Source organism: Flavobacterium sp. KY-23415, assembly GCF_055384985.1.
Genome location: NZ_AP044001.1, coordinates 4,037,004 through 4,094,674 on the forward strand (window position 1 = coordinate 4,037,004; position 57,671 = coordinate 4,094,674).

The 57,671-nt window shown below is 29.7% G+C and carries 46 protein-coding genes (2 of these 46 cut by a window edge); 21 read left to right on the forward strand and 25 right to left on the reverse strand.

The features are described from left to right. From ACZ49Z_RS17695 to ACZ49Z_RS17710, 4 genes are all read right to left on the reverse strand, one after another. Nucleotides 1–610, reverse strand: the 5' portion of a protein-coding gene (locus ACZ49Z_RS17695) for an N-acetylglucosamine kinase (RefSeq protein ID WP_464305626.1). The gene continues 242 nt to the left of window position 1, outside the view; the window shows 610 of its 852 coding nt (coding positions 1–610); it begins with the start codon at nucleotides 608–610; the stop codon falls past the left edge of the window. A gap of 111 nt (nucleotides 611–721) precedes the next feature. Next, nucleotides 722–1,726: a type I glyceraldehyde-3-phosphate dehydrogenase gene (gene gap, locus ACZ49Z_RS17700; RefSeq protein WP_464305627.1), complete on the reverse strand. Its 1,005-nt coding sequence runs from the start codon at nucleotides 1,724–1,726 to the stop codon at nucleotides 722–724. Between the two features lie 28 nt (nucleotides 1,727–1,754). Beyond that, complete coding sequence (pfkA, locus tag ACZ49Z_RS17705; protein WP_464305628.1) at nucleotides 1,755–2,741, reverse strand: 6-phosphofructokinase; 987 nt, start codon at nucleotides 2,739–2,741, stop codon at nucleotides 1,755–1,757. A gap of 134 nt (nucleotides 2,742–2,875) precedes the next feature. Continuing rightward, nucleotides 2,876–7,303, reverse strand: a complete 4,428-nt coding sequence (locus ACZ49Z_RS17710; protein ID WP_464305629.1) for a translocation/assembly module TamB domain-containing protein — start codon at nucleotides 7,301–7,303, stop codon at nucleotides 2,876–2,878. A gap of 183 nt (nucleotides 7,304–7,486) precedes the next feature. On the opposite strand from ACZ49Z_RS17710, the gene tsaD reads away from it, so the two are divergent. The 10 genes from tsaD (at nucleotide 7,487) to ACZ49Z_RS17760 (ending at nucleotide 17,888) form a co-directional block, all read left to right on the forward strand. Continuing rightward, nucleotides 7,487–8,506, forward strand: a complete 1,020-nt coding sequence (gene tsaD / locus ACZ49Z_RS17715; protein ID WP_464305630.1) for a tRNA (adenosine(37)-N6)-threonylcarbamoyltransferase complex transferase subunit TsaD — start codon at nucleotides 7,487–7,489, stop codon at nucleotides 8,504–8,506. 1 nt (nucleotide 8,507) lies between these two features. Beyond that, nucleotides 8,508–9,215: a 16S rRNA (uracil(1498)-N(3))-methyltransferase gene (locus tag ACZ49Z_RS17720; RefSeq protein ID WP_464305631.1), complete on the forward strand. Its 708-nt coding sequence runs from the start codon at nucleotides 8,508–8,510 to the stop codon at nucleotides 9,213–9,215. 1 nt (nucleotide 9,216) lies between these two features. Continuing rightward, nucleotides 9,217–9,858 (forward strand): DUF4159 domain-containing protein, encoded by a 642-nt coding sequence (locus tag ACZ49Z_RS17725; protein ID WP_464305632.1) that lies wholly within the window; start codon nucleotides 9,217–9,219, stop codon nucleotides 9,856–9,858. Nucleotides 9,859–10,047: 189 nt separating this feature from the next. Then, nucleotides 10,048–10,998: a zinc metalloprotease gene (locus ACZ49Z_RS17730; RefSeq protein WP_464305633.1), complete on the forward strand. Its 951-nt coding sequence runs from the start codon at nucleotides 10,048–10,050 to the stop codon at nucleotides 10,996–10,998. Between the two features lie 358 nt (nucleotides 10,999–11,356). Next, nucleotides 11,357–12,331 carry a zinc metalloprotease gene (locus ACZ49Z_RS17735; protein ID WP_464305634.1) on the forward strand — a complete coding sequence of 325 codons (975 nt, stop codon included), beginning with the start codon at nucleotides 11,357–11,359 and terminating at the stop codon, nucleotides 12,329–12,331. Between the two features lie 352 nt (nucleotides 12,332–12,683). Then, nucleotides 12,684–13,634, forward strand: coding sequence for a zinc metalloprotease (locus tag ACZ49Z_RS17740; protein ID WP_464305635.1), 951 nt, complete (start codon nucleotides 12,684–12,686; stop codon nucleotides 13,632–13,634). A 348-nt stretch (nucleotides 13,635–13,982) separates the two neighbouring features. Further along, nucleotides 13,983–14,933: a zinc metalloprotease gene (locus ACZ49Z_RS17745; protein WP_464305636.1), complete on the forward strand. Its 951-nt coding sequence runs from the start codon at nucleotides 13,983–13,985 to the stop codon at nucleotides 14,931–14,933. A gap of 70 nt (nucleotides 14,934–15,003) precedes the next feature. Beyond that, on the forward strand, nucleotides 15,004–16,092 hold the full coding sequence (locus tag ACZ49Z_RS17750; protein WP_464305637.1) for an AI-2E family transporter: 1,089 nt from the start codon (nucleotides 15,004–15,006) through the stop codon (nucleotides 16,090–16,092). Next, complete coding sequence (locus ACZ49Z_RS17755; RefSeq protein WP_464305638.1) at nucleotides 16,092–17,273, forward strand: THUMP-like domain-containing protein; 1,182 nt, start codon at nucleotides 16,092–16,094, stop codon at nucleotides 17,271–17,273. The genes ACZ49Z_RS17750 and ACZ49Z_RS17755 overlap by 1 nt, the downstream gene beginning before the upstream one ends. Before the next feature lie 45 nt (nucleotides 17,274–17,318). Next, nucleotides 17,319–17,888, forward strand: coding sequence for a hypothetical protein (locus ACZ49Z_RS17760; protein ID WP_464305639.1), 570 nt, complete (start codon nucleotides 17,319–17,321; stop codon nucleotides 17,886–17,888). Nucleotides 17,889–18,016: 128 nt separating this feature from the next. On the opposite strand, the gene ACZ49Z_RS17765 is transcribed toward ACZ49Z_RS17760, so the two are convergent. Next, nucleotides 18,017–19,783: an MFS transporter gene (locus tag ACZ49Z_RS17765; RefSeq protein ID WP_464305640.1), complete on the reverse strand. Its 1,767-nt coding sequence runs from the start codon at nucleotides 19,781–19,783 to the stop codon at nucleotides 18,017–18,019. A gap of 354 nt (nucleotides 19,784–20,137) precedes the next feature. On the opposite strand from ACZ49Z_RS17765, the gene ACZ49Z_RS17770 reads away from it, so the two are divergent. After that, entirely contained in the window at nucleotides 20,138–20,656 is a 519-nt protein-coding gene (locus ACZ49Z_RS17770; RefSeq protein ID WP_464305641.1) for a hypothetical protein, read from the forward strand. A 64-nt stretch (nucleotides 20,657–20,720) separates the two neighbouring features. Here the strand turns inward: ACZ49Z_RS17770 and ACZ49Z_RS17775 are convergent, their stop codons facing one another. Both ACZ49Z_RS17775 and ACZ49Z_RS17780 read right to left on the reverse strand, forming a co-directional pair. Then, nucleotides 20,721–21,278, reverse strand: coding sequence for a Smr/MutS family protein (locus ACZ49Z_RS17775; RefSeq protein ID WP_464305642.1), 558 nt, complete (start codon nucleotides 21,276–21,278; stop codon nucleotides 20,721–20,723). Continuing rightward, complete coding sequence (locus tag ACZ49Z_RS17780) at nucleotides 21,268–21,447, reverse strand: hypothetical protein (protein WP_464305643.1); 180 nt, start codon at nucleotides 21,445–21,447, stop codon at nucleotides 21,268–21,270. Before ACZ49Z_RS17780 ends, ACZ49Z_RS17775 begins: the two co-directional genes overlap by 11 nt. Nucleotides 21,448–21,539: 92 nt before the next feature. On the opposite strand from ACZ49Z_RS17780, the gene ACZ49Z_RS17785 reads away from it, so the two are divergent. The 4 genes from ACZ49Z_RS17785 (at nucleotide 21,540) to ACZ49Z_RS17800 (ending at nucleotide 24,828) form a co-directional block, all read left to right on the forward strand. After that, the gene (locus ACZ49Z_RS17785; protein WP_464305644.1) at nucleotides 21,540–21,815 is read left to right on the forward strand and encodes a DUF2752 domain-containing protein; all 276 of its coding nucleotides are present in this window, start codon (nucleotides 21,540–21,542) and stop codon (nucleotides 21,813–21,815) included. 19 nt (nucleotides 21,816–21,834) lie between these two features. Further along, nucleotides 21,835–22,161: a CCC motif membrane protein gene (locus ACZ49Z_RS17790; RefSeq protein WP_464305645.1), complete on the forward strand. Its 327-nt coding sequence runs from the start codon at nucleotides 21,835–21,837 to the stop codon at nucleotides 22,159–22,161. A 113-nt stretch (nucleotides 22,162–22,274) separates the two neighbouring features. Beyond that, on the forward strand, nucleotides 22,275–23,945 hold the full coding sequence (locus ACZ49Z_RS17795; RefSeq protein WP_464305646.1) for an IS1182 family transposase: 1,671 nt from the start codon (nucleotides 22,275–22,277) through the stop codon (nucleotides 23,943–23,945). 184 nt (nucleotides 23,946–24,129) lie between these two features. Continuing rightward, nucleotides 24,130–24,828, forward strand: a complete 699-nt coding sequence (locus tag ACZ49Z_RS17800) for a hypothetical protein (RefSeq protein ID WP_464305647.1) — start codon at nucleotides 24,130–24,132, stop codon at nucleotides 24,826–24,828. An 84-nt stretch (nucleotides 24,829–24,912) separates the two neighbouring features. Here ACZ49Z_RS17800 and ACZ49Z_RS17805 read toward each other — a convergent pair whose 3' ends face one another. The 4 genes from ACZ49Z_RS17805 to ACZ49Z_RS17820 all read right to left on the reverse strand — a co-directional run bounded on the left by ACZ49Z_RS17805 (nucleotide 24,913) and on the right by ACZ49Z_RS17820 (nucleotide 30,585). Next, on the reverse strand, nucleotides 24,913–26,373 hold the full coding sequence (locus ACZ49Z_RS17805) for a lipopolysaccharide biosynthesis protein (protein ID WP_464305648.1): 1,461 nt from the start codon (nucleotides 26,371–26,373) through the stop codon (nucleotides 24,913–24,915). A 16-nt stretch (nucleotides 26,374–26,389) separates the two neighbouring features. Next, nucleotides 26,390–27,697, reverse strand: a complete 1,308-nt coding sequence (locus ACZ49Z_RS17810) for a glycosyltransferase family 4 protein (RefSeq protein WP_464305649.1) — start codon at nucleotides 27,695–27,697, stop codon at nucleotides 26,390–26,392. Nucleotides 27,698–27,778: 81 nt separating this feature from the next. Then, nucleotides 27,779–30,217, reverse strand: coding sequence for a YfhO family protein (locus tag ACZ49Z_RS17815; RefSeq protein ID WP_464305650.1), 2,439 nt, complete (start codon nucleotides 30,215–30,217; stop codon nucleotides 27,779–27,781). An 89-nt stretch (nucleotides 30,218–30,306) separates the two neighbouring features. Then, a complete protein-coding gene (locus ACZ49Z_RS17820) occupies nucleotides 30,307–30,585 on the reverse strand; it encodes a DUF4834 family protein (protein ID WP_464305651.1) in 279 nt (92 codons plus the stop codon). A 106-nt stretch (nucleotides 30,586–30,691) separates the two neighbouring features. Between ACZ49Z_RS17820 and ACZ49Z_RS17825 the strand changes: the two genes are divergently transcribed. Then, nucleotides 30,692–31,654 carry a transporter gene (locus tag ACZ49Z_RS17825; protein WP_464305652.1) on the forward strand — a complete coding sequence of 321 codons (963 nt, stop codon included), beginning with the start codon at nucleotides 30,692–30,694 and terminating at the stop codon, nucleotides 31,652–31,654. A 1-nt stretch (nucleotide 31,655) separates the two neighbouring features. Then, complete coding sequence (locus ACZ49Z_RS17830) at nucleotides 31,656–32,774, forward strand: GTP cyclohydrolase (RefSeq protein ID WP_464305653.1); 1,119 nt, start codon at nucleotides 31,656–31,658, stop codon at nucleotides 32,772–32,774. A gap of 63 nt (nucleotides 32,775–32,837) precedes the next feature. Here the strand turns inward: ACZ49Z_RS17830 and ACZ49Z_RS17835 are convergent, their stop codons facing one another. Continuing rightward, entirely contained in the window at nucleotides 32,838–34,457 is a 1,620-nt protein-coding gene (locus ACZ49Z_RS17835) for a LamG domain-containing protein (RefSeq protein WP_464305654.1), read from the reverse strand. A gap of 137 nt (nucleotides 34,458–34,594) precedes the next feature. Continuing rightward, nucleotides 34,595–35,806, reverse strand: coding sequence for a hypothetical protein (locus ACZ49Z_RS17840; protein WP_464305655.1), 1,212 nt, complete (start codon nucleotides 35,804–35,806; stop codon nucleotides 34,595–34,597). A 152-nt stretch (nucleotides 35,807–35,958) separates the two neighbouring features. On the opposite strand from ACZ49Z_RS17840, the gene ACZ49Z_RS17845 reads away from it, so the two are divergent. Then, on the forward strand, nucleotides 35,959–38,769 hold the full coding sequence (locus ACZ49Z_RS17845; protein WP_464305656.1) for a sensor histidine kinase: 2,811 nt from the start codon (nucleotides 35,959–35,961) through the stop codon (nucleotides 38,767–38,769). A gap of 5 nt (nucleotides 38,770–38,774) precedes the next feature. After that, on the forward strand, nucleotides 38,775–39,518 hold the full coding sequence (locus tag ACZ49Z_RS17850) for a LytR/AlgR family response regulator transcription factor (RefSeq protein WP_464305657.1): 744 nt from the start codon (nucleotides 38,775–38,777) through the stop codon (nucleotides 39,516–39,518). Between the two features lie 306 nt (nucleotides 39,519–39,824). Here ACZ49Z_RS17850 and ACZ49Z_RS17855 read toward each other — a convergent pair whose 3' ends face one another. The 4 genes from ACZ49Z_RS17855 to ACZ49Z_RS17870 all read right to left on the reverse strand — a co-directional run bounded on the left by ACZ49Z_RS17855 (nucleotide 39,825) and on the right by ACZ49Z_RS17870 (nucleotide 47,610). Further along, nucleotides 39,825–41,186 carry a transposase family protein gene (locus ACZ49Z_RS17855; protein ID WP_464304430.1) on the reverse strand — a complete coding sequence of 454 codons (1,362 nt, stop codon included), beginning with the start codon at nucleotides 41,184–41,186 and terminating at the stop codon, nucleotides 39,825–39,827. 177 nt (nucleotides 41,187–41,363) lie between these two features. After that, a complete protein-coding gene (locus ACZ49Z_RS17860; protein ID WP_464308079.1) occupies nucleotides 41,364–42,626 on the reverse strand; it encodes an aminotransferase class I/II-fold pyridoxal phosphate-dependent enzyme in 1,263 nt (420 codons plus the stop codon). Between the two features lie 300 nt (nucleotides 42,627–42,926). Then, nucleotides 42,927–44,411: an aminotransferase class V-fold PLP-dependent enzyme gene (locus ACZ49Z_RS17865; RefSeq protein ID WP_464305658.1), complete on the reverse strand. Its 1,485-nt coding sequence runs from the start codon at nucleotides 44,409–44,411 to the stop codon at nucleotides 42,927–42,929. Nucleotides 44,412–44,547: 136 nt separating this feature from the next. Beyond that, a complete protein-coding gene (locus ACZ49Z_RS17870) occupies nucleotides 44,548–47,610 on the reverse strand; it encodes a GEVED domain-containing protein (RefSeq protein ID WP_464305659.1) in 3,063 nt (1,020 codons plus the stop codon). 367 nt (nucleotides 47,611–47,977) lie between these two features. Between ACZ49Z_RS17870 and ACZ49Z_RS17875 the strand changes: the two genes are divergently transcribed. Next, on the forward strand, nucleotides 47,978–48,481 hold the full coding sequence (locus ACZ49Z_RS17875) for a hypothetical protein (protein ID WP_464305660.1): 504 nt from the start codon (nucleotides 47,978–47,980) through the stop codon (nucleotides 48,479–48,481). A gap of 89 nt (nucleotides 48,482–48,570) precedes the next feature. On the opposite strand, the gene ACZ49Z_RS17880 is transcribed toward ACZ49Z_RS17875, so the two are convergent. Further along, complete coding sequence (locus tag ACZ49Z_RS17880) at nucleotides 48,571–51,198, reverse strand: valine--tRNA ligase (RefSeq protein WP_464305661.1); 2,628 nt, start codon at nucleotides 51,196–51,198, stop codon at nucleotides 48,571–48,573. A 344-nt stretch (nucleotides 51,199–51,542) separates the two neighbouring features. On the opposite strand from ACZ49Z_RS17880, the gene ACZ49Z_RS17885 reads away from it, so the two are divergent. Beyond that, entirely contained in the window at nucleotides 51,543–51,926 is a 384-nt protein-coding gene (locus ACZ49Z_RS17885; protein ID WP_464308080.1) for a DUF1573 domain-containing protein, read from the forward strand. 6 nt (nucleotides 51,927–51,932) lie between these two features. Here the strand turns inward: ACZ49Z_RS17885 and ACZ49Z_RS17890 are convergent, their stop codons facing one another. The 7 genes from ACZ49Z_RS17890 to ACZ49Z_RS17920 form a co-directional block, all read right to left on the reverse strand. Beyond that, the gene (locus tag ACZ49Z_RS17890; protein WP_464305662.1) at nucleotides 51,933–52,685 is read right to left on the reverse strand and encodes a LytR/AlgR family response regulator transcription factor; all 753 of its coding nucleotides are present in this window, start codon (nucleotides 52,683–52,685) and stop codon (nucleotides 51,933–51,935) included. Nucleotides 52,686–52,713: 28 nt separating this feature from the next. Beyond that, on the reverse strand, nucleotides 52,714–53,034 hold the full coding sequence (locus ACZ49Z_RS17895) for a 2TM domain-containing protein (RefSeq protein WP_464305663.1): 321 nt from the start codon (nucleotides 53,032–53,034) through the stop codon (nucleotides 52,714–52,716). A gap of 2 nt (nucleotides 53,035–53,036) precedes the next feature. Continuing rightward, entirely contained in the window at nucleotides 53,037–53,339 is a 303-nt protein-coding gene (locus ACZ49Z_RS17900; RefSeq protein WP_464305664.1) for a 2TM domain-containing protein, read from the reverse strand. A gap of 2 nt (nucleotides 53,340–53,341) precedes the next feature. Then, complete coding sequence (locus tag ACZ49Z_RS17905) at nucleotides 53,342–53,677, reverse strand: 2TM domain-containing protein (RefSeq protein WP_464305665.1); 336 nt, start codon at nucleotides 53,675–53,677, stop codon at nucleotides 53,342–53,344. Next, nucleotides 53,668–55,002: a 2TM domain-containing protein gene (locus ACZ49Z_RS17910; RefSeq protein WP_464305666.1), complete on the reverse strand. Its 1,335-nt coding sequence runs from the start codon at nucleotides 55,000–55,002 to the stop codon at nucleotides 53,668–53,670. The genes ACZ49Z_RS17905 and ACZ49Z_RS17910 overlap by 10 nt, the downstream gene beginning before the upstream one ends. Before the next feature lie 6 nt (nucleotides 55,003–55,008). Continuing rightward, the gene (locus ACZ49Z_RS17915; protein WP_464305667.1) at nucleotides 55,009–55,635 is read right to left on the reverse strand and encodes a hypothetical protein; all 627 of its coding nucleotides are present in this window, start codon (nucleotides 55,633–55,635) and stop codon (nucleotides 55,009–55,011) included. Nucleotides 55,636–56,014: 379 nt separating this feature from the next. Then, nucleotides 56,015–57,671, reverse strand: the 3' portion of a protein-coding gene (locus ACZ49Z_RS17920) for a TonB-dependent receptor (protein WP_464305668.1). The gene runs 497 nt beyond the window's last position; 1,657 of the gene's 2,154 nt are visible here — the last part of the coding sequence; the start codon falls outside the window, past its right edge; the stop codon is at nucleotides 56,015–56,017.

The window sequence follows — 57,671 nt, forward strand, 5'->3', positions numbered from 1 at the left end:
TTAAGAACTTTGCAAATGTTGCTAAATAGGCATTTGGATTAGGTTCCTTATATAATTTATTTTTAATAAAATCAGGATCTACATTAAATTCTTTTTCAAACTCTTGAGCCATTTGTAATGGCATTTTATTAAAATAATAACCTCTTATTAAGTGTCTACCAAAGCGATTACCACTACAATCGTCCATAGCAATATATCCTAAAGATTGCACTTTTTGATGCAATATATTTCCATCAAAATAACTACAATTTGAACCTGTTCCTAAAATACATACAATTGCTTTTTCATTCTTTGGTGTAGTTGCATAAACTGCCGCATAAGTATCTTCAAAAACAGTAACTTCTGCCTTGGGAAAATATTCTTGAAAAACTAAAGTTAAAAAGTTTTTCATTCTATCTGTGCCACAACCCGCACCATAAAAATAGAGATGAGTTGTTATTAATTTATTTTGAGAAATATCAAATTTATCATTTAATCTTTTAATAATTTCTTCTTTGGTTAATACTTCTGGATTTAATCCAAGTGATTGAGTCGTAAAAAGGACTTTACCTTTATCATCAATCGCAATCCAATCGGCTTTTGTGGAGCCACTATCTACAAGTAATTTCATGTTTGTTGTTTTAATAAATAATAGTAGCTAGTTTTCTTAATTATAAAAATAAGAAAAAATAAAAATTCCTACTAAATAATCACATTACAAAGCAGGATTTTTTTTATTAAATTATTTAACAGACATTACATGAACTGCTAAATCTAATAATTTAGATGAATATCCATATTCATTATCATACCAAGAAACAATTTTAAAGAATGTTGCATTAAGCCCTATTCCTGCATTTGCATCTACAATAGAAGTTCTAGAATCTGAAACAAAATCTTGAGAAACAACCAAATCTTCTGTATATCCTAAAATTCCTTTTAATTCATTTTCTGATGCTTTTTTGAAAACAGCCATTATTTCATCATAAGAAGTTTCTTTTGCCACTTTAACAGTTAAATCTACACAAGAAACATCTGCTGTTGGAACACGCATTGACATTCCTGTTAATTTACCATTTAATTCTGGTATTACTTTCCCAACTGCTTTCGCTGCACCAGTTGAAGCAGGAATAATATTTAATAGAGCAGATCTACCACCACGGAAATCCTTTTTAGAAGGACCATCTACTGTGAGTTGTGTTGCTGTTGTTGCATGAACTGTTGTCATTAAAGCCTCTACAATTCCAAAATTATCATGAATTACTTTTGCTAAAGGAGCTAAACAATTTGTTGTACAAGAAGCATTAGATACAATTGTATCTGTTGCTTTAACCTTATCATCATTTACCCCCATTACAAACATTGGAGCATTTGCAGATGGTGCAGAAATAACTACCTTTTTTGCACCACCATCTATATGAAGTTGAGCTGTTTCTAATGTTGTAAAAATACCTGTACATTCTGCAACTACATCTACATTGACATCATTCCATTTTAATTGTGCAGGATCTTTTTCAGCTGTGACGCGAATAAATCTATCATTTACAAACAATTGTCCATCTTTAACTTCCACTTTACCATCAAAACGACCATGAACAGAGTCATATTGTAACAAATAAGCCAGATGATCTACATTTAACAAATCGTTTATAGCAACAACTTCAATATTATCTCTTTTAATTGATTCTCTAAATACTATTCTTCCAATTCTACCGAAACCGTTGATTCCTAATTTTAATTTTGACATATATTTTTATTTACAATTAAATTATTTTTTATGTTGTCATTATATCAGATACCCTTAATAGCTCTGTATCTATTGACAAACTCCCTTTTATAGCTTGTTCTAAAGGAGTAAGCGCTACTTTATCGCACAATAAACCTACCATAAAATTAGATTTTCCTTCTAACAGAGATTCTACAGCTTTCACACCTAATCTAGAAGCCAAAACTCTGTCAAAACAAGAAGGAGAACCTCCTCTTTGCATGTGTCCAAGAACAGAAACTCGAACATCATATTCTGGCAAATTTTCTTCAACATAATCTTTCAGTTCGAAAACATTTTTCCCAATTTTATCTCCTTCAGCAACAACTACTATACTTGAAGACTTACCAGATTCTTTACTTCTTTTTAATGAATCTAATAATCGTTCTAAACCTAAATCTTCTTCAGGAATAAGAATCTCTTCTGCACCAGCTCCAATTCCTGTATTTAAAGCAATATGACCAGCATCTCTCCCCATGACTTCCACAAAGAAAAGTCTATTATGCGAACTCGCTGTGTCTCTAATTTTATCTATCGCTTCAACCACAGTATTTAAAGCTGTATCATATCCTAGAGTATAACTAGTTCCAAAAATATCATTATCTATTGTTCCTGGTATTCCCATTACAGGAAATCCATATTCTTTATTAAATACTTCAGCCCCTGTAAAAGAACCATCTCCACCAATAACAACTAATGCATTTACATTTTCTTTTACTAAATTATCATAAGCTTTTTTTCTTCCTTCCTTAGTCATGAAATCTTTAGACCTAGCCGATTTTAAAATAGTCCCTCCTTTGTTAATTATATTATTTACAGATCTAGGCCCCAATTCTTTAAAATCACCTTCAATCATTCCTTGATAGCCTCTATATATTCCTAAACATTCTATATTGTGAAAAGCACAAGTTCTTACAACTGATCGTATTGCGGCATTCATACCTGGTGAATCTCCACCAGAAGTTAGAACACCTATTTTTCTAATTTTTGATGTCATTAATTTTATTATTTATTGTAAATTTAAAAAAGGAAAATGGAATATGTAAGCATTTTTAACGGATATTAAATTTAAACCTTAAATTCAATCGTTTTCGTTAATAACTTTTTATTTTTTAATAGAAAAACAGAGAATTATTCTATTTCTGGAACATTTTGTTCTTCTTTTTCTTTCTCAACCTCTATTTTGGTCTTTCTTCTCGGAATAGATTTTAAAAATTCTTCATTTAACTCTGAATCTGGAAAGTCTTCGGTTGAATTATTTTGCGATTCTTTTTCTTTATTTTTCTTAGAAAAAAGTTTTCTCCAAAGTTCTTTATAAGTATCAAAATCAACAGAATAATTTAAACCAATACCTTGAGTATAGCCTATTCCTTCACCAACATAGTTAATGTCGTTTTCTCTGTTAAAAACTCTAGTTCTTAATGAACCATCTTCATTCAATTTCATTTGAATTTCTACATCGCCTACTAATAGTGATTCAGAGACTCCTCCAACAGGAACTCCCACTTTTCCATTGATTGAAATATCTTCATTAATCTGAGTACTTAATGTTAACCCAACTCTATCTGAAATTTGATTTAATCGATCGCCTTGACTATAATCTACTCCTACTTGTAGTTTTGCATCATCATCTGAGAATATATCATTAAAAAGTGAACTTGCTTTCTCAAACAAAGAACCATAAGCAACATTACCAGCATTCTCTGGCGTTGTAAACGATCCGAAAGCTAATAATGCAAAAGCTTGGTTTTGACGAACATCTTTGTTTTGAAGTCTGTAATCTATTTCACTTTTTAAAACACTACTTACTGTTGGAAAATTAATATTAAAATCTGGTTCCGGATTGCTTAAACTTCCATTAATCAAAATAGAAACCTCTGTTGGTAGTTTTCTATTCGTATTAAATGATGAACTTTCTATTAATACTGAAGGATTAGACTGGGTTTCGTAGATTGCTTCAAGATTTAAGATTGCTCCTAAAGGATCTCCTTCCCATCGGATTGTACTTCCCTTTTTTACATAGAATTTTTTATCGAATAGACCCACTTTTTTGAAATTATATTCTCCTTCCTGCACTTGAAAATCTCCATACATTAGAAACTTACCTAGCGTATTGATTTCCATTTTCATTGAACCATATCCTCTACCACGCATTGCATGCCCAGATTCTCTATCTAGAATTACTTCAATTTGAGCATCTGTATCAATATCAAAATCTAAATCTACTTCTATTCCATTATATTTATTCTTCCTTGCTCTTTCTGTAATTGTTTTATTTAAGTCTTCTTCCTTAATAATAGTGATGTATGATTTTTTGCTAACATCTTCCCCTTCACTGACAGGAATTTTTATTGATGTATTTTTTTCTGATTCTCCAACAACTTTAACTAACAATGATTCAATTGGACCACTAATACTTGCTTTGCCCTTAAAAAAGGCTGTACCATAATAATAAGCATCTTCAGAATCTTTTGTGTTTAAAGCCAAAATATTATCCGATTTTAAATCTAAATCTAATTCCCAGTCTGAAAAAGCTTTATGTTTTACTGAGCCATTCAAAATTCCTTGGGTATTAAAAGCTGTATCGGTTACTAAAATACTTCTGAATAAAAATTCTTTCTCTGTTACATCTACAATTGCATTTTTTTCGAGATTATAATCCACATTCAAATAGGGAGCTTTTAATCCTGCATCATTTAAATACAGTCTTCCATCTATTTCAGGGTCATTAATCAATCCTTTTATTGTTGCATTACCTGTAGCATTTCCTCTAACATCGGACAAAACATCCCCTATTAGAGAACCAAAAGGAGCTAAGTCAAAAGCATTAAAACCTGCATCTAGATTTAATGTTGATTTATTATCTTTATATTCTACTAATCCGTTTAAAAAGAAGCGTTCTTCTCCTTTCTGGATTATATATGAATCTACATCAAATTCATTTAAACTCTCATTGCCTTCAACCAAAACATACAAATCTCCAACTGGATACTTATTTATTGATAAATTATTTATTTTTATATCTGATAAAGGCTTGTGAAAATCATTATTTTGTTCATATTTTGCAAAACCATTCAATCTCCCTTCAATGCTGATACTGTCTAAGGAAGGTGTTATTTTATCTAGGTCAACATCTTTAAACGATAAATTGAAATTTTTATAGGTTGAATCGCGCATTTTTCCATTAAAAATCATATTCTGATTTCTATGCGAAATTCTAAAATTTTGAAAATCAAAGTTCTTTAAAGACTTATCAAAAACGATTTTGTTGTCATTGGTTTCATTTTCGTTTATGAACCACAAATATTCCTTAAAATTAACTTCAGATTTTTTGAAACCTATTACCGATTCTTTATTTTCATTTATGGTATGATATAAGTTTAAAGAAAAATCATCTTCATTCTTATTCCCTCCTTTAAATTCTGTGCGAACGAATAAAGTATCATTTAATGTAACATTGATCAAGCTAAAATCGGATACTTTATATCTATTTGTTCTAATGCTATCCATTTCTATATAAGTATTATATAATGGATTTTTATTATCAATATCTATTTTTATGTTATTGAAATAATTTTCAAAAGCAATAACACTAGGAGAATTGAAATCAAATTCAAATTTTCCTAAATCGGCATTAATTCTTCCTTTAATGTTTGTGTTTTCTGAAATTGAAACTTCTGGAATGAAAATTTCTACAATCTTATTGTAAATCGTAAAGTTAAAATCTAAAAACTGACCTTTTTGTAATTTATTTGGAGAATAATTAGCATAGAGACTACCTACAGCGTTTTCAAGGATTTTTCTAACTTCTTTAAATTTATATTTACCAACTACTTTCCCAGTAATTATGTCTGGAGAGTTTATTGTGATTGTTCTCACTCTATTTTCATCAAAGCTTGATTTTAACTCAAAATCATCAAAAAAATAGTTGTTCTTATCATTTTGATATGAAACATCATTAATTCTTAAAGTTCCGTCTAAATCATCAAAAGAATTTCCTTTTGCTAAAAAATGAATATTACCTTTAAAAATTGAAATGGTATCGATTACTGATAGTTTTATTGCATGCAAATCTACATAATCAATATGAGCGTTAAAATTATAGTTTTTAACTTTTGAACCTAAATCGACTAATCCTTCAAAATCCATTTTCAAATTTGGGTCATTACTATTAAGATAACCTTCATAATAAGGCATTTTCATTGTTCCATCTACCGTAATATTTTTATAATTATACTTATTAAAATAGATTTCATCAATTTGACCTTTGATTGCTGTGTCCAAATATTCATTACTAAATCCTTGCCCGTCTACATCTAAATTAAGAGATGTTTTTCCAAAATCGGGTTCGTTTAAAAAAGCCCCTAAATCAAATTGTTCAAGAACAATATTACCTTGATATGTTGCATTATCAATATGTCCTAAATCTTGAATAGATAATTTACTAATAATGTTTCCTAACATAGAACTAACAAAAATATCTGAATTAATATAGTCTTCTGTCAATTCTACATTTCCATTAACATTAACCGTTCCTAATTTTACCAGAGATGAAGGCAAATTATTCCCCAAAATATTTGGTAGTATCTCTTTTAAATCATTATAGTTAGATTTAATTTTTTTAAACTTACCATTTATATAAAAAGATTCGTTTTTCTTAAATAGGTTTTTAAAATTTACATCTCCAGTAATTTCGGAGTTATATTTATCCTTTAAAATTAAATTATGAGTAATGAAATTATTAAGTGTACCTATTAAATGTGTATCAATATCAAAAACATTATCTTTTCCGAATTCATTATAAAAATAATTTAAATCATTTGACGCAATTTTTGCTTCATGCATGCTTATATCAAAAACCACCTTATTATTAAAATCAGAAAAGTCCTTTCTATTATATTTCAATTCAACTTTACCATTCATTACAGATTGGGCAGTTTTAATGAGTAATTTATCTAATAAAATATTCTTTTTAGTATAAGCAAATTTAGAGGTAAGATTTTCCACAAATAATCCTCTATGATCAAGAAATGATAGTTCTTTTATATATGTAGTAACATCTGGACCTTTTATAAAAAAATCTTCAATTTTAGCATTCAACTTTTTAAAATCTAAAACTTTAGAAGTTTCAAGATTTTCATCAGTATATCTAAAACTACTATTAAGAATCGTCATAGAACTCGATTTCATTCTAAATTTACCTGAAGAAGGTGAACCATCATCAAAAGCTTCAATAAATTTATCTAAATTAGTAAAGGCTTCATTCTTATATTGCGTCAATTTACAATCTAATCCATCAAGAATAACATCACCTAAATAGGGATGACCTTCACTATAAAGCTTTTTTACATTCAAAAGTGATGTATTTAACCTTTTTATAAAAAATAAAGTATCTTTATGATGATCACGTACCAAAACACCTTTCAATTTTACAGAACCAAAAGGAGTTATAGCAACTCTATCTATGCTGATATTGGTTTTAAAATCTTCATTTATTTTGTTAGTAGCATATCTTCCTAATAACGTTTGCACAAAAGGCAACGACAAAAGTATGCTCAATGTTAAAACAAAGAGTAATAAAAACAAAAGGGTGCGAAAGATTTTTTTTTTAAATTTTTTGATAGTCTAAAAAGGTTTAAATTTGCATAGTTAATAGCTACTCATTAGATTTACAACAAAAATAAGCAATTTTGTAGCACTTTAACAATAGCTACTAAGCAAATTTCATGCCTTTTTTAAATAATGAAAAAAAAAATTTATACACTTGCTATTGAAAGTTCATGTGATGACACTTCTGCTGCTATACTTTGCAATGACAAAGTCCTATCTAACATTGTTGCCAGACAAGCTATTCATGAAGAATATGGAGGAGTCGTTCCAGAACTAGCATCCAGAGCACATCAACAAAATATTGTCCCTGTTATCGATGTAGCCATTAAAAAAGCAGGAATAGCAAAAGAAGATTTAGATTGCATTTCATTTACACAAGGACCAGGACTCATGGGATCTTTACTTGTAGGAGGATCTTTTGCAAAATCAATGAGTATGGCATTAAACATTCCATTAATTGCTGTTAATCATATGAAAGCACATATCTTGGCTCATTTTATTGACGAAGAAGGCTATGAAAAGCCTGTTTTTCCGTTTTTAGCATTAACTATCAGTGGTGGACATACTCAAATTGTGCAAGTAAATAGCTTTTTTGACTTAAAAATAATTGGAGAAACAACAGATGATGCTGTTGGAGAAGCATTTGATAAATCGGCTAAAATTTTAGGTCTACCCTATCCTGGTGGTCCTTTAATTGATAAATATGCCAGTGAAGGAAACCCCAAAGCTTTTAAGTTTACAAAACCAAAAGTTGAAGGATTAAATTTTAGCTTTAGTGGTTTAAAAACTCAAATACTCTATTTTATTCAGAAGAACACAGTTGAAAATTCAAATTTTATTGAAGAAAACAAAAATGATATCTGCGCTTCAATTCAGTACACAATAATCAATATTTTAATGGATAAATTAAAAAGTGCTGTGGAGCAAACAGGTATTAACCGAATTGCGATTGGTGGAGGTGTATCAGCAAATTCCGGAATAAGAAAAACACTAAAAGAAGCAGAAAAAAAATACGGTTGGAAAACATATATTCCTAAATTTGAATACACTACAGATAATGCTGCTATGATTGGCATTGTTGGTTATTATAACTTTTTAGAAAATAATTTTAGCCAAAACACAATTGTCTCTAAAGCAAGAATCGAATTTTAATATGCAATTATTCTACAACCAAAACATTAAAGAAGACGACACAATATTTCTTTTTGATAAAGAAGAGAGTAAACATATTGTAAAAGTTCTTAGAAAAAAAGAAAGCGATATTATTCACATATCCAATGGATCGGGATATTTATTTATTTCTGAAATCACTTTAGCTTCAGAAAAAAAATGTGAAGTAAAAATTATTGATACAATTTTTCATAGTCATTCAGATTATAAACTTCATATTGCTGTTGCCCCAACAAAAATGAACGACCGTTTTGAATGGTTTTTAGAAAAAGCTACAGAAATAGGAATTGATGAAATTACGCCTATACTATGTGACCACTCGGAAAGGAAAATATATAAAATTGATCGAGCTGAAAAAATAATACAATCTGCAATGAAACAATCATTGCAATACTATTTACCCAAGATAAATGAACCTATTCGTTTAACAGATTTTTTACAAAGAGAACACCAAGAAGACATTAAGTGTATAGCCCATTGTGAAGAACAGGATAGAAAAGCTTTCAAAAACATTGTTGTTTCAGGAAAAAATATATTAATTTTAATTGGTCCAGAAGGCGATTTTTCTACAAAAGAAATAGAATTCGCACTAAAAAGTAATTTTATCCCTGTTACATTAGGAAACACAAGACTAAGAACAGAAACTGCAGCAATTGTTGCATGTCATACTGTTGCATTAATAAATGAATAAAATGAAAAACAAACTAACAATAGGATTATTACTCGTCTTAAATTTTTGCCTATCGCAAGAAATAGCAGTACTTAAATATTCTGGTGGAGGTGATTGGTATTCAAACCCTACATCATTGCCAAATTTAGCAAGATTCTGCAATCAGAATATAAACACCGCTATAAATACAAAAATTGCAACAGTTGATGCTAATAGTGTTGAAATTTTTTCGTACCCTTTTATTCATATGACAGGACATGGCAATGTCGTATTTAGCACTAGCGATACTGAAAACCTTAGAAACTACCTTTCTTCAGGAGGTTTTTTACATATAGACGACAACTACGGAATGGATGAGTTTATACGTAAAGAAATTCAGAAAATATTTCCAGATAATAATCTTAAAGAAATTCCGAACCAACATGAGATTTTTAAAGGTCCGTATTCTTTCCCAAATGGTTTACCCAAAATTCATGAACACGAAAACAAAAAGCCACAAGCTTTTGGAATTTTTATTGATAATAGATTAGCTCTATTATATACTTATGAGTGTGATTTGGGTGATGGTTGGGAAGATGAAGAAGTACATAACGACCCTATCTCAGTTAGAGAAAAAGCATTAAAAATGGGAGCAAATATCCTTAATTATGTTTTTAAAAATTGAGAACTGTATAAATTTAAAATGTTAAAGAACAGCTTAATGCTGTTTTTTTTTGTTTTAAAAAGAAATTACATGTTAACGGATTATTTTTTATAAATATTTAAATATTTTTGACAAAAAAAAACACATAATTAATATTTTTTGTTATATAATTGCATTATTAATATCTTTTATAAACCAAAACAATTAATTATGAAAAAAATCTTTTTATCAGCAGCAGCTTTATTATTCATGATTTCATGTAACAACGAAGAAAACACAATCACAGAAACAAACGAGCCTACAGCTAGCGCTCACAGAGGTTGTGCGTCACACGATGTACTTGAAAGACAACTAAAAGAAGACCCTAGTTTAGCAAAAAGAATGCAAGAAATCGAACTAAACACAGAAAACGCAATTTCACAAGCTAGAATTGTAAATGGTGTTTTAGAAATCCCTGTAGTATTCAATGTATTATACAGAACAGCTGCAGAAAATATTTCTCAAGCACAATTACAATCTCAAATTGATGTATTAAACAAAGATTTTAATGCTCAAAATTCAGATTTCAACACTGCAAATAACCCATATAGCGCTGTTAGAGCAAATGTAGGCATCAGATTTGTACTTGATGCTGTCAATAGAAAATCTACAAAAAAATCTTCTTGGGGAACAAGAGACGCTATGAAAAAATCAAACAGAGGAGGAATCAACCCAACTTCTCCAACTACAAAATTAAACATCTGGGTTTGTACAATTGGAGGTGGAATTTTAGGTTATGCACAATTCCCTGGAGGATCACCATCTACTGACGGTGTAGTTTTAGATTCAAAATACACAGGAACAACAGGAACAGCAACTTACCCTTTCAACCTAGGAAGAACTGCAACTCACGAAGTTGGACACTGGATGAATTTACGCCATATTTGGGGAGATGCAACATGTGGAAATGACCAAGTAAGCGATACACCAACTCACAATACTGCAAATTATGGAGTCCCAGCTGTAGGTCATAGAAGCACATGTTCAGGAACACCTCTTGAAATGTATATGAATTATATGGATTATACAGACGACAGAGGAATGTATATGTTTTCAAATGGACAAAAAAACAGAATGCTAGCCACTTTTTCAACATCAGGACCAAGAGCTTCCTTCAGATAAAAACAAAAAACCAAACACAAAAAACAACTTAAAAAGACAACTTAATCGTTGTCTTTTTTTTTCAAATAAAATACATTTTTACGAACTATTAATCAATGTCATTTTTTAACAAAAAATAGAAAAAAACACATTTTTTTCAAAAACACATTAAATCTATATTCAAACCTTACTTTTTTTAAAAAACCGTAAGAACTAACTTAATAAAAAAACAACTAAAACAAGAAATGCAATTATATAGAAAACATAATTATCAAACAATATATTTTTTAAACTTTTAAACAAACAAACAAAAGTTTTTTTAACATAATATTGTCTTGTTAAAAAATTAACCGAAAAATAACACTTAACAGTATTTATTATGAAAAAAATTATTGTATTAGCATCTATGCTAATTTTAGGCATCTCTTGTCAAAATGAAGAAAAAAGCATCGAAGACCAATCCACAAACAAAGATTTAAGCAAAATTGCAAACAGAGGATGCGCTTCGCATTACATGCTAGAACAACAACTTAAATCTGATCCAAAACTTGCACAAAGAATGCAAGAAATTGAAAACGAAACCAACAAAATCATCAGCGAAGCACGAATCGTTAATGGTGTTTTAGAAATTCCTGTTGTATTCAACATACTATACACAAATACCACAAACAATATTTCTCAAACTCAAATTCAATCGCAAATAGATGTTTTAAACAAAGATTTCAACGGCACTAATTCAGATTACAACTCTAGTAACCCTTATAATTCAGTCAAAGGTGCCCTTAATGTAAAATTCATACTTGAAACTGTAAACAGAAAAGCAGTAAGCACAAATACATGGTATTCAGAAGACAACTTCATGAAGTCAGCAAGTAAAGGTGGAATTTCTCCAACCTCACCTACTACCAAATTAAACTTCTGGGTTGTTCCAGATTTACAAAGCAAAACTCAAGGACAATTATTAGGTTACGCACAGTTTCCCGGCGGAGCAGCTGCTACTGACGGAATTGTTTGCGGTCATTATTGCACAGGTGTTGGAGGCTCAACTACAGCACCATTCAATTTAGGAAGAACCGCTACACACGAAATTGGTCACTGGATGAATTTACGTCATATTTGGGGAGATGCAACATGTGGAAACGACCAAGTAAGTGACACACCAGCTCATAACGCACCAAATTCAGGTGTTCCAGCAGCAGGACACAGAAGTACCTGTACCGGAACACCTCTGGAAATGTATATGAATTACATGGACTACACAGACGATAGAGGAATGTATATGTTTTCAAAAGGGCAAGCAACAAGAATGGCAGCAGTATTTAGTAGCACTGGACCAAGAGCATCTTTCAGATAATACAAAAAAATTAACAAAACCAGAAAAAGACAGCTTTTTATGCTGTCTTTTTTTTTTGCAGAAAATTTACTTTATTATCAACAAAATTCTCAAATTCTGTTTTAATAATAATTTCATAAAAAAATATTTTATTTAAAAAAAAAGACAAACTCCATTACAATCCATAATTTCTCATAGGTTGAAGAAGAAATTTCTTAACAAAAAAACAAACAATAGCAAAAACACAATTATAAAGAAAACATATTTATAAAACAACACGTTTTTAATATTATTTTTAAACAAATATATTTTTTTTTGTTATAAAATTGCATTATTAATATTTTTATTTATTAACCAAAACACTTAATTAATTATGAAAAAAATCTTTTTATCGGCATTAACTTTATCGCTTTTGATTTCATGTAACAACGAAGACAACACCGTTACAGACACTCCTGAAACATCTGCCATAGCTCATAGAGGATGTGCATCTCATGATGTACTTGAAAGACAACTAAAAGAAAATCCAAATTTGGCTAAAAGAATGCAAGAAATTGAATTAAACGCTGAAAAATCAATTTCTCAAGGAAGAATTGTTAATGGCGTTTTAGAGATCCCTGTAGTATTTAATGTATTATACAGAACCGCAGCAGAAAACATTTCGCAAGCTCAATTACAATCACAAATTGACGTATTAAATCAAGACTTTAATGCTCAAAACTTAGATTTCAACACACCAAACAACCCTTACAGTACCGAAAGAGCAAACGTAGGAATTCGATTTGTACTAGATGCAGTAAACAGAAAATCAACCACAAAAAGTTCTTGGGGCACAAGAGACGTCATGAAAAATGCAAAAAGAGGAGGTATCGACGCTACATCTCCAACAACAAAATTAAATATTTGGGTTTGCACAATTGGAGGTGGAATTTTAGGCTACGCACAATTCCCTGGAGGCGCTTCTTCTACTGATGGAGTTGTATTAGACTCAAAATACACAGGAACAACAGGAACAGCAACTTACCCATTCAACCTTGGTAGAACCGCTACTCACGAAGTTGGACACTGGATGAATTTACGTCATATTTGGGGAGACGCTACATGCGGAAATGACCAAGTAAGCGACACTCCAACTCATGACTCAGCAAATTATGGCGTTCCAGCAATTGGACACACAAGTACTTGCGCTGGAACACCGCTGGAAATGTATATGAACTACATGGATTACACAGATGACAAAGGAATGTATATGTTCTCTAATGGACAAAAAGACAGAATGTTAGCTACTTTTTCAACTTCTGGACCAAGAGCATCTTTTAGATAAAAAATCTTAAAATCATTTCAAAAAGACAACCTAATCGTTGTCTTTTTTTTTTACATAAATTTCACCTTTTAATAACTTATTAAAAAAATCTGATTTTAACTATTTATACAGATAACATATCAATTTCACCAAAATACATACAATCTATACCAAAACAAATCTTTTTTTGTAAGAATCAAGAAGAATTTACTTAATAATAAATACAAAAAAAGAAGAAATACAATTATATAGGAAAAATAATTTAAAAACAATATCTTTTTGTGATTTTTTTAAATAAATATGATATTTTTTTGTTATAAAATTGCATTGTTAATAAACCAATCAATAACAAAAACAAATTAATTAATTATGAAAAAAATCTTTTTATCTGCAGCAGCATTATTGCTAATGATTTCTTGTAACAACGAAGAAAACACAGTTACAGACACTCCAGAAACATCTGCAATAGCACACAGAGGATGTGCGTCTCATGATGTTCTTGCAAGACAATTAAAAGAAAACCCAGGTTTAGCTAAAAAAATGCAAGAAATTGAATTAGACACTGAAAGAGCTATGGCTGAAGGTAGAATTGTAAATGGTGTTTTAGAAATCCCTGTTGTATTCAATGTATTATACAGAACTGCAGCAGAAAATATTTCTCAAGCGCAATTACAATCTCAAATCGATGTATTAAACAAAGATTTTAATGCACAAAATTCTGATTTTAATACAGCAAACAACCCTTACAGTAGTGTTAGAGCAAATGTAGGTATTCGATTTGTTTTAGATAAAGTTGTTAGAAAATCAACTACTAAGACTTCATGGGGAACAAATGACGCAATGAAAAAATCGAGTTCAGGTGGTATAGATGCTGATTCACCAACAACAAAATTAAATTACTGGGTTTGCACAATTGGTGGTGGAATTTTAGGTTATGCTCAATTTCCTGGAGGTGCAGCTGCAACAGATGGTGTTGCAATTGATTCAAAATATACTGGAACAACTGGAACTGCAACATATCCTTTCAATTTAGGAAGAACTGCAACACATGAAGTGGGTCATTGGATGAATTTACGTCACATTTGGGGAGATGCTACATGTGGAAATGACCAAGTAAGCGACACTCCAGCTCACAATGCTGCTAATTACGGAGTTCCTGCAGTTGGACACAGAAGTACTTGTTCTGGAACACCTCTTGAAATGTATATGAACTATATGGATTATACAGATGACAGAGGAATGTATATGTTCTCAAATGGTCAAAAAAGCAGAATGTTAGCTATTTTCAGTACTACTGGTGCTAGAAAATCATTCAGATAACAAATCATTTTAATTCATATTTACTTAAAAACTCGCTATTTGTTAGCGAGTTTTTTTATACTTTTGACTAATGACATCAAAAGAACTTTCTAACGGATTATTAAGAACAATTTTCATTCTTTTTGGAATTGTTTTGGTATTATTTCTATGCTATAAATTATCAACTTTAATGGTTTATTGCATAGTGGCTGTGGTATTTTCATTGATTGCGAATCCGCTAGTCAATTTTCTAAAATTAAAGCTAAAATTCAAAAACACTCTAGCAGTAATTACAACATTATTATTATTTGTTCTCCTTATTATTAGCTTTGTCCTATTATTTGTACCGCTGATAATTTCTCAAGGTGAAAACCTTTCATTATTAGATATTAATTCTCTTGAAAATAGTTATAATGAACTTGTACTAAATATTAACACTTATCTAGAATCGCATAACATTAATATTGATAAAATAGTAAATCCAGAAGAAATTACTTCTAAGATAGATTTTAATTTTATTCCTAATATTTTCAATGGAATTTTAAGTCTTGTAGGGAATTTTGGTATGGGGTTAGCCTCTGTCCTATTCATTTCATTCTTCTTATTAAAAGAAAAAGACAATGCTTTCAGAGTTTTTAAATTTATATTACCAAGGAATCAAAAAAGCAAAATATTAATATCCATAGATAAAATTCTTCATTTGCTTACTCGCTATTTTATTGGGCTGCTTATACAATTATTCATTATATTAACTTTGTACCTAATAGTATTCTTAATTTTTGGAATAGAAAACGCATTCATAATTGCACTCCTTTGTGCGGTTCTCAATATTATTCCATATTTAGGGCCTTTATTAGGGATGATAGTTGCCGCTGTATTAATAATGATTAGTGGCATTGGTGATGAATTTATTACAAATACTTTACCAACAACTTTATATGTAGTTTTAGGAATGTTTATCGTGCAACTCATTGACAATAATTTTAGTCAACCTATTATTTTTTCAAAAAGTACAAAGTCTCACCCATTAGAAATCTTCTTAGTCATTTTAGGAGCTGGAATATTATTTGGAATTACAGGAATGATTGTTGCCGTTCCAAGTTATACTGCTTTAAAAGTAATTGGAAAAGAATTTATTCCAGAAAACCGAATTATTAAAGCCTTAACCAAAGATATTTAGTGAACGATTTAAATTTATTATTAGAAAGAGAAGTACAAGATTTTATTAACCACAATATAGATAGTGACACAAGTTTGCTAGCTTTACAAAAGCATAATTTCAAAACTATTGAATATAGCTTAATCATTAATCAAATTGTTGCGAAACAAAAAGCCAAAGATAAATTACCAACTTGGTTTGCTGCTGAAAACATTATTTACCCTCCAAAAATTTCTATTGAACAAACATCTTCAGAAAGTGCAGCAGCGTATAAATCAACAATTATCTCTGGAGAAAGTTTAATTGATTTATCTGGAGGATTTGGAATTGATGATTATTATTTTTCAAATGTATTTAAATCTGTTATTCATTGTGAAATAAATGATTACCTATCACAACTTGTTTCTCACAATTACAATCAATTAAGCAAAAACAACATTAGGTGTATTGCTGGGGAAAGTTCTGAAATTATAAAACAACTAGATTCTCAATTCGATTGCATATATATTGATCCATCAAGGAGAAACGATAAAAAAGGGAAAGTTTTTCTTCTAAAAGATTGTGAACCTAACGTGCCTGATTTATTAGACTTTTATTATAAATACACAAAAAAAATACTTGTTAAAACTGCACCAATCTTGGATATTCAAGCTGGCTTACAAGAACTAAAAAACGTTAAAAACATTCATATTGTTGCAGTTGAAAACGAAGTTAAAGAACTCCTTTGGGAAATTGAAAAAGATTACAATGATTCAATTTCATTAATTGCAGTAAATCTTGAAAAAGATAAAAAACACATTGTCAAAACAAGTTTAAACAAGACTTATATTGCGCAATTTTCTTTACCACAAACTTATCTGTATGAGCCCAATTCGTCACTGCTTAAATCTGGAAATTTCAATGCCATTTCAGAATTATATTCTGTAAATAAATTACACCAACATTCGCATTTATATACTTCTATTGACAAAAAAGAATTCCCAGGTAGGTGTTTCAAAATTGACACAATTATTCCTTTCCAAAAAAAAGAAATCAAAGATGTAATAACAAATTCGAAGATGAATGTTGCAACACGCAATTTCCCTTTAAAAGTTGATGAAATTAAAAAGAAATATAAAATAAAAGACGGTGGAACAGTTTTTGCTTTTTTTACTACAAATATTGAAAATAAAAAAATAGTTTTGCTTTGTTCCAAAGTATAACTTACTATTGCACAATTCTTAGATACTATTAAAACCTATTATAAAATGAAAAAAATTATTCTATTATTTTTATTCGTTCCTTTGTTCCATGTTGCACAAACAAAAGATTGCAACTATGATTGGGAAGAAAAAACAGATTCTACATTGATTAAGGTACTTCCTAAAAAACTGATTTACGAAAGAGTTTTCGGAAATTCTAAAGAATTTATACAATTTGGGTTAATGAATAATAATGGTGTTCCCACACTAAGTTTTCAACTCATTCAAAAAAGTACCGATTTTATTCCTGCAAACTGCATTAACAAATCTTCACGAATTATTCTACAATTAGAGAATGGGAAAATAATTTCACTTTTAAGTATTAATGAAAATGTATGTTCAATTTTAACTTATGATGAAGTCGATAAAAGTAATATTAGAATACTTACCGGTTATTATGTCTTCACAAAAGACAATTATGAAGAATTAAAAAAATCACCTGTTAGTATTATGAGAATTCAATATGTTAATGGCGGAAAAGATTATGTTATTGAGAAAGAAATACAATCTGAATTATTGAACAGTACATTTCATCCGTATATCTTTTTTATGAATGATTTACCTTGTATTGAATAATTTTTTATTCTAAAGCTATATTATTATAGGAAGTAGAAATTTGGCTAAAACAATAAAATGCAAAAGTGACATAACAAAAAACTCGATTCTTTGAATCGAGTTTTTTGTTATAAATAATCTATAGAATACTAATGAGCTCCGTCTGTTTCAATAGCATCAACATCTATATTTTGTTTTTTCAAGATTCCTTTCACCAACACTGCGAACAAAGTCAAATAAGCAAAACAAAGTACAGCAACGATATAAGATTGATGAATTCCAATTATATCTGATAATTTACCCTGAATTGGTGGTATAATTCCACCACCCAAAATCATCATAACCAAAAATGCTGAACCTTGTGAAGTATATTTCCCTAGACCAATAATAGACAAACTAAAAATAGACGGCCACATTATAGAACACGCTAATCCACCTGCTAAAAATGCATAAATTGCGACTGTGCCCGTTGTAAACAAACCAATTAACATTGCAAAAACACCAAATAATCCAAAAATAATTAATGTTCTTGCAGGTTTGTCTTTACTTAAGAAAAAAGCACCCACTTGAATTAGAACACAAAGTACATAATAATATAATGGTTTCATGTCTTTCCCTGTCACAATATTAACACCTAAAATGATTCCAAAAGCAACCAAAGGCACAACAATTAATGCAATAGTTTTCTTTATTCCAGACAAATTGAATGCACTAATCGCACCAGCCCAACGACCAATCATTAAACTTCCCCAATACATAGAAATATAGGGTGCAATTTCAGAAGATTCTAAACCTCCAAAATCTTCTAATTTTAACAGCTCACCTAAATTACTACCAATGGCCACCTCTACACCCACATAGGTAAATATTGCCAACATTCCCAAAACCAATTGAGGATATTGCATTGCTCCCCAACCTTCCGATTTCTTTTTAGCAGAAGTATATGAAAATAAGATACCTCCTAAAACAACAACCAATGCTCCAATTAACCAGTTCATTCTAGTTTGTTCTAAAGGCTCTTGTAATGCTTTAATTTCTAATTCTTTTGAAACAATAGATTTAGAAATATTTTCTCCATCAATCCCGTTTTCTTTAACATCTATTTTTTTTAATTCATCTAGTTCCTTACTTAAAGACACAATTTTAATTGCTTCATCACTTTTATAGCTTTGAAAAACAGGAGTAAACATTACACCTAATAAAATGGTCATTATAACTAGTGTTTTTAATGCCTTATTTGATTTTTCAATTGGTTCATCAGAAACACCTGTAGGCACTTTTTTTGAAAAATAAAACAATGCAGCTGCGCCTACAAAAAGCAAACCTACACATATATAGAGAATAACTACTTTATTTAATTCTAATAATTTAATCTGCTCATCTGTAATAGAAGTGGCAGCTCCAAACAAGGCCAAACCAACAACGATTGGTCCAATTGTTGTTCCAAAAGAGTTAATCCCTCCTCCAAGGTTAACACGACTAGCTCCTGTTTTAGGATCACCTAATAATATTGCAAAAGGATTGGCTGCTGTTTGTTGCAACGAAAAACCAAGAGCTACAATAAAAAGTCCTACTAACATTCCAGCATATAAATTAGCTTCTACAGCTACAATCATTGCACCAGCACCTAATGCAGAAAATAATAGACCATATATAATGCTTTTTTTATAGCCCCACTTCCCAACAATATCCTTACCTGAACTATTTCCCAATGCAAAAAGCAATAATGCACCTATATAATAAGCTGTATAAAAAGCGAAATCGATTAATTGAGATTGAAATTGATCTAGAGAAAAATAATGCTTACAAAATGGGATAAAAATACTGTTCCCCGCAGCAATAAATCCCCAGAAAAAAAAGACTGTTATAAGAGTATATAAAGCAGGATAGTTTGTTTTAATTTGTTTGTTGTTCATAGATAAAAATTTATTATTTTAAGAGTTATGTTTTCAAATTAATTCATAAAAGTTTTAATTGATGTAATGACAATATTACTGTGAAATTTTTCATAAATATACATTTATAAGCTATTTATAAATACAATTCTTGCAAATATTTATTAACGAAAACGTTTTCTTAGTCAAAAAAATATACTTTTTAAACAAAAATTACAACGTTTGAGTTTGTTAATAACTCTATTTCATAACTTTAAATATAAATTTTCAATCTGTTAAATAAATAAAAAACAAATTTAAAAATGATTCTGAATTGGAATAATAAACATATTTTTGCGAATATATTTTTAAAAAAAAGAAATTAGTCATATTGTTATGAAAAAAATAGTGTTATTCCTTTTGGTTATTTTTAGTATCTCTTCTTGTGATGATGGCGAACTTACTCTTGAATCATTCAATTTTGACAATGCAACTATTGGAAAATGCCCCGATTCTAAAGAGCTAATTTTCAAAACATCAAATGATGAACTATTGTTAATTAATTTAGGAGAAACAAATTATAATTTTCTTTTTCAACCGTTAGAAACTCAGGGGGTGCCGAGAACTAAAACAATTACTTCTACTGAAAATCAGGTTATTTATAGAAAATATACAGGGAATATAAATTCTAATACCATTTGCTCAACTGTTCCTGTTGCTTTTCCAACAGTAGCGAAAGAATGGAATGCTACTGGAGGAACAATTTCTGTAGAGACAAATAAGATTGTTAATACAAACAACGAGACTGTTGGTTACACCCACAATATTACCTTTATAAATATTAACTTTGCAAACAGCGAAAATTCATTCAGTTTTACAAGCTATATTTATGGGAATTATGAAATTATGAACTAAAAAAAGCTTGTCAATTTTAAAATCTGACAAGCTTTTTTATCATTTTCAAAAAAGGAAATTTTCTTTAGGAAACATTTTGTTTAATATAAACTTCTGTGGCTCCAAAACCGTATTTCTGAAAACTAGCCTCTTGAAAATTAATTTGTTCATATCTTGATAATAAAAATTCTAATTCAGATTTTAAAACCCCTTCTCCTACTCCGTGGATAAAAACCATTTTTTGCATTCTATTTCGAATAGCAAATTCTAGTTGACCTTTAGCCGTTTCCATTTGAGTATTCAAAATATCAAAATTAGACATTCCTTTAATTGAAGGTACTAATTTCTCTATATGCAAATCGACTTCTAACACAAAATCATCTTTTTTCGATTTCTTTTCCTTAACAAAAACTCTTTTTTTTGGTTCTATTTTTTCTGAAAGAACTTGAGAAACACTTTTAGAGGAAAATAAATTATTCAAAGAATCATTATTCACCTTAACAAGCTCTTCTTTTTGAAACGTTAATATAAAATCTTCACTCGTTTTAATAATAACATCATTATTATTTATTTTAATAATTTCTCCATCGATAGCATCATCTAGGACAGAAACCTTATCGCCTATTTCAAAATTATTCTTCATCTTCTTGATCGTTTTTACTCGGTATTTTATTCATTAACTTAAAAAGTCCAACCATGAATATCGCAAAAGCGGCAATCATAATAAACTTATTAGGTTCTGGCTGCGATTGCTCATATAAAGCATATAAACCAAAAGCAAAAAAAAGTATTATATATATGAATTTGTTCATTTATTTTATTTTCTTCAAATATAAACTAAAAAATAAAAGCATGTTTTTTTACAATATTATTTTTTGTAAACTTGCATAAAATAATAAGTGAAATGGAAGAATACATGATCCCTTGCTTTAGCAAAACACTTTTTGGAGTAGAATGCTTAGGCTGTGGTATTCAAAGATCACTCTTACTATTATTGAAAGGTGACTTTGTAGGAGCATTTAAAATGTATCCAGCAATTTATACCCTAATTCTATTTACTTTTTCAATAATTTTAAATTTTACAGATAAATCAAGGAACTATAACAAACCAATAAAATGGTTGGCACTAATTAATGGGACAATAATGATAGTGTCTTACCTTATTAAAATTAGTAATTAAAATCAATAAACTATAAATCATGGAAAAACAAAAATTACCTAACGAGCAAGCTGTAATGATTCTCGGACTAGTATCCTTTATTGGATGTTGCTGTACAAATGGTGTTCTTGGGTTAGTATTGTCTGGAATAGGATTATACTTAGCCAAGCAATCTGAAAAATTATTACAAGAAAACCCTGGACAATATAGCCTTGGTTCATTAAATACTTGGAAAATAGTAAACATTGTAAGTTTTGCAATTAGTGCTGTATTTGTAATTTACTTAATTTACTTGCTTGCTTCTGGAAAATATGAAGAATCTAACGAAAGAATGAAAGAATTATTAGAACAATTACAAAACAGATAATATATTATTCAAAATAATCATATTAAAGAGGCTGTCCAAAAAGTAAGGACAGCCTTTTTTATTTGTATTTTTTCTCTAAAATTAGTATCTTAGAGTTGAGACAAAAATACACAATGGCTAAGATAGTTTTTAAAAATCAAACAGGCAATTCTCCAGAGTTATTTCCTATCAATATTTTCGATAGAATACCGCAAAACCATCCAGTTCGCTTAGTGGAACAAGTTGTTAATCAGTTAGATATAAGTGAAATTTTAAAGCACTATAAAGGTGGAGGTACTTCTGCTTATCATCCAAGAATGATGGTTAAAGTATTGTTTTATAGTTATTTATCTAATGTATATTCTTGCAGAAAAATTGCAAAAGCACTTCAGGAAAACATTCATTTTATGTATATTTCGGGTAATTCAACTCCCGATTTTAGAACGATAAACGATTTTAGGGGTAAAGTTCTAAAAAATCACATTCAAACTCTTTTTGCAGAAGTGGTAAAAATGTTGGTTGAAATGAAATATGTAAGCCTAGATGTTCAGTATATTGATGGTACAAAGATAGAATCTAAAGCTAATAAATATACTTTTGTATGGAGAGGCTCCATTGAGAAATATAAAGAAAAACTAGAAATTAAAATTAGTCATATTTTATCGACTATTGAAAACAGTATTCAATCTGATAATCAAGAACTAAATATAGAAGAATTACCAAAGTCGATTGATTCAGAAAGTTTAAAAGAAAAGCTTTCGATTCTTAATAAAAAACTCAAAGAACCTACCAAAAAACAGGCAAGAGAATTGCAAAAACTTCAAGAGGAACATCTTCCAAAGCTTGAAAAATATGAAAAAGACTTGGTTACAATGGGAAACAGGAACTCCTATAGTAAAACAGATCCCGAAGCTACCTTTATGAGAATGAAAGAAGATCATATGAAAAACGGTCAATTAAAACCTGCTTACAATCCACAAATATCTACTGAAAACCAATTTATTACACATGTTTCTATTCATCAAACAACAAATGACACTACAACCTTAAGTTCTCATCTTGAAGGTTTTGAAAAAGCCTATCAAAAACAGAGCAAAGAAATCGTTACTGATGCAGGTTATGGAAGTGAAGAAAACTATGAAATGCTGGAAGAAAAACAAGCTGATGCTTATGTGAAATATAACTATTTTCATCAAGAACAAAAAAGAAAGATAAAAAACAATCCTTTTCTTGTTCAAAATTTATTTTACAACAAAGAACACGATTTTTATGTTTGTCCAATGGGTCAAATCATGCAAAAAACAGGAGTAGGAAAACGTGAAACGAGTACTGGTTATGAATCTCAAATTACTTATTATCAATCTAAAAGATGCAAAGGATGCCCTCTGAGAAGTCAATGCCATCAAGCAAAAGAGAACAGAATAATATCCGCGAATCATCGATTAAATGAATTAAAAGAAAAAGCAAGAAACCTACTAACGAGCGAAAAAGGATTAGAACATAGAAGTAAACGTCCTATAGAAGTAGAAGCCGTTTTTGGCCAACTTAAAAGTAATAATAAGTTTAATCGATTCACAATGAAGGGTTTAAAAAAAGTAACATTAGAGTTTTTACTAATGGCACTTGGACACAACTTTAGAAAAATGAATGCAATGAAGGTAGACTTGCTAAAATTTGTTTTCAAAACCAAAATTCACACTTATCTAGCCTATTTTAAAACTAAAATTTGCCTTGTTAAAGTAACTCAAAGTTATTTTGCTATTATTTTTTCTTCAAAACAAAATAGCTTAAAAATAGCTACATAAAAAAAGCTGTCCTTTTCGGACAGCCCCTTTTTTTAACACATAAATAGCTAACCAACAACTATTTAATTAAAAATATTTATAAAATCATTTTTTTGGCACGCAAATTGTATATACCAAAGCAAGCAACGCAATTAGAAATAAAAAGCTAAAGAAAGTTGAAAGTTTAACCTTAAATTGATGTGTTATGAAAAAAATTACTCAAATATTAGTTATTGCAATCTTAAGTTTAGGATTTAGTACTGCAAAAGCATCAGATAAAAAGGTATTTGGTGATGCAAATGAAAATTATTACCCACCTGTAGATTATAGAAATGCAGATCCTATTATGTTTATTGAAAGAGGTGTTGAGTTTTATGTGTTTCCAAATGGAGATTTCGATTTTAATACTGTAACAACAACAGCTCCTAGAACTTCTAGTAGAGAAGCTAGAAATACTACTTATGGTGCTCCTGGTGTTCAAACAAGATCATATAATCATTATTATCCAAGAAATTATGGCATAAGAATTGAGCATGATAGTTTTGGAAGAGTGAGACGCATTGGTAATGTTTTTATAAATTATGATTTTGATGGAAGAGTAAAAAGAGTGGGTTCTGTTTATATGAGATATAACAGCTTTGCACTTACTCAAATTGGAGGAATGAGAATTATATATGACAGACACGGTTGCATTGTGAATATGGTTGGTTATGTGAATGCATCTAGTGCTACTTACTTTAACAATTATCAAAATAACAATCATTATCAAGCTGATAACTATTATAACAACAATAATAATGGTGCTGATAATTATAATGATGAAGAGTATTACTACTATCGCAAAGATGGTTCAAAAGCAAAAATGTCTAAAGATGATATTAAAGAAATAAATGAAAAAAATTAGTTGAAATAGAATTTCATACTATAGTTTTTGGTTGGTTTAGTTTGTTAAAAACCCTGTGGAGCAGTAATGTGAAGCAGGTTTTTTTTATTTTAACTTCTTAAACAAGTTTCTAAAAATATAATTTATGTCTGACGATAGTTTTAAATAATAAGTTAAACCCAAATAGAAAACTGTAATTAAACCCGATTTTAGAATCATATTCCATATTGAGTGAAAACTAAAATCCCAAAAATAAAACAATAAAAATGTAACTAATAAAACAGCAAAAGCTTGCCAAGTAGCTTTAGTAAAAGGAAATAACTTCATTTTAAGAACAACAAACAATAATTTTGCTAAACTATACAATGTGATAGACAATAAAGTGGCAAATGCTGTTCCTTTTAGACCATATAATGGAATAAAAATCATATTTAAGCCAACCGTAATTAAAACCAATAACACCCCTAAAGCTAGCACTATTCTATAATATTTTGAATTAAAAATTATAGCATTATTATTACCTAGAATTAAATCGATATATTTTGACAATCCAATTGTAAAAACAACAAAAATACCACCTGAATATTTTGCTGGTAACAACAAATAAAGTTGGTTAATATTTGCTAAAATTCCAACAAACAATAAACCACCCAGAACTTGGAGCGTAATAGAGGTTTTCTTATATAGGTCATTTAATTCTTGAAGCTTATTTTCGTTCATCAATTTTGCGGTAATTGGATAAGTAATTTGATGCATAGCTCTGCTTGGAACGGCAATAACAGTAGCAATAAAAATCGCTACAGAGTAATAGGCAATATTTTCAATTTTAACATAACCATTCAACATTATTTTGTCTATTTCTAAAAACAAATTAGCAATTCCACCAGTAAGAATAATAAACAAACTATAGGTTATTATTGCTTTATAATTTGAAGGTAATTTAATCTGAAGTTTAGGAAATCTGACACTAAAAGCATATAGCATCATAATAATCATTAGAAAAATATATATTCCCATTAAACTATAAACAAATGCCTCTGGTGTTATTAAATCGATATAGACTGCAAACAGTGAAATACTTATTAAAATTCGTAAAAAAACTTCTTTTATAAAATTTCCTAAAACCGATTTTAAATGGACTTTTACCCATGCATAAAAAATTTCGAAATATCCCATTGACAAGCCAATGATTGGAATTTGCCAAACATAATCGTAAACAATTTTGTTTTTTTCAGATAATAAAAGTGCAATTTGATGATACCCAAAATATGCAATTAGTGAGAAAGGAATAACTAAAAGTAGAGGCAAAAATAAAACAAAAGTTAAAAATTCTGATTTTTCTTTTTCTGTCTTATAGCTATTAAAGTATTTAATTAAAGTATTATGAACCCCGAAAGCCATTAAGGGCATTAATATATTCGCACAAGAAAGTATAAAACCAACCAAACCATAATATGTATCTCCTAAAAACTGAACATACATATATAATGTATTCACAGCTCCAATAGCAAAGCCAATGTAGGTAATAATTGTATTCTTTATAGATTGATTGATTACAACACCCATTTTTAGTAAATAGCAATTAGTGATTAGTGATTAGTGTCGCCAACTGTTTTGTTAAATTCTTTCTACTAAATCTCTGCAAACCAACTGGATATGATTTTAAATTATTTTCTTCATATAGGTTAAAACATTTCAAAATATATTCCTTAAGGGCTTCCTTTTCATAATAATTAAAAAACACCCCAGAATTGGTTTCTTTAATAATTTTTTCAAAATCGGTTTCGTTAGGACCTATTGCTAAAATAGGACGATCAGAAACCATATATTCAAATAATTTACCAGGAATTATACATTTTGTTTCCTCAGAATCTATTTCAACTAAAAGGAGAACCTGTGAACTTTTCTGTTCTTGTAATGCAACATCATGTGATACATAGCCTAAATGATTCATAAACGAAGTTAATCCATGATTAGAAATACTTGCTAAGACTTCATTACTTACTGCTCCAATAAGTTTCAATTCAAAATTATCTGAAAAGTTTTCATTTTCAGCTATTAATTCCGCTAAACATTGCCATAAAATTTGCGGATTGCGTTCTGAAAGAAAAGAGCCAATATGAGCTAACGTAAATTTTTTATCTAAAGGTTTTTTTATAATTTTCTCCACATCATAACCATTTGTAATCACTTCAATAGGTTTAGATGTGAGTACTGAAAACTCTTTTTTAGTTGTTGCAGAAGTGACAATTATAGTATCACAAGAGTTAAGCACTTCTTTCTCAAAATTTTTATGCTTTTTTGCAGCCCAATTACTTAATTTCAATTGTTTATGATAACCAATAGTTGTCCATGGATCACGAAAATCGGTTATCCAATTAATTCCTAAGTCTTTTTTTAATTGCAAGCCAATTAAATGCAAACTATGTGGTGGACCAGTCGTTATAACAGTATCTATATGATGTACTTCAATATATTTCTTTAAAAAAGATACTGAAGGTTTCACCCAAAAAACACGTGCATCAGGAATAAATAGGTTTCCACGAATCCAAAGCATTGTTTTTTCAATAAGAGTTTGTCTTTTTCTATTAGGAATAATTCCTGAGCTTATTTTTTTTGTTTTATTTTTAGAAAAAATGGAAGCTAAACCATAAGGTTCAAAAATCTTATTTTTTACAATAATAACTTCATCAGAAACTTCACTTAATAACTTTTCATCATGCAAAGGATAAGTGGGATTTTCTGGAATATATACATGCGGTTCAATACCAAATTCTGGTAAATACTTTACAAATTTTAACCAACGTTGCACACCCGGTCCACCAGCTGGTGGCCAATAATAGGAAACTATGAGTATTTTCTTTTTATTTTTGATTTGTTTATTTGTCAAACTGTTTTCTATCAAACCGAATTTGTTTCAGTTACTAATATAAATTTGAGATACTGAAATAAATTCAGTATTACTAGTTTATTATTCCATTTTTACTCTTGCATCTTTGGTCTTTTTCTCAAAATACAATCCGCCGATAACTACTAGAATCATTCCAATTGAACTTATTAGAGCAATGCTACTACCAGTTTTTACTACTGGTGGATCAAAAGTAAATTCTATAGTATGTTTTCCTGCTGGAATTAAAAGTCCTCTTAAAGCATAGTTTGCTCTATAAATCAATGCTTCTTTTCCATCAATAGTTGCTTTCCAACCATTTTGATAGTACATTTCTGAAAATACAGCAAATCCATCATTTGAATTATTAGATGTATATTTTAGATTATTTGGTTTATAAACCTCTAATTTAATAGAAGCTAATGAATCTCTCTTAAAATCTTTAAAATTAACTTTTGTTTTTAAAGCGCTAGGATTAATAATTGCTACATCTTTAGTATTTAAACTATCTAAAGCTTTCATTTCTTCATCTGCAGAATTTACTTGCTTAACTTCATTAACAAACCATGCATTTCCATTGGCAGCAGGATTTGTTAAAGCAATAGATTCTCCTTGCTCGTTATTTTGAATAATGTATTTTGTGTTCAACATATTCAAAACGTTGACATTATTTTTTGCAATTTGATAATCAAACAACTGTTGCATTCTTCTTGGTTTAGCTGCATGATACCCACCAATTGATTTATGAAAATAGGAACTTCTTGCACTACTCATTTGTCCTGCAATTTCAAATACTCTAAAATGCGTTGTGTCTTGAAGAATTTTCAAATCTGCTTCAGAAGGCTGAAAAGGTTCATTTACTTCTCTTGCAGATACAAAGCCTTTTTTATCTACATAATTTTTATCAATAAAAAATAAATCGGCACACATTAAAATACCAATAACAATTACTGCTGTTGTTGTTTTTAATATGTTCTTGTTATGGAGAAATAATGCTATAAATGCACAAATAACATAGCCCATAGAACGCAAAATATCTTTAGTATATAATGACATTCTATCCTCTTTTAAAGCTCTCATAAACTCTGGACCATAATTTTGTGCATAATAACCATCATTACCGCCCGAAAAATCGAAAGTACCTTTTAGAATAAATAACCCTACCAAAAGTCCAAGAACAATTGCTCCTGTTTTCCACAAATAGTCCCATTGTATTTTTTTATCATCAATCTTAAAGAATTGATAAAATCCTAAAATGGCTAATGTAGGAATACATAATTCTAAAACTACTTGTATAGAAGAAACTGCTCTAAACTTATTATACATGGGTATATAATCGATAAAAAAATCGGTTAAAAATGAAAAGTTTTTACCCCAAGATAGTACTAATGAAAGTAAAGCACCAGTTACTAATGCATATTTTATTTTTTTATTTTCAGAAATAAATAAAGACAATACAAAAAAGAAAAAGATCACAACGCCTATATATGCTGGAGCAGCAACAATTGGTTGATCTCCCCAATAAGTAGGCATTTGCTTTACCAACTCAACAGCCTCATGTCCTGGAACACCTTGCTGTGTCATGAAGCTATACATTTCAGAATCCACACCTAAATCTTCGTGATTAGAACCTCCAAATAATCTTGGTGCAATTAAATTAAAGCTCTCTGCTTTACCATAACTATATTCGGTAATGTAATCATAACTCATTGCATTAGTACTCTCCTTTGGTGAACCATCCTCATTAAAAGTAAGTTCACTTTTATCGCGTGTTGAAAACTTAGCATACTCAGAAGTTGCTAATAAATTTGTAGCATTAGAACCTATTGCTAATATTCCTGCAACAACAAAAACACCTATAATTTTTCCTAAATCTTTAAATTCTTTTTCTTTAATAAATGTATAGGCATAGAAAATTGCAACAACAAGCAATAAAATCAATAAATAATACGTCATTTGAAAGTGATTTGCCTGAATCTCTAAAGCTGCTGCAATCATTGTAAGGATTCCTCCTAAAATATACTTTCTTTGAAAAACCAAAAGAACCCCTGCTAAAACCATTGGCATGTAAGCAATAGCATGAGCTTTTGCATTATGACCTACTCCTAATATTATAATTAAATAGGTAGAAAAACCAAAGGCTAATGCTCCAAAAAAAGCTTTTAATGGATCAATTTTCAAAACCATTAGAAGGACATAAAAACCAAGGAAATATAGAAATAAATAATCAGCTGGGCGAGGTAAAAAACGCAACGTAGCATCTAATTTTTTCACATAATTATGAGGATAATTTGCTCCTAACTGATACGTTGGCATTCCTCCAAAAGCACTATTAGTCCAGTATGGTTCAGAATCATTTTCTTTTCTAAAATCATTTTGTTCTTTTGCCATTCCTGTATATTGCACAATATCAGACTGATAAATCTTTTTTCCTTCAAGAACAGGATAAAAATAAATTATTGCTACTAAAACGAAACCAAAAATGGCTGCAAAATGAGGTAATAAAGATTGTATTTTTTTCATTGGTAAGAGATAACTGAAATAAAACGCTAAGGTAAATAAAAAAAGGATATTGATACAATATCCTTTTTAACAACTCGTAAAAGTATTTTTTAATCTATTTCTTCAAAATCAACATATTCTCCTACTTTCTTCTTTTCTCTTGGTCTTTCATTAGTTGGATTTTGTTGGCTTGATGTATTATTTGAATACGTATTTTGTTGTTGTCCATACTGATTTCTCATTTGCTCTTCCATCTTTTGTTGTACCTTATTTACCGCTTTCTTCATTAAAATTGGTCCAAAAATTTTAATAAGAAATTTAAATAAATACCAAAACAAAATAATGTAAGCTATAGTTTTTATAAAACCAATAAACGATGCTGTTTCCATTTTAATCTATTTAATAATTCAAAAGTATGCATATTAGTAGATAAATCCCTATTATTGTTTCTTAAAATTATTATAAAAGTACTATTTTTGAAATAAAATTTGCAAAATGAAACACTCTAAAGTATTACTCCTACTCTTTTTATTTGGATTTCAAATACAATATGCACAATATACAGATGAAATTAACTCAAATCGTCCAGGAAAATCAATGATGGCATTCTCTGTTGGAAAATCTGTATTCCAAGCAGAAATTGGTCTAAATTTCCAAAATGAAAAGCACAAAAAATTAAAATATACTGCAAATGGTATTATTGGAGAAGTAGATTTTAGATGGGGATTATTTTTTGAAGAATTAGAATTTGTTGCAGAATTACAATATCAAAACGATAGTTACACCTCCACTTTCGAAAACAAAAATCGTTCTGCACTAAAAAAAACAATAATTGGTGCTAAATATTTAATTTATGACCCATTTAAAAACTATGAAGTAAAAGAAAACTTATACAGCTGGAAAGCCAACCATAAATTCAATTGGAGACAATTTGTTCCAGCAGTTTCAGCCTATGCAGGAGTAAATCTTAATTTTTCTGACAACCCATTCAATTTTGCACCTGCCTATATTGAAGAGCCTGCTGTTAGTCCAAAAGCAATGTTAATTACACAAAACCATTTCGGAAAACAATGGGTATTTGTAACTAACATTATGTATGATAAAATTGGATCCGATTTTGCTTCTATCAATTATATTGTGACATTAACAAGAGGTTTCAATGAAAAATGGTCAGGTTTTCTTGAGCACCAAGGCTATAATGGAGATTATTATTCTGATGGTGTTTTTAGAGTTGGTGCAGCTTATTTATTTCAAAAATCAATGCAAATAGACGCATCTCTAGGAACAAATATAAAAAACTCTCCAAGTTTATTTAATGCAGGCTTAGGTTTTTCTTGGCGATTTGATGCTAACTATAAGGAAATAAAAATGGAAAAAAACAAAGGCAGCAAAATGGATCAAAAAATGAAAAAGAAGGCTGAAAAAGAAAATAGAAAACGTAAGGACGAAGTTGAATAAAATGATAACAATAAAAGAAGCTATTACTAAAAAAGAATTAAGAGAATATATCATGTTCTCTTTTGAACTTTATAAAGACAATCCATATTGGATTCCGCCAATTATTGCTGACGAACTAGAGACATTTGATAAGGAAAAAAATCCTGCCTTCAAAACAGCAGAAGCACATTTTTTCTTAGCTTATAAAGAAAATAAAATCGTTGGAAAAATTGCTGCAATCATTAATTGGGACGAAATAAATATCCTCAACAAAAGAAAAGTACGTTTTGGATGGTTCGATGTTATTGATGATATTGAAGTTACAAAAGCATTATTAAACAAAGTTTATGAATTAGGGAACAAGCATCATCTCGAAATGGTTGAAGGACCAATTGGTTTTTCAAACTTAGATAAAGTGGGTGTTCTTGTTGAAGGTTTTGAAGAAAAAGGAAATATGGTTACTTGGTATAGTTTACCATATTATAAAGAGCATTTTGAAAAACTTGGATTAACAAAAGAAAAAGAGTATTATGAAAGTTCATTTTCATTTTCAAATATAAATCCAGAACCATTTCAAAAAATTAGCAGTTTAGTAAAAAAACGTTATAATTTAAAACCATTAAATTTTACAAAGACAAAAGACATTATGCCCTATGTGGATGAAATGTTTGATTTATTTAATGAAACCTATTCTAAACTACAATCTTTTGTTCCCATAAATGATATTCAAAAAGAATATTTTAAAAAGAAATACATCAGTTTTATTAATCCAGAATTTATAAAGTTTATTGTAGATGGCGATAATAAAATGGTTGCTTTTGCAATTGTTATGCCTGGTTTTAGTGATGCCTTACAAAAAGCAAAAGGAAAATTATTCCCTTTTGGCTTTTATCATCTTTTAAAAGCAAGAAAGCAATCAAAAGAAGCGGTATTTTATCTAATAGGGGTTACTCCTGAGTTTCAAAGTAAAGGTGTTACAGCTATAATATTTGAAGAATATTACAAAGTTTGTGTTGCAAAAGGAATTGAAACCTGTGTTAGAACACCAGAACTAGAAGAAAACAATGCTATACACAATCTTTGGAAAAATTTTAATTCTGTAATTAACAAAAGACGACGTACTTATAGCAAACTATTATAGTAGTCGTTTAAATAAAGAAGCCTTAAATAATTAAAATATATTATTTAAGGCTTCTTTTAAAACTTAATTTTTAACTATAGATTGACTCTCTGTTTTCCCTGAAATTGTTTCAACTTTAACAATATAAATTCCAGAATCAAAACTAGAAATATCTACAACAGCGGCTTTAGTCTTCATGAGTATTTTTCCAGTTATATCAATAACAGAAACCTCTTTTACAGAATCATTAGTTAATTTAATATTAAACTGATGGTTAGTAGGGTTTGGATACAAAGAGAAATTTTCCAAACTAAAACTATTATTTGACAAAACTACTGGAGCTTGATACTTTAACCCCAATATTTCATGTTGTGTTAAAGCTCTATTAAAAAAATAAAGTTCGTCCATAGTTATTGCAGCCGTTTTAGAAGACATCGGCATACCGTTAGCAGGGTTATCAAAACCTGTTCCCAAATAAATTAGATCTGAAATTTTATTTAAAACATCGCCAGCACCTAAATAAAGTATACCTACATAATCTCCATTAATATAATAAGTTAATCTTCTTGTACCTCCTATATTTTTAAATACTAACGCATGATGATTCCAACCATCTTCTTGAGCATAAAAAACATAATCTTCCAAATCTGAAACTCCATTAGTACTATTATAAAATAACCCAAAATTATCTTTTGGAGTAGTAGATTGATAACGTTGTCTTACATACATTGAATTAAACAATTCGATACTTGTTTCATAAGAATTAGTTAAGGTAACATCTCTTTTTTGCCAAAATGCAACAGTAAAATTATCATCATTTATTACTTGATCTAAGGTTTGGTTTACAAAACCACCAGTTAATGTGAGTGCAAGCCCTCTATAACCACCATTATAATCTCCACCAATTGGCACACCAGAAATATTTGTAAAACTATGTGCATTATCTTGAGAATTTAACGAAGATTCGAAAGGAAAATAAGCGACTAAATCGGTAGTATTTAATGGGCTTTCTTGAATATAATTATTTAATACCTGAGTTTCCGTTAAAGCCACATCATATATTTTCAAATCATCAAATAAGTAGGTATCATATTGATTCATTCCAGCGCAATGCTTTCCTAAATAAAAAAGATTTGAAAGTGTGGTCCAACCTGAAGTAACAGTATCAATCATTAATTTACCATTTCTATAGGTTTTAACAGTGGTTCCATCAAAAGTCATTACATAATGATACCAGCCGTCTAATGGATCTGTAGATAATTTAATATAATTTCTTTCATTGGTAGCTGATTGATAATCATAACCGTATGAATAAGAAGTCATAAAATTTTTTCTTTGTTGCAAACCAAATCCTCTTCCTGCATTCTCAGTTCCATAAAAGAACAATCCAAAAGTATGATTTGTCGAAATGATATGATTGTATTTAACCCATACTGAAACAGTTCTAGGTAAAGTTCCAACTGGTAATGCAGGTAAGGTCGCTCTATAATTATGCGTATTCCCTATTTTTGCAAGTGCTCCATTTGCTGTACCATGTCTATCGGTAAGATAAGTTGCTCCAATTGTTGAATTTTGCGAATAAAATTCTGCACCAGAAATATTCGTTGCTTCATTTAAAGTTCCATTAAAAGTGTATTCATAAATAGGTGTTTGTGCTGCTAAATTTAAGCCAGCAAATACAAGAGTTAGTAAAATTTTCTTCATGATATTCTTATTTTTGATTACAAATTTCCTGCATTTCAATTTGTATTTTATTTCAAATAAGGTGAAACCCTCTTTTGAGTTTGTGAAAACAAAAAAACCTGCGAAAAATCACAGGTTATTTCAAGTAACACTTAAATTTATTTTACTGCCATTTTCTTAAACTCTGCAAATTCTGCATCAGTTAAATCTTGATCAGCAAATGAATAACCATTATAATACGGTTTATCATATCCAGAACCGTTATACTTTCTTCTTAAATTAGCTCCAATTAAATAATACTTTCCTCTTTTGTCTTTAGACATAGCATCTGCTGAACGCTCTGCTACAAACCAATATGTAGCTGATTGATACAAAGGCACACCTGTTAATGGATGATAGGTAGTAATCCAACCTGCATTGGGTGCATAACCATATTGTATTGCTTTTCCAGCTGATAAATCATTTGTCAAACCAGATTTTGCAGTATTATACCATTCTTTAGTTGTATAAAATTCGCCAGAAGTTGTTCCTTTTGGTTTTGCTTGATTCCCAGCTCTTGCTGCAGCAGCCATGGAGAAATACTCTTTTGGGATATATTTTTTCTCAATTGTTTCTATTAACTTTTTACCTGTTATACCTTCAAGTTGTTTTAAATCTTTAACTAAAATCAACAACGTTTTTTTAGGTTCTTTTAAGAAGCCATTTACTTCATTCGACATATCATATGACAATCTAGTATCTGGATAAGGCTCTTGTGTGTTTAAATCATAATTATCTTTAATCCAACCTTTATCATCTCGCATGTTTCTTGGATAATTTAGTACAAACATATCTTGCTCTGGACTTAAAATTTTACCAGGTGTAATTTGATACAATAAACCGTGAGCGCTTAACAAATTACTTTCATAAGGATACAAATCGTATCGCATATAGGATTTATCTGCACTTTCTTTTGTCCAAATAGAAGTTACCACGTTCATTCCAGGAAAAATTCTTGATTCACTTTTATACGTGTAATCGTTCCAACGAACAAACACTTTTTCAACTGTATTAAAAACAGGTGAATACATATAATAATATCCCGAAATCTTTTTGGCATCTTTTACTTCTTCATTCTTAGTCCAGTCTGCATTTTTTACGGTTAAAGTTCCGTCATAATTAAAATTCTCTAAAGCTTCTTGGACTTGAACCGTTAATGGACTTTTGCTTTTTTTAGATTTGGATTCGGATTTAGATTCTTTAGAATCGCTCGATTTCTCTGTTTTTTCTTTCTTTTTTGCTAATTTATTTTTCAACAAATCTCCTAATTGTGCCTGAGAATACAAACCACTAGTTAGCAACACAGCTGCTAAAAATACTTTTAACTTCATACTTTTTATTTTTATAATTAATAAGTGAACGAGGCAAAATTGATAGCTTTCATACAAAAAAACAGATACGAATCAGGTAAAAACCATATTTGAGTTTGTGAAATACTATTTTAAAATTAACTTTATCAATTACATTTGTAAAAACAATATTTGTGAGAAACTTCTTTTTCAATTTATTCACTTTATTAATCTGCGCAGTTTTACCTGCGCAAAGTGTATTCTTTGAAAATATTGATCAACAATATGGATTACCTTCTGAAAATATCTATGATATATATAAAGATTCTAAAGGCTATATTTGGAGTACTTCTGATATGGGTTTATTAAGATTTAATGGAAAATCGTTTAAACTATTTAATAATGATTCAAATCTTTCCAGATCGGGTTCCTATATAAAAGAAGACAAATTCGGTCGAATTTGGTATCAAACATTTGATGGATATTTTTTTTATGTAGAAAAAAACATTTTAAAACAATTACCTTCAAAAGAAAGTTCTGGGTTTAAAGCCTACACTATGAATTCAAAATCACTATTTAGGATAATTGATGAAGGTGTTGAAGAAATAAACTTGAAGACATTAGAGCAAAATAAATTCATTAAAGGAAACAATTTTGTCTTTTGTCAATTATTAGATGATTGGCTATATTATGGTAATAAAACGATTTACAGATATCATCTCTTCAAAAAAACTACAGAAAAAATAACGCATATTGAAGATGATTTTAAATCATTGGTTCCCTTTTCAAACAATAAATATATAGCCATTGCAGACAGAAGCAATCCAAATACACCTTTCATAATCATTAATTCAAACGGGACAATCAATAAAAAAAAATTATCACTTCCCGAAACCCTTCAAAATGTATATCTATTAGAAAATGAAATCTGGTGTTTTACAAAAAATGGTATATATAGATTTGATTATGAAATGAAACCACTTACAAACTTTCATTTTTTAGAAGGTAAAAATGTTTCTAGCTATACTAAAGATTCAAATAATTTCATTTGGATTGGTTCACCAACTAATGGTATTTATCTTATAAAAGACTTATCTAGTTATCAGTTTTCACTAACAAATGATGAGTTTTCAAGTATTTCACAAAAAAATGAAAAAATATATACAGGAACAAATAGTGGAAAAATATATGAATATTCATCAGATCTAAAATCAAAATTATACTTTAATACCCATGAAAACAATCACATTTTATTTCTAGATTTCAAATCACTACCCAATTGGATTTTTTTTACAGGAAATGGTTTTTATGCTCAAGATTTAAAAACCAATAAAATTTATCGAGATTATGCTTCTGTAAAACATATAAGTAAAATTAACGACACTCTTATCGGAATTGCTGCTACAGGCTATGCAGGAAAATTAGACTTAAAAGCCTTTACTAAAAATAAGCACGATAGAAAAAATATTATTGACAATTTAAGAGCCAAATCTTGTGTTTACTTACCTACAAAAGACCTGTTAATTATAGCAAGTAATAAAGGTTTGTTTAGCATCAATAAAAAAAATATTGTAACTCAAATACTATACAAAAATCAAAATTTGTTTGTCAAAGAGATTGTTGCTTCAAAAGACACTTTATGGGGAATTACTAATAATGGAAGAATATTTCATTGGAAAAATAATAAAGTCACTTTTTTAGACAATGATCTTTTCTTTACCAATATTAAAATATTTAAAAACACAATTTACTTAAGTTCAAAAAATGAAATTTTCAAGATACATAAAACCTCAATTCAAAAAATAAACAATATTGGTAATTTTAACACTATTCTAGATTTTGAAATCATTAACAAAGAATTATACTTACTAACCTCCAAAAAAGTAATTAAAATTCCGGTCGAAAATCATATACAATTTAAAGAATTACCTAGAATAGAAATAAAAGATATTACATTCAATGGAGAAACCTTTTCTCCACAAAAAATGAAACGAATACCATATAATTATAATTCAGTTAATATTGATTTTGATGTGATTAATTTCGATTATTTAAACGAATATACATTTAATTATCTTGTAAACAATAAAGCTTATACATTCGAAGCCAATTCCCATTCCATTTTATTACCTGAACTACAATCTGGTGAATATACAATTAAATTTAAAATATTCAACAGTAAAACTAACCAACTAGTTTATACAAAAAAAGGATATTCTTTTACAATTCTTCTACCTTTTTGGAAACGATGGTGGTTTATTCTAGGTTTAGTTGTTTTTGCTTTGATCGTTTTATATTACATTTATAAAATTCAATTGAATCGAATAAACAAAAAAAACAGAATTAGAGTAACTCAATTAACACTAGAAAATAATTTAAAAGAGTCTCGTTTGCAACTTATTAAATCGCAAATGAATCCACACTTTTTCTTTAATGCTATTAACAATATCCAATCATATATTTTTACCAACGAAACAAAAGAAGCTTCCTTATACTTATCAAAATTTTCTAAACTAACTCGCAAAATTTTAGAATTCTCTGAAGTAAATTGGATAAGTTTAAAAGAAGAAATTGAGGCACTCCAACTCTATTTAGAGTTACAACAAATGCGATTTAAAGATTTAAATTTTAAAATAACAATAGACAATATTTCAAATACAGAACAAATAAAAATTCCTACTATGATGTTTCAACCCTATGTTGAAAATGCAATTTTACATGGTCTTAGCCATAGTTTAAACGAAAAAAAACTAGACATTCATTTCCTTGTAAAAAACAACACATTAATTACCACAATAACTGATAATGGAATTGGAAGGATTAAGTCCAGCGAAATAAATAAAAACACTATAAACAAACCGCAATCTTTTGCCACTAAGGCAAATTTAGAACGCATTCAGCTTTTAAATAAAGATCAATATAAGATTTTTGTTACTTATACCGATTTATATAATGAAGCAAATAAAAGCTTAGGAACACAAGTTTTAATCAAAATTGAACTATAAAATAAATGAAAGCAATAATTATAGAAGATGAGAGCAGAGCTCAAATATATCTAAAAGGGATTTTAGAAATGGTAGCTCCCAAAATAATTATAGCAGCTATTTGTGATGATCTTCCCGCAGGAGTAATAGCCATTAGAAAACATAAACCCGATTTAGTCTTTTTAGATATTGAAATGCCTAAATATAATGGACTGGAAATTGTTAATTTTTTTGATGAGAAAGAAATAAATTTTGCAATAATCTTCACTACTGCCTATAACCAGTATGCAATACAAGCATTTAAAACTTCTGCTATAGATTATTTACTAAAGCCAATTGATCCAGAGGAACTAAAAAACACTCTTGAACGCTATAAGATTTCACAAAATTCAATTTATGAAAAATTGACATTAGCAAAACAATATTTAAACAAAGAGTCAAAAATTGCTATTCCTGATGGTAATAATCTGGTTATGATACCACCTTCTGACATCGTTTATTTAAAAGCCGAAAATAGCTACACACAAATTGTTTTAAACACAGGAAAAAAAATGGTAACGAGTCGATTTTTAAAAAATTTTGAAGAAAGTTTAAAAGAGCATACACAATTTTTCAGATGCCATAAATCGTACATTATTAATATAGAATATATCGTTAGCTATAGCAAATCCGATGGAGGAACAGTTTTATTAGAAAATCAAATTGAAATTCCTGTTTCAAGTGATAAAGTTGAAGAACTTTTATCCTCATTTATCAGAGTAGTTCGATAATTAATTGTCATACTAATATCTAAAAGACAAAGCATAAAAATTTCTAAAGAATATTTTTATGAATTTTTCATACTTTCAAAATTTCATAAAGGTAACCTAACGAAAGTCGTTCAATTAGGTCAAATTATATAGGCAAATTCAGAAGTAACAAGATTTTTTGAAAAATACTTTAAATAAAAACCTCAATTCATATTAATATAATTGAGGTTTTTTATTTTGTAGTAAAAATTATATGTTTTTATGATTTTTAAATTTGATATTTCTCAACAAGACGCACTTTTCCTATAAAGTATTTTTTTGAATACTTTACGCTGCTAGTTGTGTTTGATTTTTGTAAATTCTTCTTCCTATTTCTTTAGCATTAGCTGTATGTATTCCGAAAAAAATCCAAAGCATTTCACTTTTCTTGGTTCTAGCTTTTATCTTTCGTAAATTATAGTGCTCTTTTTCTTTGCCAAAACTACCTTCTAATCGAGTAGCTCTTTCTTTTTTAATTTCTGAGGCTAGCTTCTTTCTATGCTCTTCGTGTTTTCCAGCTTTTCCTTTTCTAACAAAGTCTGTTTGTATGTTATTTGTGGACGAAAAAGTTCTGTTTTTATTTGTGGCATAAATAGCATCAGCTCCAGTAATTCTTACTTTAGTTTTAGTTAGATTTTGTGCGCAAAATATACTGTTTTGAAATCGAGTTCCTTCGTTAAAGGCACGGTATTCTATATGTTCTATAAAATTGATTCCATCAATTTGAATTTTATTTACTTTTGCTCCAAATTCTACTTGTTTTACTTCTTTACCACGCACAATTGGGCGAATATAACTTTTATTTATGCTAACAATTCTATCGGGAACGCTTTTTCCTGTTGCAAAAATTTTTGATTGTTGTTGGTAAATAAGACGGATTATTCTGCGTTGTTTGCTGTATTTTGTGGTTGGCTCAAAGGAATATTGATTTTCAATTTTACTCAATTCTCCATTAAGTTTATATAATAATTTCAGAAGACCACGAGTCATTTTTGTTCGTTGCTTTGCTGTTTTTTTTCTTTTTCTAGAATACTCATTGTAGCGTTTACACCAATCAATATATTTGGTTCTTGGAAGTTTTATTTTTAAAATTCCACATAATGATTTCATTTGATTGTAATTCCACACAATACATTCCCAAAGTAGTTTCTCATTGGTAGGAAAACGCAACTCACTCTCATAACAAGTGGCATCTATCAAGACTTTGTCTAAATCATTCATATAAGGTAGCCAGCTTTTAGCTAATGTTTCTTGAACTTTTCGAACATCTAATTTTTTGGCTAATTCCATTCTTATTTGGCTAACTATTTTAAAATTTGTAAGCGGGGAATCTAGAGGTAATACAATATCACAAAAGTATTGCATGTAAACATTTCCGTTTAACAACTCGATTAGTTTAGCATCAGAACAACCATAATAGTTTTTTAGCATCATCAAGGCAATCTTACCTTTAGTACTAAAAATGCAATCTGGACCTTTTTTGCACGCTTTCAATTTAAAACTTTGAGAAAGTTCTGAAAAAGGTGTAGCTAGATGAATTTTACCTAAATCAGACTTTAGAAATTGCTCATAAAAAACATTAAAATCTTCATTGATAATATTTAAAGGCAATTTGTGCTGAAATTCACTTATTCGTATTATTTTTGACATACATATTTAAAAGAAAACCCCGTTTTTGACTCTTTTTGAGCATTCTCGGGGTTTATTTCTTCTAAAATACAAATTAAATAACTGATAAGCAAGTATTTATTTAATTGTGAATGTGCCTATATAAACAAAAAACCACTTGTTCGGAACAAGTGGTTTTTTGTTTATATAATACAAATATTATTTTTCCATATCAACAACATTCGCTTCTGCAATTCTTTTATATGTTCCGTTATTTAATTTTTCACGGATAGCCTCAAATGCAGCTAATGTTTCATCAATATCCTTAATAGTATGTGAAGCAGTTGGAATCATTCTTAATAAAATAATTCCTTTTGGTATTACTGGATAAACAACGATTGATAAGAAAATACCATAATTTTCACGTAAATCATTTACCATAACCATTGCTTCAGGAATAGAACCTTCTAGATATACTGGTGTTACACAAGTATTAGTATCTCCAATATTAAATCCCTTTTCTTTTAACCCATTTTGTAATGCGTTTACATTTTCCCAAAGTTTATCTTTCAAACTAGGATTATCCCTTAAAAGTTGCAAACGTTTTAAAGCACCAACAGTTTGAATCATTGGCAATGATTTAGCAAACATTTGAGAACGCAAATTATATTTTAAATAATCTATGATATCTTTATCGGCTGCTAAAAACGCACCAATACTAGCCATTGATTTCGCAAAAGTAGAAAAATACACATCAATACCGTCTTGGCAACCTTGCTCTTCCCCTGCACCTGCACCTGTTGCACCAAGAGTTCCAAAACCATGAGCATCATCTACTAACAAACGGAAATTATATTTTTCTTTCATAGCAACAATTTCCTTTAATTTTCCTTGTTGCCCTCTCATACCAAAAACTCCTTCAGTAATGAATAAAATACCTCCTCCTGTTTCCGTTGCCATTTTAGTAGCACGTTGAAGGTTTTTTTCCATACTTTCTAAATCGTTATGCTTATAAGTAAAACGTTTTCCCATATGCAAACGCACACCATCAATAATACAAGCGTGTGCATCAACATCATAAACAATAATATCATTTTTAGTAACCAAAGCATCAATAGCAGACATTATACCTTGATAACCAAAATTTAACAAATAACAAGATTCTTTTTTAACAAAAGCAGCTAATTCCTGCTCCAATTGTTCATGAACATCAGTATGTCCGCTCATCATACGAGCACCCATCGGATAAGCCGCTCCATATTGCAAGGCAGCATCTGCATCTACTTTTCTAACTTCAGGATGGTTTGCCAACCCTAAATAATCATTTATACTCCAATTTAAAATCTCTTTCCCATGAAATTGCATTCTTGGCCCTAATTCTCCTTCTAATTTAGGAAAAACATAATATCCTTCTGCTTGAGAAGCCCATTTTCCTAAAGGTCCTTTATTATTTTGTATTCTCTCAAATAAATCTTTTACCATAATATTTTTCATTTTGAAAACGTGCAAAAATAAGAATTAAATAGTTCCTAACATAATTTATTTTTATTACTAACTTATAGAATCAACAATATACAGAGTAGCTTAAACTACTCATATTCAAGAAAGAAAAAATTAGTAAAAAAAAATCTGCAAAAACCTTTTAAAACTATATAATTGGTGTATATTTGCACTAGAGCGCACAGTAATGTGGTTACACGTTCTACTTTAAAAGTCAAGGGCTCCACCTTGGCTTTTATACTTTATAGTAGTTCCTACTTTTTAGGATAAAAAAAAATGGTTTTATTCAAACCATTTTTTTACTAACATTTTTTCAAAATTTGTAGCGTTTATATGAACAAATTCATTTGATTGACTATTGTACTTATATTCTTTTTTCCATTCTATATGATTAGCAGCTAATTCTTTAATTGCATTGCAAACATATTTTATTTCTTCTGTTGTAGTTGTTGGATGAATAGACATTCTTATCCATCCAGGCTTCATTTCTAAGTCACCAGAAGTTATCCTACAAACGATACTCTCTGATGTTTCTTGATCCACATGCAAAAGATAATGACCATATGTTCCAGCGCAACTACACCCTCCACGCGTTTGAATTCCAAATTTATCATTTAATATTTTCACTCCTAAGTTATAGTGCAAATCATTAATATAAAAAGAAATTACTCCCAATCTATCCTGATGTTGTGGTGCTAGTAAATTAATATTTTCAATACTTCCCAATTCATTAAAAATATATGTTGTTAATTCATGTTCTCTTTCAAGGATATTATTTACTCCCATTTCTTCTTTTAACTGAATTGCTAAAGCAGTCTTAATAACTTGAAGAAAACCTGGTGTTCCACCATCTTCTCTATCTTCAATATTATCAATATATTGATGTTGTCCCCACGGATTTGTCCAACTAACTGTTCCACCACCAGGGCAATCTGGCACATTATTTTTATATAAATTTTTATTAAATACCAATATGCCACAAGTACCAGGACCACCTAAAAATTTATGAGGAGAAAAAAATATAGCGTCTAGATAGGAATCGTGCTTTTCAGAATGCATATCAATCTCAACATAAGGGCCTGAACAAGCAAAATCAACAAAACAAACACCATTATTTTCATGCATTAATTTTGCTACCTCAAAATAGGGCGTTTCTATTCCTGTAACGTTTGAACAAGATGTAATAGATGCTATTTTAAAACTTCTATCTTTATATTTCTCTAACTGAATTTTAAAGTTCTCTAAACAAAATAGTCCTTCCTCATTTGCAGGAACAACAACAACATCTGCAATGGTCTCTAACCAAGATGTTTGATTGGAATGGTGTTCCATATGCGAAATAAAAACAACAGGTTTTAATTCTTTTGGAAAATCTGTAAATTGCTTTAAATTTTCAGGAATACGCAAACCAAGGATTCTTTGCAATTTATTCACAACTCCTGTCATTCCAGTCCCGTCAGTTATTAAAATATCATTTGAATTAGCATTAACATGCTTTTTAATAATATGCCTTGCCTGATGATATGCCATAGTCATTGCAGTACCTGAAACTGTTGTTTCCGTATGAGTATTTGCTACGAACGGACCAAACTGATTCATTATTTTCTCCTCTATAGGACGATACAAACGACCACTTGCTGTCCAATCTGTATAAATAATTTTTTTTTCACCAAAAGGAGAATCAAAAGTTTGATTAATACCAATAATATTATTTCTAAATTTATTAAAATATAGCTCTAATTCGGTGGTTACTTCTGTCGTAATCATAGTAGTATTGATTTGTTTTCAAAGATACATTTTTTTTAATTTTTAAATATTATAACATATAATTTATATTTCAATCTAATAAAAAAGCTCCGATTTCTCGGAGCTTCAAAATTCTAAATTTAAAATATATATGAAATTACTCTTTAATAACTTTTATAGTTTGTAATGCTCCATCAATTTCAACATTTACTATATAAGCACCACTATTTAATTGTGACATATCTACATTAGCAGTCGTAGCATTAATTGCATTAGCCAAAACTTGTTGACCCAACAAATTAAATACTCTTACAGAAGTAATATTTGAAGTATATTCAAGATTAAGAACATCTTTAACAGGATTAGGATAAGCACTAAATCCTGATAGATTGAAAGCTGAAGAACTTAATGCTGGATCTGTTCCAATACAAACATCAAATGCAGAAGTTTGATTTCCAGTTGAAGACCAAGTATATACTCTTAAATAATAAGTTTGACCAATAGTCAATCCTGTTGGATTACTAGTATTTGGATCTGAACACGAACCAGAAACTAAAGTTAAGCTATTACAATCTGTACCTGTCCATAAAGAATGATATAAATCTGTTGTAGAACCAGTAACATTAGTTAATTGAATTCTATGCGTAGTTTGAGTAGCAACAAAAGAATACCAAACATCATCATCTTCTGTACCTCCACATGCACTAGTATCTACTGACGAAGCTGTTGCAGCAAGAACAGTTCCTGAAGTAACAGAACCACAATTATAATCAGTATTTACTGTTAAGGAAACTGCGTTAGCACATTCATCATTTGCTGGAGGGCATGTATATGTAAATGCTCCTAATGGCAAGTCACAAGTTGCATCTGAACCATGATAAATAGTCAAATTAACTGAAGCTCCGTTAGCGAAAGGACCAACAGTATTTATTCCCGTAGCAGTAATATTCCATGTTGTTACACCATCAGAAACTGTAGGTGTACCATCTCCAAGAGCAGTTACATCAAGTTCTATTGAAAATTGTGAATTTGCACAATCAGACACAATATTAGTTGAAGCTAAAGTTACTGGTGCACAAGTTGCTGCTATTACATTAATTGTAAAATCAGCAGTTTCCCCATAAGTTCCACTATAACAAGGATTTGAAGGATTCTGAACATTATCAGTTGCAACAATTCTCATTCTATGTTGACCTAAAGGGATTGTGTTTGGTAAAATAAATGATGCATTTAAAATAGTTGTTGGATCATCTACTGATAAACCAGTATAAACGATTTCACTTGATTCCAATGTAAAATCATCATTAGCATCAATCCAAATTACAACACTATAATCATAACCAAAACCAGTATCAAAAGAAATTTGCACATTATTATTAATACCCTGACTCATATCTACAGGGGTAGCTGTATGATCATTATACACAGGTGATGTGGATACCGTATTTGCAAAATCTGTAGCAACAATTTGAACATTAGTTATTCCATTACCATCAACCGATGTTGGATTTGACAAACAATAACAACCTGTTGCATTTGTAGTATATGCAACTTCAACACAACCTGTTGCATTACCATTTGCATTATAAGGGTGAATTGTAACAAAATAATTCGTACCAATCAATCCAATATGATTATAAGAAATGGCAGTACCTAAATCAACATTATCTAAAACATCATTACCTCCCGAAGTAGTACCTATTGTAATTCTATACCCATCTGCACCACTAACTGCATCCCAAGTAATTGGTGTAGCAAAATTTCCACATGAAGCATTTGGCGTTGCAACAACATTTGTTGCACAAGCTGGAGGTGAAGCTGGCGTTAAACGAATTTCAAAATTATCTACATAAAAATTAATATCTGCTGAACCATTAGCAGTACCTTCTACTACTCTGAATGCAAATTTTACATTTTGTCCAGCATAGGCATCTAAATCAATAACATTTGGAGTACCAGCAGGAGCAGGAACATTTGAATTATCATATGTATAAAGAACTGTCCAATTAGTTGTTCCTGTTGTAGAAACTAACACCTGAACATAATCATCAGCTTCCCAAGGAGTTGTTGGAGCTGCAGTAGTATTATATTGCGTTGCAGCAGCATCAAATTTTAATTCATATCCAACAGCAGGAATTGTATATGTTGGAGAAATTAACCAATCATTAGCGGTTGCCAACCAAATTTCATAACGAGCAGAACCCGTAGTTCCATTATTTCCAAAACCATCAGCTGCCCAAGTACTAGAACCATATGTTGCTGGTCCAGCAACTAAATCTCCATTATCTGCCTCTTCCCAACAACCAGGAACATAGCTAGTAAAAGACTCTAACGCTGGAACTGTAAAGGCTGCGCATTCAGTAGTAAAATTCACTGGACCTAACCAGTTACTTTTCTCAGTAACACTACACACAGATCTCACATAAACTTCATATTGAGTATTAGGGGTTAAACTTCCTATAGAATAAGGATCATTAGCATCTGCCGCAACACCATTTCCTGTTGGAACGCCTGTAGCTGGAGCTTGAACAACATATTCCCAATCAAAAGATGAACCATTCTCTACCCAGTGCAAATCGGCAGTAGTGTCTGTAATATTATCAATAGTTAAGTTGGAAGGAGTTGGACATGCTTGAACAATACCTCCAAAAATAACATTTGGAACAAATGCAGCCAAAGCACCAGTTGGTGGCGTTAAAGGATCTGGATTTATATCATCATCTATAAAATAAATACTTCTATTACCTGTTACAGCAGAATTATAAAAATCATCCCCAGATGCATTGTAACCAGACATATTTTCATCTACAGCAACAATTAAGTTATCGGTACCATTATATGCAAATGGTGTATCTAATGTAATTGTTACCCAGCCTGCACCAGTTACGGGAATTCCTCCAGTATAGGAAGCTGTCAAATTTGCAACAGGTTCCCAATCTGTAGTACTAGCGAATGTAGTTTTTGTAGAATGTCCTAAATAAACAGTGATATCTTGATTATTAGTCAACAATGAGGTTCCACTAAAATACCACTGAATGCTAGTAATATTACCAGAAGCATTTATCTCTGAAGCCAGATAAATACTTTGCGCATACGAATAGCCATAATATGGCTCAAAAGGCATTGCCTGTGCTTCATTATTTCCTGCTCCTATACTTATTTGACTAAAACCAATCAAAGAAATAAAGAATAAAAAAATAGATAGCGTAATTTTTTTCATAATATATTAATAATTTGTTAAGTTATTGCTAATGTAAACAAATTATAATTTATCACGATTAAATAGCGGAATAATATCGACAAAAAGCAAAAAATATCGTTAAAAAACAAAATACAATTGATTTTCTAATAATAATTCAACTCATTTATCGCAATGAAAGAAAAACAAATTCTAAATTTATTGTTTAAAATAAATAAAAATCATAATACAAAATAAACAAAGTATATAAATTGTTTACACACTAACAAATACATTTCTCTATACTATCATTTGCTTTTCGTATCTTTACAGCAATTAAGAACTGTGTTTAGTAAATTTCTCCAATCTTACTAGGTATTGTTTCTAAACTAATGAAAACAATAATTTTATGACGGTTCAAATTTGTTCTTGCGATGGTCTTGACGCAAAATGCGAAAAATGCTTTGGAAGTGGCTATATGAATATTCCATCTCCTAAAAATCAGAAATCTAAACGCAAAGAATCAATAGTAAAAGATGAGACAAAACAAGAAATGTTTGCTTCAGAAAATATAGATTCTTTTCAACGCAAAGAAATTCAAAACAAGATCGACAAGATTGTGGACAGCTTAGACTTGAAATCGATGCAACAAATGCGCATGCTTCATTCAATTCCATTTAGCACTACTACTTTTAGAAGAGATTTCAAAGATAAATTTGAAAGCTTGAAAATTATGGAAAATGAAAAACGTGGCTTAAGAAGTGAATTGAACGAACTCTTAAAGAAATTAGCAAGTAATAATTTTGGTAGTCATATAAAATTTTCTCATTTATTATCTGATAAAGATATTGATATTTCTTCAAATCGAGAACTTAAAACTTTATTAAGAGAATATAAGAAACTTAAAAAATAACACATTTATAAGTAAACAAAAAAGGACAATCTTTAAAAGTTTGTCCTTTTTTGTTGAGAAACTGAAACAAGTTCAGAGTGGACGAATAATTATTTCAAACTAGCTAAACTTTGCTCAATTGTTGCAATTTTCGCTAAAGCATCTGCTTCTTTGTTTCTTTCGTTTGCAATAACTTGTTCTGGTGCACCAGCCACAAACTTTTCATTACTTAATTTACCTTGAACAGAACGCAAAAAACCTTGTGTATATTTTAATTCTGCTTCTAATTTTTCAATTTCAGCTGCTACATCAATATTTCCGGCAATTGGAATAAAATATTCATTTGATTTTACTCTGTAAGTCAATGCTCCGTTTACTGCTTCTGTAACATATTCTAAACTTTCAATGTTACCCAGCTTTAAAATAACCGCATCAAAAGTAGTAGCTACTTTTTCGTTATTGATTACTTTTAGATCGATAACTTCTCTAAATGAAATATTTTTCTCTTTACGAATAGTTCTAATTCCAGAAATAACTTCTGCAGCAAAATCAAATTCAGCAATTAAATCTAGGTTTGTGTTTTTTATTGTTGGCCAAGTCGAAACAATTAATGCTTCTTCTGGTGTTCTTTCTGCAATATATTGCCAAATTTCTTCTGTCAAGAAAGGCATGAATGGATGCAACAACTTCAAATTAGCTTCTAACAATTCAATCGCTTTATCAGACGTTGTTTTATCAATTGGCTGTTGGTATGCTGGTTTAATAATTTCCAAGAACCAAGAACAGAAATCATCCCAAACCAGTTTATAAATACTCATTAAAGCATCAGATAATCTATATTTTTCAAAATTATCTTCAATTTCAGTTAATGTTTGTTGCAACTTCGCTTCATACCAATCAATAGCAATTTTTGAAGCCTCTGGTTGTGCAATATCAGCTACTTCCCAACCTTTAATTAATCTAAAAGCATTCCAAATTTTATTAGAAAAAGCTTTACCGTTATTGCATAATTTTTTATCAAATAAAATATCATTTCCAGCAGAAGCACTCATTAACAAACCAACACGTACTCCATCAGCACCATATTCATTTATCAATTCTAAAGGATCAGGAGAATTCCCTAATTGCTTTGACATTTTTCGACCTTGTTCATCTCTAACCAAGCCTGTTAAATAAACATTATTAAAAGGTTTTTTACCCGTGTACTCATAACCTGCAATAATCATACGTGCAACCCAGAAAAATAAAATATCCGGACCTGTTACCAAATCGTTTGTTGGATAATAATATTTAAAATCTTCATTTTCTGGATCTAAAACGCCTCCAAAAACAGCCATTGGCCATAACCATGAAGAAAACCAAGTATCTAATGCATCTGCATCTTGTGTTAAGTTCTCGGCTGTTAGTTGTGGGTTGTTGGTTTTCTCTTTTGCTAATGCCAAAGCTTCATTAATATTCTCTGCAACAACAAAATCTTCTTTTCCGTCACCATAGTAATAAGCTGGAATTTGTTGCCCCCACCACAACTGACGAGAAATGTTCCAATCGCGAATATTCTCTAACCAATGACGGTAGGTATTATTAAATTTACTTGGGTATAATTTTATTTCTTCATCTTCTAAAACCGCTTTAATAGCTGGTTTTACTAACTCTTCCATTTTTAGAAACCATTGATCAGATAATCTTGGTTCGATGACAGCTTTAGTACGTTCTGAAGTTCCCACCTTATTCATGTGTATTTCAGTTTTCACTAAAACTCCAGTTTCCTCTAACGCTTTAGCCACATTTTCACGTGCTACGAAACGATCTTGTCCTGCAAATTGCAAACCAAAACTGTTTAGTGAAGCGTCTTCATTAAAAATATCGATAATTTCAAGATTATGCTTGTTGCCCAATTCTTTATCATTAACATCATGCGCAGGTGTCACTTTTAAACAACCTGTTCCAAATTCTACATCTACATATTCATCTTCTATAATAGGAATTACTCTATTACAAATTGGAACTATAGCTTTTTTACCTTTTAAATGCGTAAAACGCTCATCATTTGGATTAATACAAATAGCAGTATCTCCAAAAATAGTTTCCGGACGTGTTGTTGCAATCGTTAAAACATCATTAGAACCTTCTACTTTATAGTTGATATAGTATAATTTACCTTGACGCTCTTCGTGAATTACTTCTTCATCTGACAACGTAGTTTTGGCTTCTGGATCCCAGTTTACCATTCGGTAACCACGATAAATCATGCCTTTATTATATAGATCAACAAATGATTTAATTACAGAAGCAGACATATCTTCATCCATGGTGAACTTCGTTCTGTCCCAATCGCAAGAACATCCTAATTGTTTTAGTTGTTCTAAAATGGTTCCACCGTATTTATCTGTCCAATCGTAGGCATGTTTTAGAAACTCTTCACGCGTTAAATCGGATTTATTAATTCCTTCTGATTTTAGTTTAGCAACAACTTTAGCTTCTGTTGCAATAGAAGCATGATCTGTTCCTGGTACCCAACAAGCATTGAATCCTTTTAAACGTGCACGACGAATTAAGACATCTTGAATAGTATTATTCAACATGTGTCCCATGTGAAGGACACCTGTTACATTGGGTGGAGGAATTACTATTGTGTAAGGTGTACGCTCGTCTGGTGTTGAATGAAAATAGTTGTTTTTCATCCAGTAATCGTACCATTTTTGTTCTACGTCTTTAGGATTAAACTGTGCTGGTATCATTTGTTTTTAGTTATTTATATATAATTAATCAGGTAAAGAAATAAAAAAATACTCTTTTTACCCAATGTCTATTCTATTCTTTTTACAAAAACGTCTAGGTTTGCTTTTTAGACCTGATGGAAGCGATAGCTTTCTGAACTCGTTTCAGAAATAAATAGCAAACAGCAGGAATATGGAAAACAAAAACTATCCATTTTTCGCTTCTAAAATATAAGTTTGGTATTGTTTTTGTATTAAACAGTTTGCAAAAGTAAGGATATATGACAAAATAAAAAAAGTTAATTATTATTTGTTGTTTGAAATTAAAAAATATATTTTTACATAAACACTTAAACTAAAATATGATGAAAAACCTACTTAGTTTTTTAATAGTAATTCTTTTGGGAATTAATTCATTTGCTCAAGATGGACCAAAAATAGAATTTAAAGAAGAAACCATTAATTATGGTGATGTTGTTAAAGGAGTAGATGATGGCGTTCGCGTTTTTGAATTTACAAACACTGGCAATGCTCCTTTATTATTAACAAATGTTCAATCGAGCTGTGGTTGTACTGTTCCAGAATGGCCAAAAACCGCTATAGACCCTGGAAAATCTGACAAGATTATCGTAAAATATAACATGAATCCTGGTCCTATTAGCAAAACAATTACGGTGGAAAGCAATGCGGTGAACAAACCAAATGGGGTTGTACCGTTAAGAATTAAGGGAACAGTAATCGTTAAATAACGATTACTACCCTATCCAGTTTTTAAAATCGTTTACTTTTTCTCTGGCTACAATTACTTCTTCTGCTTTGAAGCTAGATAATATTATTTTTAAACGAGAATTGGTATGCATTTGTATTTCTTTAATACTATTCAAAGGCACAATGAACTTTCTATTAATCCTAAAGAATTCTTTAGGATTAATTTCGTTTTCAAGTTGTTCCATGGTTATATCTAATAGGTAATCACGATTGTCTAATGTGTGAATGTAAGTACCTTTGTTTTCACTGAAAAAACATTCAATTTCATTGAGAAGTATTACTTTAATTTGTTGACCAATTTTTACAGAAAAACGTGTTTTATATTCCCTTTCAACAGGATTAATTAGCATCTTCTTGATAGCCTCGAAATCTAAATTTACGGGTTTATTGCTTGTTCTTGCTCTATACTTATTAATTGCCTCTTCTAGATCTTCTTCGTCTATTGGTTTCAACAAATAGTCAATACTATTGAGTTTGAAAGCTCTTAACGCATATTCATCATAGGCAGTAGTGAAAATAACAGCACTTTTGATATCTAATTGCTCAAAAATTTCAAAAGAAAGTCCGTCTGACAATTGAATATCTAAAAATATTAAATCGGGGTGTGTATTGTTTTGAAACCAATTCAAAGACTCTTCTACCGAATGTAGCATTTGACTAACATCTAAACCTAATTTTTCTACTTTTCTTTGTAAGAGTCGTGCTGCTGGTTTTTCATCTTCAATTATGATAATATTCATTATTTAATTTCTTTACGTTATATAATAATTATTGCCAATTTTTAGTTTCTTTTTCTTTTTCCATTAACTCACGGATTTTTTTATTTTCCCAATCTTGACCTAATATAATCTTTGGTAAAAACACAGATAATCCATGGGCTAATAAACCAATTCCCCAAAAAACAGGCGTTAGGAAGTGTTTAAATTGAAAATAACTTTCCGTTTCATTCATGTTTTGAATGTTAGCAATAACAAACATACTATTAATCACAATATAAACTACCGTGTGTGTATAAAATCCTTTTATTGCCTTAACTTTCTTTAAAGCTTCTTGGTATTTTATCTCGTCTTCTAATGTTGTTCTTTCCATGATTAATTAAAATGTCGTTTTTCTTTTTGTTTTTCTTCTTCCATTAGTTGTTTTATCTTTTTCTCTTCCCAATTTTTACTAAAAAAAGGAAACAAATCGAATACTCCCATTGCATGAAAGAAAACCCCAATTCCCCAACCTAACATTGGATAAAAAAACCATAAATGTTTTGGTGAATATCTTAAATTAATAACAGCTAAAAAGGATATTACTAATACATAAGTGATTAGATTACTATAGAATCCTTTTATTTCTTTTACTTTTTTTTGTGCTTTTTGATAGCGTTCGTAATCATTATTTTCCATAATTATTCCCAATTTTGCTTATTAATTTTATCTTTTTCCATTATTTCCTTGATTTTTTGCTCTTCCCAATGATTTCCTAAAAACTGATTTTTTATGAAGAGTTTTATTGCTTGAACTGCAATAACAAATGTCCAACACCACATGAAGAAACTGTTTATAAAATTGATTGGCCAAAAATTTAAAGGCAAACCAAAATATTTTTTCGAAATATAAAATGCAAGACCAATACAATAAATGAATAAATGTGTATAGAATTTTTTAATTTTTCTTACCTTCTCTCTTGCAATATCTTCTAAAATCTTGTTTTTCTCATTATCTTGTATGTCCCCTAATTCCATTTTGATTCTTGTTTTTTATCTTTATCTAAAATTTCTTTAATTTTTTTCTCTTCCCAAGATTTCCCGTATCCAAAGGTTTCTATAGCATGAAAAACTACTCCTAATCCCCAGCCAAACATTGGAAACCAAAACCATTGAAAATGCGATGTTTTTAGATTGATAAAAATTAAAAATGGTATTACACAACAATAGGAAATTAAATTACCATAAAACGCTTTTATTTTCTCAACTCTTTCTTTGGCTCTAACATAGGCCATGTTTTCATTATATATGTTTTTTGATTCCATTATACTAATTTGTTTTGTTAGGATAGGCAAGAAAACTTTAAAATGCTTTTCATTTTCTTCTATCATTACTGTTCTTTTTGTTAATATTGCGTAGCGATTTACTATATTTTGCAACCCTACTCCTTTTCTATCTTGTAACACTTCTTTCTTTTGAAGATTATTACTAATAGTTAAGTGGTTTTCTTCTATTGCGATAACAATATGTAAAGGTCTTTTTTCACTCACTACATTATGTTTAATACAATTTTCTAATAGCAATTGTATTGATAACGGTACTACTTTTGCTTCTTCATTTCCTAGGCCGATTGGTAGTTCGAAGGTGATACTGTTTTCGAAACGCATTTTGAGAAGATTCATATAGGTTTTTGCAAACTTCAATTCTTCATCTACCGAGACTAATTCTTTATCTCTTTGCTCTAATACATATCTATATATTTTAGATAACGATGTTGTGAACTTTTGAGCATTCTCTGGGTTTTCTTCAATTAATGAACTTAAAACATTAAGACTATTAAACAAAAAATGAGGATCTATTTGATTTTTTAAACTTTCAAATTTTGCTGAAGCATTTCCTGCAATAATCTTTTGTTCTTTTAGCTGATTGTCTTTATAACTTTTATAAAAGTGAAACAAATAGATACTCAAAATTATAATTATAGTTATTGTTACAGCTACTACAAAATTACCTGGTTTTTCATTTGAGATATATTCTTCAAAAGTATGCTGATTAATAATTACTTCTTCAAAAACACGTAATAAAAAAATTAATACTATTGTAATTATAAAAGATAAACAGATATTTATAAAAATTCTTTTCTTAGAAAATTTATCTTCAGAAAAATACAAATCTAATCTGTGAATTAAATAATAGTTTGCTAATCCAATACTAAAACAGTATAAAGATGTAAAACAAAAACTTATCAATAAATTAATTCCAAATTTAAAAGGTCTTCCAGAAATTACTTCCAACAATTGAATGACAATAAATACTATTATTGATATTTTTAAAATTTGTTTTATATCTTTTTTAATATCCATATTTTATTATTTATTACAACTTGCTAAAGACTCTTTGGCTCTTTCTAGTCCCCAAGTTGGGTGAAAAGGTGTTTCAGGGATAAAGTTAGCAAAAAGTTCTATTGATTTCTCTATTTCTGCACACATCGGTTTTGTATCTTGACCAAAATAGGTTGCTGACCCTTTTTCAAAATCGGCTTTACTAAAAACAACTCTTGGATTATTTGGAGCAATCTTATACGCTTTATTATATATATACATTACATCGCCAGAAAGTTTTTGTCCGTTTGTCATTGGATCATAAACAATCCAACCCGTGTGAATTAATGCTTGCATTACTAACACTTCTGGATTATCTAAAGCAATTGCATTCATTTTATCTTGTGCCTTTTGAGCCGCTTCTAAACATTCTTTTGCTTTTGATTTATCGTTCATGTAACGAAATGAATCTTTAAAATGAATCATTGCGATGTAATAATTTGGCAACCAATTCTCTTCTTCTACTGCCGCTATTCTTTCAAATAAAGCAACTGCTTCTTTCGATTTATTGTTTTGCCAAAGTGATAATGCTTCTTGCATTCCTTTTTGATAATCTGTTTGTGCAAAAACTGCTGAAACAATAAATAATGTAATGAATGTGATAATTTTTGTCATGATTTTTATTTTTAATTTGTTAGTAATTGTTTTACTTATTTTGATGAAACAAATTTCGATAAGAATAGATTCAAATAAAATTGAATGTTACTGAACTGTCGTTTTTTGATGATGAATTGTCGTAGTTAGTAATTAGCCTTTAATTCTTAGTAAATAATGAAATTTGAGACACTTTTTGCTTGTAATTACTTACTTTAAGTAAAGAAAATGATATTTTTAATAAATAAAATGATACTTTTAGTAAATAAAATGACACTTTAAGTAAAAAAAAGCATACTTTAAGTAAAAAAAAATTAACTAAAAGTAAAGGAAAGCTAACCTTTAGTTAGTATTTAATGTTTTTTTTCTAATCACTAAGAACTAATCACTCCATAATTAACTACAAATTATCTAAATTATTCGTTTTCTTATCGTCACTAATGGTCCAAAAGAAGCCAACAAAGAAAAATTGATTTGCAGGTTGCGTGATGGCTTGTCTTTGAAACTGACCATTTAAATCGGGAGTATTTGCATATTCATATCCGAAGATATTATTACTATTTAAAATGTTAGTAACCGAAAAATAAAGTATCTTTTGTTGCGAGACTAAATAGGCCCAACTCAAACTTAGATTATTAAACGATTTTGTTTTTTCATTCATAAAATCGCTTGTGTTTGGGTTATTATAAGGGCGTCCAGAATTGAAACTATAGGTCGCACTTATTTGCGATTTCAATTTCTTAGAAAAGTATTTTGTCACTACAGAAAAATTATGGTTGGCTACAAAACCAGGCGTCACTTTTTCAATATAATTTTTATAATCTCTTTCAGAATCTATAAAAGAATAGGAAATCCAATAATCTAAGTTTTTAATTGTTTTACTATCTCTCCAAAACAAGTCGATACCTTTTGCATATCCAAAACCATTATTATTATATTCACTATCAAAACTAGCACGATTCCCACTATATTTCACTAAATCTTTATAGTCTTTAAAATAGGCTTCTGCTCTAAACATTTTACCTTCTTTATTATACATATAATTCAAAATATAGTGCGATGTTTTTTCATAATCTAAGTTATGTTTAAACTTTAGATAATCTTGGTTAGCTGTTTGATTAAAAGAACCATATGCCAATGAAAACTGACTATTTTCTGCTGTTTTATATGCCAAAGACAAACGAGGTTCAAAAGTGAATTTATCCACAACAGAAGCATCCGAACTGCGCAAACCAACATTCATGGCTAATTGTTTAGAAAAGAATATCTCTGCTTCTGTAAAAAAAGCAATACTATTATTAATAAATCCATATTCGAATCGATTCATTTGAAATGGGGTATAACTTTCATCTAAATGAGTATGAAAATATTCTCCTCCCGCATTTAATTGTATTCTTGAAGTTATTTTTTGACGTAATTTCAATTTATAATGTAGTGTTCTTTCATCATTTTGCAATTTATCAGTATCTAAAATAATTTTGTTTTTACTATATCCAAAACCTAAACCTGTTTGCAGTTGCAAATCATCATTTATATAACCTTTATAACTTCCGTTAAAATAGAAATTATTATTTCCCAAATCGAATCTTGTTCTGTTGGTTGCATTAATTGTTTTCTGGTTCAAATCGAAAGTAGTATAATCAAATGCGCCATATATTTTCAATAAACCGTCCTTTATTTTTCTTCTATAAACACTTTCTCCTGACAAAGCTTGAACTGGTTTATTCCAATCTATTCTTTGAGGTACAATGAGTTGATAGGGAGCTAAATTAATATAGCTGGTGTTAAATGTTAGTGAACTTTTTTCCCATTTCTGCGTATTCCCTAAGCCCACACCAACTGTCATTACCGAAATATCTGTTTGACTTTGTATTGGTTCGTCTATCGTGTTCATTAATAAAACACTCGACAATGCATTTCCATATTCGGCACTATAGCCACCTGTAGAAAAAGTCATTCCTTTGAATAAAAAAGGAGAAAACCGACTACGAGTTGGTAAATTGTTGGCAGTTGCTCCATAAGGCTGAGCCACACGAATTCCGTCTATAAATGTTTGA

Bases quoted from the DNA above. Each gene is read 5' to 3' on its own strand.
- gap (WP_464305627.1), bottom strand. From the start codon at position 1,726: ATGTCAAAATTAAAATTAGGAATCAACGGTTTCGGTAGAATTGGAAGA.
- pfkA (WP_464305628.1), bottom strand. From the start codon at position 2,741: ATGACATCAAAAATTAGAAAAATAGGTGTTCTAACTTCTGGTGGAGAT.
- tsaD (WP_464305630.1), top strand. From the start codon at position 7,487: ATGAAAAAAAAAATTTATACACTTGCTATTGAAAGTTCATGTGATGAC.
- ACZ49Z_RS17720 (WP_464305631.1), top strand. From the start codon at position 8,508: ATGCAATTATTCTACAACCAAAACATTAAAGAAGACGACACAATATTT.
- ACZ49Z_RS17725 (WP_464305632.1), top strand. From the start codon at position 9,217: ATGAAAAACAAACTAACAATAGGATTATTACTCGTCTTAAATTTTTGC.
- ACZ49Z_RS17730 (WP_464305633.1), top strand. From the start codon at position 10,048: ATGAAAAAAATCTTTTTATCAGCAGCAGCTTTATTATTCATGATTTCA.
- ACZ49Z_RS17735 (WP_464305634.1), top strand. From the start codon at position 11,357: ATGAAAAAAATTATTGTATTAGCATCTATGCTAATTTTAGGCATCTCT.
- ACZ49Z_RS17740 (WP_464305635.1), top strand. From the start codon at position 12,684: ATGAAAAAAATCTTTTTATCGGCATTAACTTTATCGCTTTTGATTTCA.
- ACZ49Z_RS17745 (WP_464305636.1), top strand. From the start codon at position 13,983: ATGAAAAAAATCTTTTTATCTGCAGCAGCATTATTGCTAATGATTTCT.
- ACZ49Z_RS17750 (WP_464305637.1), top strand. From the start codon at position 15,004: ATGACATCAAAAGAACTTTCTAACGGATTATTAAGAACAATTTTCATT.
- ACZ49Z_RS17760 (WP_464305639.1), top strand. From the start codon at position 17,319: ATGAAAAAAATTATTCTATTATTTTTATTCGTTCCTTTGTTCCATGTT.
- ACZ49Z_RS17765 (WP_464305640.1), bottom strand. From the start codon at position 19,783: ATGAACAACAAACAAATTAAAACAAACTATCCTGCTTTATATACTCTT.
- ACZ49Z_RS17770 (WP_464305641.1), top strand. From the start codon at position 20,138: ATGAAAAAAATAGTGTTATTCCTTTTGGTTATTTTTAGTATCTCTTCT.
- ACZ49Z_RS17775 (WP_464305642.1), bottom strand. From the start codon at position 21,278: ATGAAGAATAATTTTGAAATAGGCGATAAGGTTTCTGTCCTAGATGAT.
- ACZ49Z_RS17780 (WP_464305643.1), bottom strand. From the start codon at position 21,447: ATGAACAAATTCATATATATAATACTTTTTTTTGCTTTTGGTTTATAT.
- ACZ49Z_RS17785 (WP_464305644.1), top strand. From the start codon at position 21,540: ATGGAAGAATACATGATCCCTTGCTTTAGCAAAACACTTTTTGGAGTA.
- ACZ49Z_RS17790 (WP_464305645.1), top strand. From the start codon at position 21,835: ATGGAAAAACAAAAATTACCTAACGAGCAAGCTGTAATGATTCTCGGA.
- ACZ49Z_RS17795 (WP_464305646.1), top strand. From the start codon at position 22,275: ATGGCTAAGATAGTTTTTAAAAATCAAACAGGCAATTCTCCAGAGTTA.
- ACZ49Z_RS17800 (WP_464305647.1), top strand. From the start codon at position 24,130: ATGAAAAAAATTACTCAAATATTAGTTATTGCAATCTTAAGTTTAGGA.
- ACZ49Z_RS17805 (WP_464305648.1), bottom strand. From the start codon at position 26,373: ATGGGTGTTGTAATCAATCAATCTATAAAGAATACAATTATTACCTAC.
- ACZ49Z_RS17815 (WP_464305650.1), bottom strand. From the start codon at position 30,217: ATGAAAAAAATACAATCTTTATTACCTCATTTTGCAGCCATTTTTGGT.
- ACZ49Z_RS17820 (WP_464305651.1), bottom strand. From the start codon at position 30,585: ATGGAAACAGCATCGTTTATTGGTTTTATAAAAACTATAGCTTACATT.
- ACZ49Z_RS17825 (WP_464305652.1), top strand. From the start codon at position 30,692: ATGAAACACTCTAAAGTATTACTCCTACTCTTTTTATTTGGATTTCAA.
- ACZ49Z_RS17830 (WP_464305653.1), top strand. From the start codon at position 31,656: ATGATAACAATAAAAGAAGCTATTACTAAAAAAGAATTAAGAGAATAT.
- ACZ49Z_RS17835 (WP_464305654.1), bottom strand. From the start codon at position 34,457: ATGAAGAAAATTTTACTAACTCTTGTATTTGCTGGCTTAAATTTAGCA.
- ACZ49Z_RS17840 (WP_464305655.1), bottom strand. From the start codon at position 35,806: ATGAAGTTAAAAGTATTTTTAGCAGCTGTGTTGCTAACTAGTGGTTTG.
- ACZ49Z_RS17850 (WP_464305657.1), top strand. From the start codon at position 38,775: ATGAAAGCAATAATTATAGAAGATGAGAGCAGAGCTCAAATATATCTA.
- ACZ49Z_RS17855 (WP_464304430.1), bottom strand. From the start codon at position 41,186: ATGTCAAAAATAATACGAATAAGTGAATTTCAGCACAAATTGCCTTTA.
- ACZ49Z_RS17860 (WP_464308079.1), bottom strand. From the start codon at position 42,626: ATGGTAAAAGATTTATTTGAGAGAATACAAAATAATAAAGGACCTTTA.
- ACZ49Z_RS17865 (WP_464305658.1), bottom strand. From the start codon at position 44,411: ATGATTACGACAGAAGTAACCACCGAATTAGAGCTATATTTTAATAAA.
- ACZ49Z_RS17870 (WP_464305659.1), bottom strand. From the start codon at position 47,610: ATGAAAAAAATTACGCTATCTATTTTTTTATTCTTTATTTCTTTGATT.
- ACZ49Z_RS17875 (WP_464305660.1), top strand. From the start codon at position 47,978: ATGACGGTTCAAATTTGTTCTTGCGATGGTCTTGACGCAAAATGCGAA.
- ACZ49Z_RS17880 (WP_464305661.1), bottom strand. From the start codon at position 51,198: ATGATACCAGCACAGTTTAATCCTAAAGACGTAGAACAAAAATGGTAC.
- ACZ49Z_RS17885 (WP_464308080.1), top strand. From the start codon at position 51,543: ATGAAAAACCTACTTAGTTTTTTAATAGTAATTCTTTTGGGAATTAAT.
- ACZ49Z_RS17890 (WP_464305662.1), bottom strand. From the start codon at position 52,685: ATGAATATTATCATAATTGAAGATGAAAAACCAGCAGCACGACTCTTA.
- ACZ49Z_RS17895 (WP_464305663.1), bottom strand. From the start codon at position 53,034: ATGGAAAGAACAACATTAGAAGACGAGATAAAATACCAAGAAGCTTTA.
- ACZ49Z_RS17900 (WP_464305664.1), bottom strand. From the start codon at position 53,339: ATGGAAAATAATGATTACGAACGCTATCAAAAAGCACAAAAAAAAGTA.
- ACZ49Z_RS17905 (WP_464305665.1), bottom strand. From the start codon at position 53,677: ATGGAATTAGGGGACATACAAGATAATGAGAAAAACAAGATTTTAGAA.
- ACZ49Z_RS17910 (WP_464305666.1), bottom strand. From the start codon at position 55,002: ATGGATATTAAAAAAGATATAAAACAAATTTTAAAAATATCAATAATA.
- ACZ49Z_RS17915 (WP_464305667.1), bottom strand. From the start codon at position 55,635: ATGACAAAAATTATCACATTCATTACATTATTTATTGTTTCAGCAGTT.